General features: G+C 65.2%; 27 protein-coding genes (1 of these 27 only partly in view). 5 read left to right on the plus strand and 22 right to left on the minus strand.

The annotated features are described in order from the left end of the window. From J4E58_RS22120 to J4E58_RS22135, 4 genes are all read right to left on the minus strand, one after another. A protein-coding gene (locus tag J4E58_RS22120; protein ID WP_053259186.1) for a TolC family protein crosses the window boundary here: on the minus strand, positions 1-1,196 show its 5' portion. It extends 319 nt beyond the left edge of the window; the window shows 1,196 of its 1,515 coding nt (coding positions 1-1,196); its start codon is at positions 1,194-1,196; its stop codon lies off the left edge, out of view. Positions 1,197-1,239: 43 nt separating this feature from the next. Beyond that, positions 1,240-8,838: an Ig-like domain-containing protein gene (locus J4E58_RS22125; protein WP_087092364.1), complete on the minus strand. Its 7,599-nt coding sequence runs from the start codon at positions 8,836-8,838 to the stop codon at positions 1,240-1,242. 50 nt (positions 8,839-8,888) lie between these two features. Continuing rightward, positions 8,889-9,734, minus strand: a complete 846-nt coding sequence (locus J4E58_RS22130; protein WP_087092312.1) for a sulfotransferase — start codon at positions 9,732-9,734, stop codon at positions 8,889-8,891. Between the two features lie 228 nt (positions 9,735-9,962). After that, entirely contained in the window at positions 9,963-11,618 is a 1,656-nt protein-coding gene (locus J4E58_RS22135; RefSeq protein WP_087092311.1) for a glycosyltransferase family 39 protein, read from the minus strand. A 221-nt stretch (positions 11,619-11,839) separates the two neighbouring features. On the opposite strand from J4E58_RS22135, the gene J4E58_RS22140 reads away from it, so the two are divergent. After that, on the plus strand, positions 11,840-12,427 hold the full coding sequence (locus J4E58_RS22140) for a phage tail protein (protein ID WP_007928628.1): 588 nt from the start codon (positions 11,840-11,842) through the stop codon (positions 12,425-12,427). A gap of 53 nt (positions 12,428-12,480) precedes the next feature. Further along, positions 12,481-12,792, plus strand: coding sequence for a DUF6916 family protein (locus J4E58_RS22145; RefSeq protein WP_007928630.1), 312 nt, complete (start codon positions 12,481-12,483; stop codon positions 12,790-12,792). A gap of 60 nt (positions 12,793-12,852) precedes the next feature. Here J4E58_RS22145 and J4E58_RS22150 read toward each other — a convergent pair whose 3' ends face one another. From J4E58_RS22150 to J4E58_RS22165, 4 genes are read right to left on the minus strand one after another with little or no spacing between them, the layout of a single operon-like run. Continuing rightward, positions 12,853-13,356, minus strand: a complete 504-nt coding sequence (locus J4E58_RS22150; protein ID WP_007928631.1) for a GNAT family N-acetyltransferase — start codon at positions 13,354-13,356, stop codon at positions 12,853-12,855. Positions 13,357-13,383: 27 nt separating this feature from the next. Then, on the minus strand, positions 13,384-15,480 hold the full coding sequence (locus tag J4E58_RS22155; RefSeq protein WP_087092310.1) for a biotin/lipoyl-binding protein: 2,097 nt from the start codon (positions 15,478-15,480) through the stop codon (positions 13,384-13,386). Beyond that, positions 15,480-16,799 carry an efflux RND transporter periplasmic adaptor subunit gene (locus tag J4E58_RS22160; protein ID WP_087092309.1) on the minus strand — a complete coding sequence of 440 codons (1,320 nt, stop codon included), beginning with the start codon at positions 16,797-16,799 and terminating at the stop codon, positions 15,480-15,482. The genes J4E58_RS22155 and J4E58_RS22160 overlap by 1 nt, the downstream gene beginning before the upstream one ends. Beyond that, positions 16,796-17,584 carry an efflux RND transporter periplasmic adaptor subunit gene (locus J4E58_RS22165; RefSeq protein ID WP_087092308.1) on the minus strand — a complete coding sequence of 263 codons (789 nt, stop codon included), beginning with the start codon at positions 17,582-17,584 and terminating at the stop codon, positions 16,796-16,798. The genes J4E58_RS22160 and J4E58_RS22165 overlap by 4 nt, the downstream gene beginning before the upstream one ends. Positions 17,585-17,825: 241 nt before the next feature. Here J4E58_RS22165 and J4E58_RS22170 point away from each other — a divergent pair, with 241 nt between their 5' ends. Continuing rightward, positions 17,826-19,997: an outer membrane assembly lipoprotein YfiO gene (locus tag J4E58_RS22170; protein WP_087092307.1), complete on the plus strand. Its 2,172-nt coding sequence runs from the start codon at positions 17,826-17,828 to the stop codon at positions 19,995-19,997. Between the two features lie 2 nt (positions 19,998-19,999). After that, positions 20,000-20,719, plus strand: a complete 720-nt coding sequence (locus J4E58_RS22175) for a DUF3142 domain-containing protein (RefSeq protein WP_087092306.1) — start codon at positions 20,000-20,002, stop codon at positions 20,717-20,719. A gap of 6 nt (positions 20,720-20,725) precedes the next feature. On the opposite strand, the gene J4E58_RS22180 is transcribed toward J4E58_RS22175, so the two are convergent. The 14 genes from J4E58_RS22180 to J4E58_RS22245 form a co-directional block, all read right to left on the minus strand. Next, entirely contained in the window at positions 20,726-23,191 is a 2,466-nt protein-coding gene (locus tag J4E58_RS22180; protein ID WP_087092305.1) for a TonB-dependent siderophore receptor, read from the minus strand. A 106-nt stretch (positions 23,192-23,297) separates the two neighbouring features. Next, positions 23,298-24,254 (minus strand): FecR domain-containing protein, encoded by a 957-nt coding sequence (locus tag J4E58_RS22185; protein ID WP_087092304.1) that lies wholly within the window; start codon positions 24,252-24,254, stop codon positions 23,298-23,300. Further along, positions 24,251-24,760, minus strand: a complete 510-nt coding sequence (locus J4E58_RS22190) for a sigma-70 family RNA polymerase sigma factor (protein ID WP_053259176.1) — start codon at positions 24,758-24,760, stop codon at positions 24,251-24,253. Before J4E58_RS22190 ends, J4E58_RS22185 begins: the two co-directional genes overlap by 4 nt. A 206-nt stretch (positions 24,761-24,966) precedes the next feature. Then, the gene (locus J4E58_RS22195) at positions 24,967-26,415 is read right to left on the minus strand and encodes an efflux transporter outer membrane subunit (RefSeq protein ID WP_087092303.1); all 1,449 of its coding nucleotides are present in this window, start codon (positions 26,413-26,415) and stop codon (positions 24,967-24,969) included. Then, positions 26,412-27,470 (minus strand): HlyD family secretion protein, encoded by a 1,059-nt coding sequence (locus J4E58_RS22200; RefSeq protein ID WP_087092302.1) that lies wholly within the window; start codon positions 27,468-27,470, stop codon positions 26,412-26,414. Before J4E58_RS22200 ends, J4E58_RS22195 begins: the two co-directional genes overlap by 4 nt. Before the next feature lie 25 nt (positions 27,471-27,495). After that, entirely contained in the window at positions 27,496-29,040 is a 1,545-nt protein-coding gene (locus tag J4E58_RS22205; protein WP_087092301.1) for an MFS transporter, read from the minus strand. Between the two features lie 222 nt (positions 29,041-29,262). After that, positions 29,263-30,180, minus strand: coding sequence for a LysR family transcriptional regulator (locus J4E58_RS22210; protein ID WP_087092300.1), 918 nt, complete (start codon positions 30,178-30,180; stop codon positions 29,263-29,265). Between the two features lie 399 nt (positions 30,181-30,579). Continuing rightward, positions 30,580-31,446 (minus strand): ABC transporter permease, encoded by an 867-nt coding sequence (locus J4E58_RS22215; protein WP_025808568.1) that lies wholly within the window; start codon positions 31,444-31,446, stop codon positions 30,580-30,582. Positions 31,447-31,466: 20 nt separating this feature from the next. Beyond that, a complete protein-coding gene (locus tag J4E58_RS22220) occupies positions 31,467-32,327 on the minus strand; it encodes an ABC transporter ATP-binding protein (RefSeq protein ID WP_087092299.1) in 861 nt (286 codons plus the stop codon). 5 nt (positions 32,328-32,332) lie between these two features. Beyond that, positions 32,333-33,370, minus strand: coding sequence for an ABC transporter substrate-binding protein (locus J4E58_RS22225; RefSeq protein WP_053259170.1), 1,038 nt, complete (start codon positions 33,368-33,370; stop codon positions 32,333-32,335). Between the two features lie 27 nt (positions 33,371-33,397). Further along, positions 33,398-34,288, minus strand: coding sequence for a TauD/TfdA family dioxygenase (locus J4E58_RS22230; protein WP_087092298.1), 891 nt, complete (start codon positions 34,286-34,288; stop codon positions 33,398-33,400). 322 nt (positions 34,289-34,610) lie between these two features. Then, complete coding sequence (locus J4E58_RS22235) at positions 34,611-35,978, minus strand: HlyD family type I secretion periplasmic adaptor subunit (protein WP_007928658.1); 1,368 nt, start codon at positions 35,976-35,978, stop codon at positions 34,611-34,613. After that, entirely contained in the window at positions 35,968-38,124 is a 2,157-nt protein-coding gene (locus tag J4E58_RS22240) for a type I secretion system permease/ATPase (protein ID WP_037035296.1), read from the minus strand. Before J4E58_RS22240 ends, J4E58_RS22235 begins: the two co-directional genes overlap by 11 nt. A 38-nt stretch (positions 38,125-38,162) precedes the next feature. Then, complete coding sequence (locus tag J4E58_RS22245) at positions 38,163-39,512, minus strand: TolC family outer membrane protein (protein WP_007928660.1); 1,350 nt, start codon at positions 39,510-39,512, stop codon at positions 38,163-38,165. A gap of 357 nt (positions 39,513-39,869) precedes the next feature. On the opposite strand from J4E58_RS22245, the gene J4E58_RS22250 reads away from it, so the two are divergent. Further along, on the plus strand, positions 39,870-43,864 hold a 3,995-nt coding region (locus tag J4E58_RS22250; RefSeq protein WP_207255328.1), incomplete at its 3' end, for a retention module-containing protein.

Consider the following 43,864-nt stretch of genomic DNA (forward strand, 5'->3'; position numbering starts at 1 on the left):
TTGAACTGGCGCAAGGCGTCGCGGTAGTTGGCGTTGGCCACGTAGACCTGGGCCAGCACGGCAATCGACATGGCCTGGCGACGGGCCGCGGCGACGTCTTCACCGGCCTTGGCGGTGTCGATGGCTGCCGGCGCGGAGAGCACATTGAACAGGTTCCAGGTGACCTTCACCCCGTAGTCGGCCCACTTGTCGTTGACCAGGAACGAGTTGCTGTCGTAATGCCCGCCGGCGGAGAACTCCAGGCCCGGCAGCAGGCGCAGCATGGCCTTGCGGGTTTCCGCGGCGCTGATGCGGCTCTGGTAATCCTGCTCACGCAGTTCCGGGCGGCTGGTCAGGGCCTCGTGCTCGAGGCGGGCCATATCGACCTTGAGTTCCGGCACCGGGTAATCGTCGCTGGTCGCCAGGGTCAGGTGGGTGGTCATCGGCAGGTTGATCAGGGTCGCCAGCTCGGTCTTGGCCAGGGACAACGCCCGGCGCTGCTCCTCCAGCTGGCGCGTGGCCTCGATCAGCGAGCGCTGGTAGGCCAGGGCCTGCACCGGGTCGCCGATGCGTTGCTGGCTCATGCTCTGGCTGTTGCTGCGGGCCTGCTCGACCCGGCCCATGAGGCTGTCGATCTGCTTGAGCAGGCGTTCGGCCGCCACCGCCCGCCAATAGGCCGAGCGCACGTCCTGGACGATGGTGTTGATCACCTTGCGCCGACGCTCCTGGACAATCAGTCGCTGGTCGCCCTGCTGCTTGGCGTTGATGTAGCTGACGCCGAAGTCCAGGACGTTCCAGACCATGGTCAGGTCGGCCACCCTGCGGTCCCGGTCCTGGGAGGTCGAAGGTTCCAGGGACTGGGTGCCGGTCTCCACGCTCTGGCTGCTGGAGGCGCTGACGTTGTTGCGCCCCACGTAGCCGGCGGAGAGGGCCATGCGCGGCAGCATGTCGAAACTGGCGAGGTCCAGCTGGCGCTTGGCCAGGGCCTCTTCCATGATTTTCAAGCGGCCCTCGAGGTTGTACTTCACCGCCCGGGCCATGGCCTGGTGCAGGGTCAGCGGGCCGCTCAGCGGTTCCTGGTCCTTGTACATGCTCTGCAGGTCGCTCCTGGCGCGCTGCTCACTGGCACTGCGTTCGATCGGTTTACTGCTGACGGCACAACCGCTGACCATCAGCGCCAACAAGCTGACCCCGAACAACTTCTGACTTTTATTCATCCTTGTCTCGCCCCTGGGTGCCGCATCGTATTTATGTAGTGTTTCAGGCCTGCATTGCGCTGACGCCGGCCTGTTCGAATGCCTTGGCCAGATCGCGGATCGGCCGTTGTTCTGTGTCTTGCATCACTTGCAATTGCTGGGTCAGCGACGGTGCCCCGAACACCCCGCGCCCGCCCTGGGAAAGATCGCCAGTCTTGGCCTTGTCGCCGAAAGACTTCAGCGAACCGCCATCCTCGGCGGAGTCCTGGTCGAACAGCAGCGACAGCGTGCTTTGGCTGAACACCCCGCCATCGCCGCCACCGAAGCCGAGGAAGCCATGGCCATTGCCATCGCCCCCGGCATCGCTGCTACCGAACACCTGGGCAATGAAGCTCGGCGCCAGGGCCCCGCGATTGATGAAAATATCCCCCAGCGGCCGGATGCCATCGCCCAGCACCCGCTGCTCGAACAGCGGCGCGAAGGCCAGTGGCGAGCCCAGGTCGCCAACGGGTGGCGTGGTGACCGTGGGTTGCAACGGCACATAAGGCGGCAGCGGCGGAACCACCGGGTCGCTCGAACGGAATTCCGGATCGCCCACCGGCAGCTGCGTGGGTGGGTTGGCCGCCGGCACGGTGTTGATCGCGTAGTTGTTGGAGTCGGTGCTGCCAGCGCCGGTATTGCCGAAGGAGTCGCTCACCCCGCTGTTGTTCAGGGTGATCAGGTTGCTGGTGTCGCTGATATTGGCGGTTGGCGTCAGGGTCGCGGTCCAGGTCCGGCCGCCGTCGCTGCTGCCCAGGGCGCTCAGGGTGCCGTTGGCCACCGTCAGGTCCGAGTTGGTGAAACCGCTCACCGCTTCGCTGAAGGTGATGGTCACGCTGCTGGTCTGGCCCACGCCGAGGCTGCTGTTGGCGACCACGATGGTCGCGGTCGGCCGCTGGGTATCGATCAGGTAATTGTTCGAATCCGTGCTGCCCAGCCCGGTATTGCCCGAGGCGTCGCTGACCCCGCTGTTGTTCAGGGTGATCAGGTTGCTCGTATCGCTGAGGTTGGTGTTCGGGGTGAAGGTCGCGGTCCAGGTGATGCCGCCATCGCTGCTGCTCAGCGCGCTCAAAGTGCCGTTGGTCACCGTCAGGTCGCTGTTGTCGAAGCCGCTCACCGCCTTGCTGAAGGTGATGGTCACCAGGGACGTGTCGCCCACGGCCAGCATCGGGTTGGCGACCACCACGGTAGCGGTGGGGCGCACGGTGTCGATGACGTAGTTGGCCGAGTCGGTGGTGCCGCTGCCGGCGTTGCCGACGGCGTCTATCACTCCGGCATTGTTCAGGGTGATCTGATTGCTGCTGTCGCTGATGTTGATGGCCGGGGTAAAGGTGGCGGTCCAGGTCACCCCGCCATCGCTGCTGCTCAGGGCCCCCAGGGTACCGTTGGCCACTGTCAGGTCCGAGTTGGTGAAGCCGCTGATCGCCTCGCTGAAGGTGATGGTGACCGTGGTGGTTTCGCCCGCTTTCAGGGCCGTGTCGGCCAGCACGATGGTGGCGGTCGGCCGACCGGTGTCGATGATGAAATTGTTCGAGTCGGTGCTGCCGCTGCCGGCGTTGCCCGCCGCGTCACTGACCCCGCTGTTGTTGAGGCTGATCAGGTTGGTCGCATCGCTGACGTTGACGTTCGGGGTGAAGGTCGCGGTCCAGGTGATGCCGCCGTCGCTGCTGCTGACCGCGCTCAGGGTGCCGTTGCTCACCGTCAGGTCACTGTTGTCGAAACCGCTGACCGCCTCGCTGAAGGTGATGGTCACCAGGCTGGTTTCGCCAATCGGCAGGATCGGGTTGGCCACCACTATGGTCGCCGTTGGGCGAGCCGTGTCGATGACATAGTTGTTCGAATCGGTGGTGCCGCTGCCCGTATTACCCGAGACATTGATCACGCCGCTGTTGTTCAGGGTGATGACGTTGCTAGTATCGCCGACACCCACAGTCGGCGTGAAGGTAGCGGTCCAGGTGATCCCGCCATCGCTGCTGCTCACCGCGCTCAAGGTACCGTTGGCCACCGTCAGGTCGCTGTTGTCGAAACCACTGACCGCCTCACTGAAGGTGATGGTCACCAGCGAGGTTTCGCCAGCCTTCAGGGCCGTGTCGGCGATCACGAGGGTGGCCGTCGGCACTACGGTTTCGATGCTGTAGTTGGCTGAGCTGGTGGTCCCGGTACCGCTGTTGCCGGCCACGTCGGTGAAACCGGTGTTGTTCAGGGTGATCAGGTTGCTCAGGTCGGTGATGCCCGCCGTCGGGGTGAAGGTGGCGGTCCAGGTGATACCGCCGTTGCTGCTGCTCACTGCGCTCAGGGTACCGTTGGCCACTGTCAGGTCGCTGTTGTCGAAACCGCTCACGGCTTCACTGAAGGTGATGGTCACCAGCGAGGTTTCGCCGGCCTTGAGGGTCGAGTCGGAGAGGACGATGGTGGCGGTCGGACGCAGGCTGTCGATGGCGTAGTTGTTGGAGTCGGTGGTGCCGCTGCCGGCGTTGCCCGCCCCATCCGTAATGCCGGTGTTATCCAGGGTAATCAGGTTGCTGCTGTCGCTGATACTGGCAGTCGGGGTGAGGGTCGCCGTGTAGGTGATGTTGTCGCTGGTGCTCAAGCCGCTCAACGTACCGTTGGCCACGGTCAGGTCAGCCAGGGTGAAGCCGGTCACCGCCTCGCTGAAGGTGATGGTCACGGTACTGGTCTGGCCCACGCCCAGGGCGCTGTCGGCGACCACTATGCTCGCCGTCGGACGCACGGTGTCGATCGCGTAGTTGTTGGAATCGGTGGTGCCGCTGCCGGCGTTGCCCGAGGCGTTGGTCACCCCGCTGTTATCCAGGGTGATGACGTTGCTGGTGTCAGTGATGCTCGACGTCGGGGTGAAGGTGGCAGTCCAGGTGATGCCACCGTCGCTGCTGCTGACCGCGCTCAAAGTGCCGTTGGCGACGGTCAGGTCGGCGTTGCTGAAGCCGCTCACTGCCTCGCTGAAGGTGATGGTCACCAGCGAGGTTTCACCGATCTTCAGGTTGTTATCCGCCACCACGATGGTCGCGGTCGGCAGGACGGTGTCGATGCTGTAGTTATTGGAGTTGGTGGTGCCGCTACCGCTGTTGCCGGCCAGGTCGCTGACCCCGGTGTTGTTCAGGGTGATCAGGTTGCTGGCATCGGCGATGCCGACGGTCGGGGTGAAGGTCGCGGTCCAGGTGATACCGCCATCGCTGCTGCTCACGGCCGTCAGGGTGCCGTTGGCGATGCTCAAGTCGGCGTTGGTGAAGCCGCTCACCGCTTCGCTGAAGGTAATGGTCACCAATGAGGTTTCACCGGCGCTGAGAGTACTGTCGGCGACCACGATGGTCGCGGTCGGCCGCACCGTATCGATGGCGTAGTTATTGGAATCGGTGGTGCCGCTACCGGCGTTGCCGGCCAAGTCGGCGATGCCGGTGTTATCCAGGGTGATCAGGTTGCTGGTGTCGCTGATGCTGGCGCTCGGGGTGAAGGTCGCGGTCCAGGTGATGCCGCCATCGCTACTGCTCACCGCGCTCAAAGTGCCGTTGGCAATGCTCAGGTCGGCGTTGGTGAAGCCGCTCACCGCTTCGCTGAAGGTGATGGTCACCAGCGAGGTTTCGCCAATTCTCAGCGCGGTATCGGCGACCACGATGGTCGCGGTCGGCCGCACCGTATCGATCGCGTAGTTGTTGGAGTCGGTGGTGCCGCTACCGGCGTTGCCGGAGGCGTTGGTGACGCCGGTGTTGTCCAGGGTGATCAGGTTGGTGGCATCGGTGATGCTGGTGCTCGGAGTGAAGGTGGCGGTCCAGGTAATGCCGCCGTCGCTGCTGCTCACCGCGCTCAGGGTGCCGTTGGCCACGGTCAGGTCGGCGTTGCTGAAGCCGGTCACCGCCTCGCTGAAGGTGATGGTCACCAGTGAGGTTTCACCGATCTTCAGGGCGTTGTCCGCCACCACTATGGTCGCGGTCGGCAGGACGGTGTCGATGCTGTAGTTGTTGGAATTGGTGGTGCCGCTGCCGGTGTTGCCGGCCAGGTCGGCAATGCCGGTGTTGTTCAGGGTGATCAGGTTGCTGGCATCGTTGATACCAACGGTCGGGGTGAAGGTGGCGGTCCAGGTGATGCCGCCGTCGCTGCTGCTCACCGCGGTCAAAGTGCCGTTGGCGATGCTCAGGTCGGCGTTGGTGAAGCCGCTGACTGCTTCGCTGAAGGTGATGGTCACCAGCGAGGTTTCACCGGCGCTGAGAGCACTGTCGGCGACCACGATGGTCGCGGTCGGCCGCACCGTATCGATCGCATAGTTGTTGGAATCAGTGGTGCCGCTGCCGGCGTTGCCGGACAAGTCGGCGATGCCGGTGTTATCCAGGGTGATCAGGTTGCTGGTGTCGCTGATGCTGGCGCTCGGAGTGAAGGTCGCGGTCCAGGTGATGCCGCCATCGCTGCTGCTCACCGCGCTCAAAGTGCCGTTGGCAATACTCAGGTCGGCGTTGGTGAAGCCGCTCACCGCTTCGCTGAAGGTGATGGTCACCAGCGAGGTTTCGCCGATTCTCAGTGCGGTATCGGCGACTACGATGGTCGCGGTCGGCCGCACCGTGTCGATCGCGTAGTTGTTGGAGTTGGTGCTGCCCTGGCCCAGGTTGCCCACACTGTTCTGGACGCCGGTGTTGTCCAGGGTGATCAGGTTGGTGGCATCGGTGATGCTGGCGCTCGGGGTGAAGGTGGCGGTCCAGGTAATGCCGCCGTCGCTGCTGCTCACCGCGCTCAGGGTGCCGTTGGCGACGGTCAGGTCAGCGTTGGTGAAACCCGTCACCGCCTCGGAGAAGGTGATGGTCACCAGCGAGGTCTCACCGATCCTCAGGGCATTGTCGGCCACCACTATGGTCGCCGTCGGGTGCGCGGTGTTGATCACGTAGTTGCCCGAGTCCGTGGTGCCGCTACCGGTGTTGCCGGCCAGGTCGGCGATGCCGGTGTTGTTCAGGGTGATCAGGTTGCTGCTATCGCTGATGCCATCGGTCGGGGTAAAGGTGGCGGTCCAGGTGATGCCGCCATCACTGCTGCTCACCGCGCTCAAGGTGCCGTTGGCAATACTCAGGTCGGCATTGGTGAAGCCGCTCACCGCTTCGCTGAAGGTGATGGTCACCAGGGAAGTTTCGCCCGCCGTCAGGGTGCTGTCGGCGACCACGATGGTCGCGGTCGGGCGCACCGTATCGATCGCATAGTTGTTGGAATCGGTGGTGCCGCTGCCGGCGTTGCCGGCCAGGTCGGCGATGCCGGTGTTGTCCAGGGTGATCAGGTTGGTCGTATCGGTGATGCTGGCGCTCGGGGTGAAAGTGCCGGTCCAGGTGATGCCGCCGTCACTGCTGCTCACCGCGGTCAAGGTGCCGTTGGCGATGCTCAGGTCGGCGTTGGTGAAGCCGCTCACCGCTTCGCTGAAGGTGATGGTCACCAGCGAGGTTTCACCGACCCTCAAGGCGTTGTCCGCCACCACTATGGTCGCGGTCGGCCGTACGGTATCGATCGCATAGTTATTGGAGTCGGTGGTGCCGACCCCGGCGGTGCCCAGGCCATTGATGACCCCGGTGTTATCCAGGGTGATGACGTTGCTGGTATCGGTGATGCTCGAAGTCGGGGTGAAGGTGGCGGTCCAGGTGATGCCGCCGTCGCTGCTGCTCACCGCGGTCAGGGTGCCGTTGGCGATGGTCAGGTCGGCGTTGGTGAAGCCGGTCACCGCCTCGCTGAAGGTGATGGTCACCAGCGAGGTCTCGCCGATTTTCAGCGCGCTGTCCGCCACCACTATGGTCGCGGTGGGCGGTGGTGCATAGGCGGTATTGAGGATGCCGCCGTCGTTGTAGATGGTCGCCACCGACGTCGGCGAAGTACCGGTGCTGCCACCGCCCAGCGCTACGCCACCGGCGCCACTGGCCGCCGCGTTACCGCTCAGCGCGGCGAAGTTGGCCGCGGTGATCAGGAAGGTGCCCTTGTTCCAGACCGCGCCGACGCCGCGGCCGCCAATCCCGCCATTGCTGGCGTTGCTGCCTTGGCCGCCACCACCGCCACCGCCGCCGCCCGCGCCGATGTTGTTGCTGATGGTCGAGGTGCCGATCACCGTGAGGGTGCCGCTGGAGGCGTTGTAGATCCCGCCGGCGGCATTGCCGCCCGCGCCGCCGACCTTGTCCCAACCCGCGCCGCCGCCGCCACCGCCGATGGAAATCGTGCCGTTGGTGGCCGTGGCGCCGTTACCGCCGTTGCTGTAATAAGACACGCCCACGCCACCGGCGCCGCCGGTGCTGGTACCGCCGCGACCGCCCATGTGGGTGGCGTCGTAACCGCCGCCATAACCGCCCACGCCACCGCTGCCAGCCTGGCCGCCCAGTGTGCCGGTGCCGGGGCCGGCGGAACCGCCGTGGCCGCCACCCTGGCCACCCAGCCCGCCGCCGCCGCCACCGCCACCGCCGTAGAACGCGCCGGTGACACCGCCGCCACCGCCGCCGCCCGAGGCCGCGTTGGAGGTCACGGTGACGTTGTTGAGGGTGAGGTTGCCGGCGTTGAAAATCCCCCCGGCCATGGCGCCGGTCGCGCCATACCCGCCGTTGCCGCCGTTGCCCGAGACCAGGCCCCGGGTGATCACCAGGCCATCGAGGGTCACGGTACTGCCCGCGGTCACTTCGATGACGCGGGTGCGGTACTGACCGTCGAGGATCACGTCCGCCGCGCCGTCGTTGTTCAGGTCGCCGTCGATGGTCACGTTCTTGTTGACCAGCAGTTCGGAGGTCAGCTGCACCGTCATGCCGCTGCTGAAGGTGACGATGTCGCCGTTCTGCGCCGACGCCAACGCCGCCCGCAACGAACCCACGCCGGTGTTGGCGTTGTTGGTGGCGGTCCAGGTCGCCAGCCCCCACTGATAATCCTGCATGGCCTGGGTGGACAGCACGTTGGCGCTTTCGATGGTGCCGGTGGCGATCTCCAGTTCCCAGTCGCCCCCCAGGCCGGTGCGGTCGCTGGAGGCGGCCACGTCGCGACCGGTGAGTTGCGCCAGCGAGTCGACGAAACTCAGGCCGCGTTCGCCCTCGGCGGTGTAGCAGCCGTAGATCAGGATATCGCCGCCGGCGTTCATGTCCTGGCCGATGTCCGCCAGCACCGCGCTGCGCGCCTGGACGTTGTCAGCCGAGAGGTAGCTGTTGCCCAGCCACAGGTCGCCGGCATTGCCGTGGGCGATGATCTGCACCGAACTGACGCCCTGGTGCTGGTCCAGGTAATCGGCGATCTGCTGCAGGCCATCCTGGTTCGCCCCCAGTTGCACCACCTGGGTGCCGGGCGCCAGGCCCTGGAGCAGACTGTCGGCGTCCTTGACCCGCGAGTCGACGAACACCACCGTCAGCCCCGGCACCGCGGTCGGGGTCGCGGCAGGCGCTGCATCGGCCTGGCCATGGGTGTCCTGGCTGACGCTCGGCTGATCGGCGGCGGTCGGCGTCTTGGCCACGTCCGTGGTGGTGTGGCTGTCCGGCTGGGCGACATCGGCCACCGTCGCCGCCACCGCACCGTCGAACAGCATGCGCGGCTCCAGCGGCATGATCATCGGAGAAGCCAGGGCATTCGCCCGCCCAGTGGCCCGCTGATTGACCCGCGACTTGCCTTTGCTCCACCACATGATGCTCACCCGGACTCGAACGTGCTGAAAGGTGCAAATGAAAACCGCGGTCAACGGACCGCGGCGTCGGATTTCATGCGAATGACATTGGCGGCGCTGGATGCCCCGTCTTTCCAGAAGGACAGCTCCGCATACTTCTCGAACAGGTCCGGCGGCAGGATGGTGCGCCGCGACTGCAGCGCCACCCGCGCCTTGACCTTGTGCAGGCCCGCGACCCCCAGCGCCTGGTCGAACTCGGGCGCGTCGTAGGCCAGGCGGTCGAAATCGTGTTCGAACCAGGGTTCGTCGATAAAGTCGTAGATCAGCCGCATCACCCGCTCCGGGGCCTGGCTCAGCAGGTCGTAGTCGACGATCAGCAGCGAATCGGCGTTTTCGCCGTAATAGGCTTCTTTCAAGGCGGTCCAGGCATACCCCACCAGCCGGTTGTGCTGGGCCAGGGTTTCGCAGCGGCTGTAGACCGAGTTGCGCTCGACCGCATCGCCGAACAGCTTGGTGTTTTCGAAAGGGTTGGCCCGGTACAGCCGTTCCAGGCTGTCCATGACCCAGGCGACATTGCGCACACAGGCGATGGTCTTGGCCTTGGGAAACAGGTCCTTCAAGGCCGGCAGGCGCGCGCACCATTGGCGATTGGTGTCGAAGACAACAGGTTTATCGGCCTTGTCGGCGTAGTAGGAGTCGAACAGCCCGCGCAGCAGGCGGCGGCGCATATCGATGTCGATGACCGCGCCGAATTCGCTGCCGGCGCTGCATTGTTCGAGGATGCCGCTGAACAGCGCACCCACCGGGCTGGTCATGCCGGCGTGAAAGCGCGGGTTCTGCAGCAGGATGGCCGACAGCAGGGTCGACCCTGAGCGCGGTAAACCGGAGATAAAATGGAACTGCGGCAATCCCTTCACCCTAGCTATAAGTCCATTTGTAGGGAAAAGCGTAGTGCAAGGTCAGAAAACCAACTAGTGGTGCTTTGATATCAATTCGAAGCAAAAACCATAAAAACGTGTGTTTTAAAAACACTCGCCGCTCTGGGACTGGACGTGAACCGATTAAGCCACTGCTGGCCCTGAATTCTGCCTTTCGTCATCGACCGGCTCACAGGCCGATTTTTTGCGCAAAACCGCCCAAGACCGCTATCCCGCAGGTTTCCCAGCCTGGGTGCACAGTGCTTGCACCGACGCCTGGCCCTGCGCCACGCCGCATATCACCAGCAACCGCGCCGTGACTCCGCCGGCGGTGAACTCGCCGGTTTTTCGCCATTGCGCCGGCAGCGGGGCGAATTCGTCGGGTTGGTCGGCCGTGCCGATCAGCCAGACGCGACCACTGCCCACCGGCAACGCCGACAGCCGGTCGAGGTAAAGCCTGTCAGCCTGCTGCTCGACCAGGGTGCCGAAACCATAGGCGTTGGGCCGAGTGGAGACGCCGGCGGGCGTGGGCGGGGTGTAGAGCAGCGGCTGGGCGTCGGTACGGTTGTAGTAGACGTAGCTCAGGTACCACAGCAGGTCGCTGGTAACGATCCGGTCGCCGGCCACGTAGCGCTGGTTCACGTAGTCCACCAGCACGCTGATCTGATCGCTGCTATCCACCGTGGCGTTGTTGTTCAGGCCGACCCCCTCGGCCCCGGCGAACAGCAGCAGGACCGCCAGCGCCAGCGCGCGGGCATGCACCTGGGCATGCTCCAGCAGCCGGTCGATCGCCATCGCGAAAAGCAGCGGCAGGCCCAGGGCATAGGCCGTCAGGTAGCGCTCGATGAACACCGGCGAAACGAATGACACCGCAAACACCAGCAACAGCGGCAGCACGCTGTAGGTCGCCAGCAGCCAGCTCCAGCGCCAGGGCGTGCGGTCGCGCCAGGCGAGCATTGCGACAACGCTCAGCACCAGCAGCGGCAGGCCCGCGAACAGCAGCGGGGAACGGCTTTCGCCATCGTCCTGGGTCAGCAATTGCCAGACCATCGAGGGCAATGAAAAAAACTCCACCGACGGTTCCCAGCCCACATCGCCGCTGGCTTTCAGCTGGTCGATATGCTGCAACAGGTCCACCAGCCCCGGCAGCCAGGGGGTGAACAGCATGACGATGGCGAGGTTGGCCAGCCACCAGCCCGGCTGGTTGATCGCCCGGCTCGCAGGCGTCGCTTGCAGGCGCAACAGCAACAGGTACGCCCAGTGGGCAAGCACACAGAGCGCGGTGAAATAGTGGGTGTAGAACGCCGCGCTCATCAGCAGCGTGTAATACACCAGATAGCGCTGGCGTGCGGGCTGCCTGAGCCAGTACACCAAGGCCAGGGTGGCGCCGAGCAGCCACACCCCCAACAAGGCATACATGCGCACTTCCTGGCTGTAGCGCACGGCGGTGGGCAGCAGGGCTAGCAGGAACCCGGCGAGGATCGCCGCACGGCGGCTGGCGATCTGCGCCACCAGCCACACCCCCAGGCCGACACAGACGATCCCCGGCCAGGCGCTGAAACTGCGAATGGCAAAGATGCCGTCGCCAAACAGCGCGATCCAGCCGCGCAGCAGCATGAAGTACAGCGGCGGATGCACATCGTGGGCGGCATGCACCCAGAGTTCGCTCAGGCTGTAGCGGCTGAGCAGCAGGCTGGAGCCTTCATCGCCCCAGATGGCCGCGGCGGTCAGGTCGTAGAAACGGGTGGCCGCCGCCAGCAGCAAAATCGGCAGCAGCCAGTACGCCCGCAGCACCGCGACCAGGCGCTGTGCGTCGCTCGCCAGCCGATTGGCGATGCCCGGCCCGGCCGTATCCAGCAATTGCGGCTCTCTGCGAAACGCCATGAATGTCCCCTGCACCAACGTTTTACCACCACAGCATCGCTGTTTATCCGGCCAGACATAAGGCACCCCATCACCCCAGGCGACTGGCGGAACAGCGTCTACGCTAACCATTGCTGTCAACGAGCCCGCTTGGCGTTCTGACCGTATCGGTCAAGCTGTCAGGCCAGACACCAGGGATCGGCTCAAGGAGTTCCACTGATTAACCTGAAGGATAAAAAACTATGGAAGTGTTCATGGGCACCATTCAAGCTTTTTCCTTTAACTTCCCTCCCAACGGCTGGGCCTCGTGTTACGGCCAGACCCTGGGAATCTCGCAGTACCAGGCGCTGTTTTCGCTGCTGGGCACCTACTACGGCGGCAACGGCACCACCAACTTCCAGTTGCCGAACCTGCAAGGGCGGCTGCCCATCGGCCAGGGTAACGGGCTGGGCCTGACGCCACGGGTGATCGGCGAGGTTTCCGGCACCGAAAACGTCACCCCGACCCTCAACAACCTGCCGTCCCACACCCACACCCTCGCCAGCGTAAACGCCGCCACCACGCTGCAATTGGCCAACCCTGCCAGCAGCCCGGTCAGCGTGCCGACGGCCACCAACTCGTTCATCGGCACCTCCGGCGGCGGGCCGGGCACCGCGACCATCTATTCCGACGGGCTGGGTGCCACGCCGGTGCCCCTCCAAGGGGTCAGCACCACGATCTCCGGCACCATCTCGCCCGCCGGCAACGGCCTGCCGCTGGAAGTCATGAACCCGTTCCTGGTGATCAACTTCAGCGTGGCCTTGAACGGTCTGTTCCCATCGCGCAATTGAAGTTCGCGCCGGGGGACATTCCCCCGGCCCTTTTTCCGGCCAGGAGTGGCGCCATGCTGCATCTGCTGCAAAGTGAGCATTTCCAGCCTTTGCTGGGGCAAACCTGCAATCTGTTGCTACCGGACGGCAGCGTGTTGCCGGTCCATATCGAGTCCATCAAGGACACTCCCCAGTCCCGCATGCCGAACAGCCCGCGCATGCCCTTCTGCGTCGAGCTCAACAGCCTGGCGCCGACAGCGTTCGTCGACGGCCTGTGCGACCTGGAACTGCCCGGCGTCGGCCACCTGCAGGGCATGTTCGTGTCACGGGTGCCGGCCCTGGGCCGCGATCCGACGCTGGGCTATTTCTATATCGCCTTCAACTGAACCGAGCGTGCCTGGCGGCAGCGCCCCGGGCACCGGCTCGAACCCGCCGAATTACGCCGCTCAGCCGCGCGGGCCGGGGTACCACACCAGCCGCTCGGCCGCCGGGTTGGCTTCCTCGACCTGAAACCCCAGCGCCAGGTAATGCCGGCGCGCATGGGGGTTGCTGGCCCAGACCACCGTGGCCACCGGGCAGCGCACCTGCTCGGCGGCTTTCTGCACGCCCTGCAGCACCGTGCGCCCATAACCGCGACCGCGGGCGGCGGGAATGAACGCCAGGTACAGCACACGAATTTCATTGGCGCCGAAATCGGTGGTCAGGGCACCGATGGCGCTGCCGAGCTTTTCGATCACGTAGTGCATGGCGCCGGGGAAGTTCTCCCCCGCCCCCTGCTCCTGGACCTGGAACTGCTGGGCGATCACCTGCTCGATCTGCTCCTGTTCGCCATCGATCCATTGCAGATCGCTGCGCGCCGAACGGTAAAGGCTTTGCAGGAACGGTCCGTCGGTGGGCCGCGACGGACGTACCACCAGGCCATCGGACATGGCCGAATCCTTATGCAACATATGCGTTCTCCCTGAAAATTCCTTGTTTCAGAACCCGCTTTCCCTCACGCCCAGCGCCGCCAGGCGCCGCCAGGCCGTACCGAGCAGCGACTCGCCACGCCCCTGCAACACCACCACGCCGCGCAGCGGCTGGCTCGGGGTGACGCTGGCATCGAGCACCTTGAGCCGCGCGCCGTACTGCGCCTGGACCGGTTCGGCGCGGCGGTTTTCATCGCGGCGCACGGCAATCGGCCCATGGTGATCGGAGGTCAGCGCCTCCTGATCGATATACGCCACGCCGTTGGTATCGACTTCGGTCAATTGCACCTCGAGCGCCGGGTGCATCGGGTCGTCGGCGATAAAGCGCCCCGTGGCGCCCGGCGCGACCCGCCACAGGTCGGCCTCGGCGAGAAAACCACGCAAGCGCGCCCCCGGCTCGACCACCCGGGCCAGCGGCTCCTTGGGCGAAACCCAGCGGCCCACCTGCAGTTGCGGCAGCAAGTCGCGCAGTTGGCCGGCCTCGGGTGCGCGCAGCAGCAGGCGCTCGCGTTGCGCCGACAGGCCGCGGTGTTCGGCCACGGCCTCGGCCAGCTGCTGCTCGACGATCCCGGCATCGGCGGCGGTCTCGCTGCGCCCGGCGCGGCGGCGCATCTGCAATTGCTGGATCTCGATTTCCCGCCGAGCGATGGCCTGGCGCGAGGCCAGGTCCGGGGATTCGAGCTCAACCAAAACCTGGTCCTTGCTCACCGCCTGGCCGTCGCTAACATTGACCTGCCGGACCCGCGCCGCCACTGGCGCATGCAAGGCGCTGGCGCGTCCGGCTTCGAGCATCGCCGGCACCTCCACCGAGCCGCGCCAGGGCACCGCCACCAGCAGCAGCGCCGCCAACAACCCCAGGCCGCTGAGCAATACCCGTGGCGCGTGGGCCTGTTCGCGGCGCGTCCACCATTCGCGCCATTCCCGCACGATGGGCAAAAAGATGAACCAGACCAGTTCCACCAGCATCAGGAAGATGCCCAGCAGCTTGAAAAACAGGTGGTACACCGCCAGCGCAATCCCGAAAAACAGCACCGCGCGCCACAGCCACGAGCCATAACCCCACCACAGCAGACGCCGCTGCATGGCCGGCGACCAGGGCTCCGGCGCCGGCTGCCGATAGCCGAACAAGGCCTCGCGCAGGCGCCAGCGACAGAGGGCGAAGGCCCGCCCCTGGAGGTTGTCCACCTCCCAGAAATCGCTGAGCAGAAAGTAGCCGTCGAAGCGCATGAAGGGGTTCAAGTTGATCACCAGGGTGGTAATCCAGGTGGCGCTCGCGAGCATGAAGGCCGCGGTGCGCGCCGGGCCGTCCGGCAGCAGCGACCAGGCCAGCAGGGCGATGCTGGCCAGCAGCAGCTCGGCCAGCACGCCGCCGGCGCCGATCAGCAAGCGCGCGCGACGGTCATTGACCCGCCAGGCATCGCTGACGTCGGTGTAGAACATCGGCAGCAGCACCATGAACGCCACCCCCATGCTCTGCACCCGGCAACCGGCGCGCTTGGCCATGAAGGCGTGGCCGAACTCATGGCACAGCTTGGCGAAGAACAGCGCCACGCCAAACGCCAGGGCGCCGCCGAGGCTGAACAGGTGGGGAAAGGTCGCCAGGAAGCGCTGCCAGTCCCGCGACACCAGAAACACTCCCAGCCCCAGGGTCAGGGGCAAGCCGTAGCGCAGCAACCCCGGGCCGAACCGCGCCAGCCACGGCCAGGCGCGATTGAGAAAGGCGTCCGGGCGCCACAGCGGAATACGAAAGAACAGGTATTGGTGCAGCAGCACCTGCCACAGGCTCTGGTGCTGGGCGGCGGCCTTGAGCTCATAGCTGGCGCGCTGCTGCGGATCGAGGGCGGTGATCAGGTCATGGCTGCGCAAAAAGCCCAGCAGCTCTTCCAGTTCCGCTCCGCCCAGGGGCAGCCCCGGCTCGCGGTTGGCGGCGCGCAGCACCTGCCCGGCGTCCCCCAGGGACCAATGCCTGAGCAAGCGCATCGCCGCCGCGCCGAGCTTGAAATAGCGGCCGCGCACCGGGTCGGCCAGGGTCCAGCGCGGCGAACCGTCCAGCGCCGGCGCCGCCGGCGACAGCTGCAAGTCCGCGCGCAGGCCCGGCAGGTTCATTACAGGCCCACGCTCTGCCGCAGACCGGCCAGCGGGCGGCGCAGCAGGTACAGCGCCAGCGGCGCGCGCTCACCAAAGAGCTTGGCCGTGCCGCGCAGGCCGATCCGCGGCGGCGCGTCGCGAAAACGCGCATCGAGGCGGTAGGCCAATTGCCCGCCCGGCGTCGGCTGCGCCTCGTAGGCCGCCCGTTCGAGGCTGGCCAGATGGCGCTGCAACGGGTCGCTGTCGAGAAACAGCGCCACCTGCGCGCCGGGCTCCAGGGCAATGGCATCGCCCACGGCCAGTTCGATGCGCAACTCGGCCTGGCTCGGGTCGGCGATTTCCATCAGGCGCTCGCCGGTCTGCACCGGTTTGCCGGTCCAGCGCTCGGCGTCGGCGAACACCGCGATGCCATCGCGTTCGGCCCGTACTTCGCTGCGCTTGAGCAATTCGCGGGCGTAATCGCGTTCGGCGCGTTTCTGTTCGACCCGGGCCGCCAGCAGGTCGATCTTCGAGCTGGATTCGGCATCGGCGAAGGCCCGCTGGGAATTGGCCTTCAGTTCCGCCTCGGCCACGCCCAAGGCGCGGGCGGCGACATCGGCCTGGGCATTGAGGGTGGTGTTTTCGAAACGCAGCAGCAGGTCGCCGGTCTTCACCGTCTGGTTGGGCTTGACCAGGAACTCGGCGATCACCCCATCCAGCGGCGCCGCCACCACACGCCCACCCAGCGGCACCACTTCGGCCGGTGCCAGCACCGATTGCCGGACCGGAATCAGCAAGCCCAGCAACACCACCGCCAACAGCGCCAGCCGGCGTTTGCGGTTCCAGCGCAGGCGCCACGGCTTGCGCGGTTGCAGCGCCAGCCAGGCGTGGCTGTAGGTGTCGCCCAGTTGTGCCAGCAATACTTGTTCGGAAGGGTTCCACGGGTTGTCGCGGGCCAGCCACAGGCCACCAAAGAGCACGCCCTGACGATCGATCAGCGGTAACCAGAACACTTGCGCCGCCGACAGGCTCTGCCAGTCGGCCCGTACCGGGGCGCTCAGTTGCTCGGCCGCGACCACCCGCGCCTGCTGCGCGAGTTCGAGCTTGAACAGTTGGGCCACCGCCTGTTCGACGAAAGCCACAAAGGGCGCATTCGGATCGAGCGCGCTGACGCCGGTCACCGCGCGGACCTTGCCGGCGATCACCAGCGCCGCGTGGCGATAGCCGAACAGTGCCTGGCTGTCGTTGACCAGGCTGTAGGCCAGTTGCTCGACCGTGCGCGCGGCGCGGGTCTGGCGCTCCAGGTCGAGGAACCGGGCGAAGACCTGCTCGGCGGCGCCCGCTACCGGCGCGTTCATTTGAGCTCCGCGAACCTCGCCGTGCCGCTCATGCCCGCCAACAGGCCCTCGGCGTTGGGTACGGCCGCCACCAGCAGCAGCGTCTGGCTGCCTTCGTCGATCCGCGCGCCGAGGCGCTTGACCATGGCGGCCAGCGGCTTGCCGGTTTCATCGGGGACGAAGCTGAAGGTCTGCCCGGCCTTGAGCTTGCCCATCCAGCTCGACGGCACCAGCAGGTGGATTTCCAGGGAACGGTTGTCGACGATTTCCAGCAAGGGCGAGCCGGCCGTCACGCTTTCGTAGCGCTGTACCTTGCGCGCCACCACCTGCCCATCGAACGGCGCGATCACGCTGCAACGCTTGACCTGCACCTGATAGACCTGGGATTGCGCCTGGGTCTCGGAGACCTTGGCCGCGGCTCGCGCCACTTCGAAGCGGCCGACCGAGTTGAGCGAAGCCAGTTGGCGGTTGTGCGCCAGCTCTTCGTTGGCGCCACGGCTGGCGGCCTGGGCGGCATTGAGCTGGGCCTGGTAGGCCGAGCAATCGAAGCGCGCCAGCACCTCGCCTTTCTTGAAGGACTCGCCTTCGCTGTAGGGCAACTCGACGATGCGCCCGGACAGCTCGCCGGCCAGTACCGCCTGATCCTTGGCCCGCAGCACGCCGCGCGCTTCGCTGCCGCTGGCCACGGCGGCGCCGGCAGCGCTGTCATTGAGCAGTGGATCGTCTGGTGCAGGCGTCTGCGCCTGGGCCACGCACACCAGGCAGGTCAATCCGAATCCCAATCCCAATCCATGAAATCGCCGCATAACCGTAACTCCCTGACGGATGGGCGGAGTCTAAGACAGCAAGCGCAAGCGTCAAGCAAGTGGCCACTATCTTTATCTATCCCGACAACCGCATCGAGCACCCGCCTGACAGCATAGATGCCTTGTCCGGCGCGGCGTGTATCGGGTCGTGTGGGTATTTTAGATGCCAGCGAATGCCTTCTGTATGATTTGCACCACACTTGGACCTTCGGCTCCCATAGTTTCGGATTAAGGACAATTCATGCGTATCGGTCTTTTGTCGTCTTTGACACTGGCGCTCGGCGCCCTCCTCTGCAATCAGGCCCAGGCCAGCTCCGACGATTCCTGTTACCCGCACTGGACCCTGCTCAAAAAAAACCTCGACAGCTGCAGCAGCCTGCCGTTTCTCAACCCGGGCAACGACAGCCGGGTGAACCTGCGCCTGTTGCTGGCCGACAGCGGCGCCTTGCCCCTGGCGCCGAAAGCGCTGGACGCCGATAACCTGGACGAGGGTTATGGGGCGGTGCCGTTTCCAGTATTTCGCCTGCAACCCGCGCCCGGCCCTGAGGACGCGGATACCTCGCAAACCTCGGAGGACACTGACCTCAACGGCCGCCTGGAGTCCTTGCAGGTGGTGCGCGAAACCCCGCAAGCAGCCGGCGATGCCTTCCTGTCCGGCGAAGGCAGCCGCTGCCGCAGCAACTCGGACGCCAGCGCCCAGGCCTTCGTCGACCAACTGATCGCCGCCGACCTGCCGGCCAGCGAACGCCAGGCACTGGCGCAGAGCCGGGTCAAGCTGCTCGCCGCCTGCAACTGGGACAGCCCGCAACTGGCCAGCCTGTTGCCGGCCGACCTGCAGACACCGCTGGGCAAGGGTTTCGCCACTTATCTACAGGCCGCCGGCGACTTCTACAGCGGCCGCTTCAGCGAGGCCGGCGCGGCGTTCGCCACGCTCAAGGACAGCCCGAATGCCTGGCTGAAAGAGACCGCGCTGTACATGAACGCCCGTACGCTCCTCAACAGCGCCCAGCAGAACGCCTTCGACGAATACGGCATGCCGGCGCTCGAGCATGTGGATAAGTCCACCCTGCAACAGGCCGAAGCCGGCTTCGACGCCTACCTGCAAACTTATCCACAGGGTGCCTACGTCGCCTCGGCCAAGGGCCTGCTGCGCCGGGTGCACTGGCTGGACGGCAACCCCGACAAACTCGCCGCCGACTACGCCTGGCAAATGACCCAGGCCAAGGACGAGCAGCGCAACCTGTCGCTGGACGATCTGGTGGAAGAAGTCGACACCAAGCTGCTGATGGTCAACCGCAACCCGGTCAGCACGCCCCTGCTGCTGGCGGTCAACGACCTGATGTGGATGCGCGAGCAAGCCGAAGGCCGGCTGACCCGCGCCGCCTTGCAGCAACAGAAGGCGGTCTTCGCCGGGCAACCGGCGCTGTACGACTACCTGCAAGCGGCCTTCGCCCTGTACGTCGACAACGACCCGGACGCCGCGCTGAAACTTCTGCCCGCCGAGCCTGCGACCAACCTCGACTACCTCGCCTTCAGCCAGCAGACCCTGCGCGGCCTGGCCCTGGAAGCGAAGAACGACGGCCCGGGCGCACAAGCCCTGTGGCTGCAACTGCTGCCCCTGGCCAAGCAACCGCTGCAACGGGAACAGCTGGAGCTGGCCCTGGCCATGAACTACGAGCGCAACCAGCAACTGGCCAAGGTGTTCGCCGCCGACTCGCCGATCCAAAGCCCGCAGGTGCGCTTCACCCTGCTGCGCAACGTGGCCGATGCCACGCTGCTGCGCCAGCAGATCAGCCAGGCCGCCGACCCGGTGGAACGGAATACCGCGCAGTTCGTGCTGCTCTACAAGGACCTGCTGCGCGGCCAGTACGCGGCCTTTGCCAGCGACCTTGCGCAGCTTCCCGCCAGCGCCCCTGAAGACAAGCTTGGCTACAGCCTGGGTTACGTCTACAGCAACGGCCAGTCGCTCAAGCTGTTCCAGTGGAACGGCAAAGAGGCCGAGTCCGGCTACGTCTGCCCGAGCATCGCAGAAACCGCGACGGCATTGGAGAAGGATGGGAAAAGCCCGCAAGGCCTGAACTGCCTCGGTGAGTTCATCCTGCGCAATGGCCTGGACGGCATGCCGCTGGACAGCCAGCCCGACAAGCAGTCCCTGGGCGGCACGCCGTCGGCTTTCAAGGGCGAACCGTTCTCCCGCCTCGAGGGCTACAAACAGGTGATCGCCAACAGCAAGGCGCCACGCGACGACCGCGCCTACGCCCTGTACCGCGCGATCAATTGCTTTGCATCCTCGGGCAACAACCGCTGTGGCGGCAAAGACGTGGAGCCCGCGGTGCGCAAGGCCTGGTTCCGCCAGCTCAAAGGCACCTTCGCCGACACCCAGTGGGGCAAGTCGCAGCAGTACTACTGGTAAGCATGAGCCGCTTCTGGCGATGCCTGCTGCCGGTCTGGCTGTTGCTGGCCGGCGGTGCCCAGGCGGCGGTCGACGCCCGCGATCACGATGCCTTCTGGCTGTGGAGCGGCGTCGCCCCGCAGCCGGTGCTGAACCAGGCCAAGACCCTGTACATCCTGCAAGGGCAGATCAGCCGTTCGCGTCGCGACCCGAGCGGCAACGTGCACTTCATCGCCCAGGGCATGGCCATTCCGCGCCTGCGCCAGGGCGAGGTCTGGGTGGTCTATCGCGCCCACACCCTGCACTGGCCGGAACCGGTCTACCGCCAGTTGCTGGGCCAGGTGCAGCGCTGGCAGCAGGCCGGCAACCCGGTGGTCGGCATCCAGATCGATTTCGACGCCCGCACCCGCTACCTCGACGAGTACGCCAGCTTCCTGCGCGACCTGCGCCAGCGCCTGCCTGCGCAGTACCGCCTGAGCATCACCGGCCTGATGGACTGGAGCAGCAACGCCAACCCCGAGGCCATCGCCGGGCTCAAGGGCGTCATCGACGAAGTGGTGGTGCAGACCTACCAGGGTCGCCACAGCATCCCCAACTACGCCGCCTACCTGCCCCGCCTCGACCGCATGGGCCTGCCGTTCAAGGTGGGGTTGATCCAGGGCGGCGAATGGCAGGAGCCGGGCTATCTGCGAGACAGCCCGTGGTTCAGGGGGTATGTGGTGTTTTTGCAGAATCCGCGCTGAGGCGCCTTACCAGTCGTAGCTCAGGCTCGAAACCATGGTCCGGCCTTCGCCGTAATAGCAGTCGAATGTGCCGGCGCAACGGTCGACGTAGGTCTTGTTCTCCAGGTTCTTCACGTTGAGCGCCAGCTTCACGCCCTTCCATTGCAGCGGCGACATGCTCAAGTCGTAGGTGAGAGCGGCGTCGTACACGGTGTAGGAAGGAATCTGGAACGCCCCGGCGTAATAGTCGCCATAGCTGCCGCGCACATAACGCGCGCCCACACCCGCGCCAAGACCAGCCAGAGGCGTATCGCCCAGCAGCCTGTAGTTGACCCACAACGCCGCGGTCAGCGGTGGGTTGCCCGCCGGATGCCGGCCTTTGCGCCCATCGTTGTCCTTGGTGTACTTGATGTCGTTGCGCGACATCGAGGCAATCACGTCCAGCGCTTCAGTGAGGCTGGCCTTGCCTTCCAGCTCGATGCCCCGGGAACGCAGCGCACCGCTCTGGGTGCTGAAACCCGGGTTGCCCAGGTCGCTCGTCAGCAGGTTTTCCTGCTCCAGCTCATAGGCCGAGATCTGCACGAAACTGCTCTGCCCCGGCGGCTGGTATTTCACCCCCACTTCATATTGCTTGCCGGTGGAAGGATCGAAGGGCTGGCCGCCGACGTTGGTGCCGCTTTGCGGCAGGAAGGATTCCGAATAGCTGACAAAAGGCGCCAGGCCATTTTCGAACAGGTAGACGATGCCCGCGCGCCCGGTGAACGCCTGGTCCTTGCTGTTGGTGTGGCCGCCATTCAACGGGGTCTTGTTGTCGACCTCGGCCCAGTCGTAGCGACCGCCGAGCACGAAGATCCACTGATCGAGCTTGATCTGGTCCTGCAGGTACAGGCCGGTCTGGGTGATGGTGTTGTCCCAGCGATGAGGGTTGCCGAAATTCAGCGACTGGCCGTAGGTCGGGGTGAACAGGTCGATGATCGGCGGGTTGAAGTCGTACTTGCCGTCGAACTTGGAGTTGAAGTGGTAGTAGTCGAGCCCGACGATCAGAGTGTGGTTGAAGGCCCCGGTGTCGAACTCGGCCTGGGCGATGTTATCCACACCCAGCACCTTGTTGTGCTGCTTCCAGTCCACGCCGTAACGGGTGCTGTAGCGCTGGTCGTTGAGCCCGGTCTTGGGGTTGGTGACGAAGCGATAGCCATGCAGCGGCGCGCGGTAACGGTCGTCGACATCGGCGTAGCGGGTGTTCTGCTTCAGGGTCCAGGTGTCGTTCAGGCGATGGGAAAACTCATAGCCCAGCACGAACTGCTCACGGTCATAGGCGTTGACCCCCGGCTCGCCGAGGAACAGGTCGCGATCGATCTTGCCGTTGGGGTTGGCGAACACCGTGCCCACGCTCGGCAGGCCCTGGGCCTCGGGCACATCGTTGTCTTTCTGGAATTGGGCGAAGAGCGTCAGGCTGGTGTCTTCGCTGGGCCGCCAGGTCAGGCTCGGGGCGATGAACTGACGCTTCTGCTCGACATAGTCGATCTCCGACTGGCTGTCGTTGACCACCCCGGTGAGGCGATAAAGAAACTGGCCTTGCTCATCCAGCGGGCCGCCCAGGTCGATGGCGGCGCTTTTGTAGTCGTAGTTGCCGGCCCGCAGCACGACTTTGTGCAGCGGCGTCTCGGTCGGGCGCTTGCTGACCATGTTGACGATGCCGCCCGGCTGATTCTGCCCGTACAACACCGACGCCGGGCCCTTGAGCACCTCGATGCGCTCCAGGGAAAAGGGTTCGATCTGCAGGGCGCCGCCGGTGCTGCCGCCGCCATAGGGCAGGTGCAGGCCGTCCAGGTACAGCGGGGTGGGCGAGAAACCACGGGATGTCGGCTCATCGAAAATCTTCACCCGGTCGGCGAAGCCGCCGCCGGTCATGCCCGGCGTGTAGCGCAGGGCTTCGGTGACGCTCTGGGCCCCGCGAGCGCTGACTTCCGCGGCGGTGATCACGTTGATGGTCTGGGGGATCTCCACCAGCGCCGAGTCAGTCTTGCTCCCCGTGGCGCTGCGCTTGGCGACGATGCCCTGCACCGGCCCCCAGGCACTCTCCTCGACCTGTGCGGCACTGACCTGGGTCGCCCCCAGTTGCAGCGGGCCGTCCTGACTCACCGGCACCAGCAGCCAGCCACCACCCGCCTGCTGTGCCTGCAACCCGCTGCCGGCCAGCAAGCGCTGCAAGCCTTCGGCTACCGGATAACGTCCCTGCAAGCCAGGGCTGCGCTTGCCCGCGGTCATCTGCGCATCCACCGACAACAGAATGCCCGCCGCGCTGGCAAAGCGGTTCAGGGCTTGGTCGAGGTTGCCGGCCGCGATGTTGTACTGGCGCGACTCGCTCTGGCTGGCGGTTTCGGCCTGGGCCATGCCGGGCAGCACCGGCGCCACGGCCAGCAGGCCGGCGAACAGGCCACGGCGCACGGCGCTGGCCAGGGTTTGAGTGGTTGGTGTCGGTTGGTAAGGCATTCCGGAACTCCCCATGAGAATGCGTCTTGATCGGCTTTCAAGAGGTATCCCGAACGGGCTGAAAAAAACGACAAGGGGAAATCCGGATTATTTCAAACGCGAGCCTTCAGGCCCTTGGCTTGAGCGTCACCCAATAACGGGTGACCGCCTGCGCCCGTACCGGCAGCGAGCGCTCCAGCGCGGCGAGAATCGCGTCGCTGTCATCGAGGGGGAAGACCCCGGTCAACAGCAGGTCGGCGACCTCGGCGTCACAGCGCAGGACGCCCGGCCGATAGCGCGACAGCTCTTTGATGAACTGCCCCAGCGGCTGACGCTCGGCGATCAATCGCCCCTGGCTCCAGCTGCTGGCATTCGGCTCAGCCACCTGCAGCGCCGACACCGAGCCGGCGTCGAACCACAGGCTGTTGCCGGCCTGCAGGTGCAGCGCCGGTGCCTGTCGCGGGCTGATCCGCAACTCGCCCTCGTACAGGCTGACCCGAGTGCCGCCGTCGACTTCCCGCACGGTGAAACGGGTGCCCAGGGCCTGGATATTGCCGGCCGGGGTTTCCACGATCAACGGCCGCGAGCGGTCGCGGCCGCTGCTCAGCTGGATTTCCCCACTGATCAGACGGATGCGCCGCTCCCGGTCGCTGTACAGCAGATCGACGGCCGTGCCGCTGTTGAGGTCCAGCCGGGTGCCGTCGCTGAGGGTCAGGTGGCGGATCTCGCCGGTTGCCGTGCGCTGGCCGGCCCACGCATTGCGCCAGGGCTGGCTGCCTTGCACCAGGTAGGCGCTGCCGCCGGCGACCAGCAGCAGGCCCAGCAGCTTCAGCGCCGAACGTCGTTGTGGATCGGGGATCTCGCGCAACACCGCGCGCGCACTGTCGGCCGGCACGTCGCCCAGGGTCTGTTGCAGCTGCTGCAAACGCTGCCAGGCACGCTGGTGCTCGGGGTCGGCGGTTTGCCAGCGGGCAAAGGCCTGGCGCTGTTCGGCATCCAGCTCACCGCCCCAGTGCAGCATCAGCCATTCGCTGGCCTGCTCGACGATGACCGGGGCGATGGGAGCGTCGCGGTGCCGGCTCATTCTTCGTAGACAACCTGATAACAGGCCTGGATGGCGCGGATCATGTACTTCTGCACCGAGCTGACGGTGACCCCGAGGCGCTCGGCGATCTGCGCGTAGGTCAGGCCCTCGAACTGCGACAGCACAAAGGCCTGGCGCACCTTGTCCGGCATGCGGTCGAGCATGGCGTCGACCTGCATCAGGGTTTCGAGAATCAACGCCCGGGTCTCCAGCGAAGGCGATTGCGGCTCGGGCAGATGGGCGATGCTTTCCAGGTAAGCGCGCTCGATGCGCAGGCGCCGCCACTGGTCGATCACCAGGTTGCGGGCGATCTGCGCCAGGTAACTGCGGCTCTCCAGGTGCCCCGGAAAACGCCCCGATACCAGCAAGCGCAGGAACGTATCCTGCGCCACGTCCGCCGCATGCTCGCGATCGCCCAGGCGCTTGCGCAACCAGCCTTGCAGCCAGCCGTGATGGTCGCGATAGAGACGATGAAGCTGCACCTTGCCGTCAGTCGTTGCTTCCATGAATGGAACCGCACGTGATTGAGAGCAATTATCATTACACTTTTGCCGCCTTCCAGGCAAAGCGCATCTTCAGTGGGCGACGGCGGACTTGCGCGGATCGTGCCCGCCCAAGCGTAATCGGCAACAAGCGCTCATAGTCTTCCCCCCGCCACGCCTTGCCCCCTTCGCTACGCCGGTGCAAAACGTTCAGTGCGGGAAATGGCGGCTCAAGGCCGTGCGTCCGCCAACGGATACACCGACTCCCAGCCTCCGCCCAGGGCCTTGTACAGGCCGACCATGGCCAGGGAAACGCCGGTCGAGCTTTCCACCAGTTGTTCCTGGGTGGCGAGCAAGGCGCCCTGGACGGTGAGGACGTTGACGAAGTCCACCACGCCTTCGACGTATTGCTGTTGCGCGGTGCGCAGGGCGATCTGGTTCTGCCGCACGGCTTCGGCGAGGCTGTCGCGGCGCAGCTGGCTGCTGTTGTAGCGGGTCAGCTGGTCGTCGATTTCATGCCAGGCGCGCAGCACGGTCTGCTGGTAAGCGACGGCCGCTTCCTGCTGCTGGGCTTCGCGCAGATGCAGCATGCCGCGCAGGCGGCCGCCGTCGAACAGCGGCAGGCTGAACTGCGGGCCGATGCCGAACTGGCGCGAGCCCCAGGAGCCGAAGTCCGACAGCTGCATGGCCTGGGAGCCGAAGTTGCCCGACAGGGTGATGCGCGGATAAAAGTCGCCCTTGGCCACGCCGATGCTGGCGGTGGCGGCATGCAGGCGGGCTTCGGCCTGGCGGATATCCGGGCGGCGTTCGGCCAGTTGCGACGGCAGGCCGATGGCGACCTGGCGCGGGGTTTGCGGCACCGGCGCATCCGCCGCGAGTTCGGCGTGCAGGGCCTGGGGCGGCTCGCCCATCAGCAGGCTCAGGGCGTTGATCAGTTGCGCCTGACGCTGCTGCAAGGCCGGCAGTTGCGACTCGATGGTCGCCACCTGCGCGGCGGCTTCGGCCACGTCCAGGTCGGTGGCCACACCGTCGGCCAGGCGCAGCTGCGAGAGCTTGAGGCTGTGGCGGGCGACGTCGAGGTTCTGCTCGGTCACCGCGCGGGTGCTCTGCACACCGCGCAGCTGGATGTAGTCCTGGGCGGTCTCGGCCAGCACCGCCAGCAGCACCCCGCGCCGATCATTTTCCGCGACTTCCAGGGTCGCGTCGGCGGCCTCGGTTTCGCGCCGCACGCGGCCCCAGAAATCCAGCTCCCAGGACGCCGAGAAGCCGGCGTCCCACAGGTTGAAGGCGGACTTGCCCGCGTGCCCCGAAGGGTCGTTCAGGCCTTCGCCGCTGTTACGTTTGCGTGCGTAACCGCCGCTGGCGCTGCTGGTCGGATAACGCTCGGCGGTGACCACCTGGCGCGCCGCGCGGCTCTGTTGCAGGCGGCTGGTGGCCAGTTGCAGGTCGAGATTGTCGGTCAGCACGCGCCGGCTCAACGCCGACAGCTGCGGATCGTTGAAGACCTCCCACCAGCGCTCGTCCAGGGGGCTGCTCACCACCTGGCTCGGCGCAGCCTTTTGCGGGGTGGCCCAGGCCTCGACCCGCGGCCCTTCGGGACGCTGGAAATCCGGGCCGACACTGCAGGCGGCCAGGGACAACAGGCTCAGGGCGAATACCGGCTGGAGCAGACGACTCATCGCTTCACCACCTCACGCGCGGAGCTGGCCTTGCCCAGGGTATCGACGCTCGCTTCCACCGACATCCCGACCCGCAGACGCTCGGCCATCGGCTGGCCGGGCTCCAGCAGGATCTTCACCGGAATGCGCTGCACCACCTTGGTGAAGTTGCCGGTGGCGTTGTCCGGCTTGACCGCGGCGAAGGTCACCCCGGTGGCCGGCGCCAGGCTCTCGACCCGGCCGTGCAGGGTTTCGCCGTCCAGGCTGTCGACCCGCACCTGCACCGGTTGCCCGGGGTGCATGTGGGCCAGCTGGGTTTCCTGGAAGTTGGCCACCACATAGGCCTGCTCCAGCGGCACCACGGCGAGGATCTTGCTGCCCGGCGTGACGTAGGCGCCGACCCGCACCGCGCGTTCGCCGACCATGCCGTCCACCGGCGCGACGATGCGCGTGTAGGACAGCTCGTAGCTGGCCATTTCCAGGGACGCCTGGGCGCGCTTCAGCCCGCCCTCGGCGGCATCGCGCTGGGCGGTGAGGATCTCCACCTGCTTGCGTTCCGCCGCCAGCGCCGCGGTGGCCGTGGCCAGCCGCGCGCTGGCCTGGTCGATGCGGGTCCGGGCCTGCTGGGCATTCTGCACCGTGCCGGCGCCGACCCCGGCCAGGTGGTTGTAGCGGTTCAGTTCATGTTCGGCGAAGGCCATTTCCGCCCGCGCGGCCACCACCGAGGCCTGGGCCTGGGCGATCACCGAGCTTTGCCGGTCGAGGGTGGCGCGGGCGTTCTGCAACTGCGCCTTGGCCACCAGGGTTTCGGCGTCCGCCGCCTGGGCCGCGGCGCGCAGGTCGCGATCGTCGATCAACGCCAGCAACTGGCCGGCCTTGACCCGCTGGTTGTCTTCCACCAGCACTTCCTTGATGAAACCCGCCACGCGCGGGGCCACCAGGGTGTAGTCGGCGCTCACGAAAGCGTCGTTGGTGGTCTGCTCGGTGGCCTTGCCGGTGACCAGGTACACCAGCACGCCGAGGACCGCGACCGCCGCCACGCTGACGGCGAGTTTGTGTTTGATGTGGATCGTCATAAAAACCTTCTGTCTCAGTGAACGTTCAAGTCGGCGCGCGTGGCGGATAGATCCGCGTCGGCAGCCAGAAAATCAGCAGGATCAAGGCCGCCGCCACGCCAGCCATGACGTAGTAGAGGTCGGCGGAGGTCAGCACCACGGCCTGTCGGTGCAGGCGCTGGGCGAGGTTGCTGGCGTCGACGGCGCTCAGCGGCGAGTTGCCGAGGCTGTCCACCAGCATGGTCGAGTGAAAGTGCAGGCGGTGAGTGGTCAGGGCATCCAGCACGCCGGTGGCGATCACCGCCGCCAGGCCTTTCACGGTGTTGAACCAGGCGGACGCGAACGGCCCCTCGATCGGCTGGATACTGCCGGTGGAAAGCATCAGCAACGGCAGCACCGCCATCGGCTGGCCGAAGATCTGCAACAGTTGCAGCACATAGAAATCGTCGCGGATCCACGCCGAGGTCAGCTGCGCGCCGCCCAGGCACGACAGCACCAGCATCGTCAGGCCGATGCCCAGCACCCAGCGGCAATCGACCCAGCGCAGGTTGCACAGGGCCGCCACCAGGGGCAGCGCGATCAGCTGCGGCAAGGCCATCACCAGCATCACCGGGGCAGTCTGCAACGGCCGGTAGCCCTGGACCTGGGCCAGGAAGCTGGACGGAATGATGATCACCGCGGTCAGCACCACCAGCACCCCGGCCAGGGTCAGCAAAGCGAACGACAGGTTGCGGATGCCGAGCATCTGCAACTTGAAGAACGGAATCGGCTGCGACCATTCGTTGATCAGAAACAGCACCAGCAACAACGCGCCCCCGCCCAGCAGCAGGCAGATCAGCGGCGAGCCGAACCAGTCCAGGCGATTGCCCTGGAGGATGCCGATCACCAGCATGCAGATCGCCGGAAACCCCAGCAGCAGGCCGCGCCAGTTGAAGGCCTTGAGGCGTTCCAGGCGCAGCGGGTCCTGGGGCAGGCCGTAGGCCACCGCGAGCATCGCCAGCAGACACGGCGCCACCACCTGCCAGAACGCCCATTGCCAGCCGACGTATTCGGTCCACAGGGCGGCCAGCGGCGTGCCCAGGCTCGGGCCGAAGGTGGCGGTCAGGGCGTAGCCGGCCAGGCCGTAGAGCTTGACGTTGGCCGGCAGGAACCGCAGCGCCACGGTCATCAGCATCGGCGGCAACGCGCCGCCGGCCAGGCCCTGCACGGTGCGCAGCAGCAACAGGCTCTGGTAGTTCGGGGCGAACGGACAGAGCACGCCCAGCACGGTGAACAGGGCGATGGCGCAAAGGGTGAAACGGCGCAGCGAAAAGGTCACCGAACACCAGGGCGCGAAGGCCATGGCCGCCACCGAGGTGGCGGTGTAACTGGCCACCAGCCAGGTGCCTTCGTCATAGCCGATGGCCAGGGCGCCACGGATGTCGGCCAGGGCGATCTTGGTCACCATTTCGTTGAGGCCCGACACCAGCACCGCCAGCAATACGCCGAGCAGGCCGATGATGATTCGCGGGCCGAAGACCGCGGGGCTGGCAGCTGCCGGTTTGCTGGCCACTTCAGCGGGTGCCGGCACAGCCACGGCGAGGGAACTCATGAAGGGAACGACTCCGATAGAAATACCGAAGCAGTGTAAAAAGCCCGACAGCTGACGAAAACTGACTTATCGACAGCTTATAAGTGCACCGAACGCAATGATTGCGCCCTCCCGAAACCTGTAGGAGCGAAGCTTGCTCGCGATAGGGCCAGACCTGGCACCGCGATAAATGGCCGCTTCGCGGATCGCGGGCAAGCCTCGCTCCTACAGAGACATGGTTTTTCAGGGCTGGGCGGCGTGCCAGGTTTCGTTGCAGGAGGCGCGCAGGGTTTCGCGGAACCATTTGTGCGCCGGGTCCTTGTCGTAGCGCGGGTGCCAGGCCTGGGTCAGCACCAGGGTCGGCAGGGGAATCGGCAAGGCGAACGAGCGCAGGTGCAGGCCCAGGCGCGACACGCTGAGCAGGGTTTCCTTGGGCACCGGCAGGATCAGGTCCGAGTCCGGCAGCATGAACATCGCGGCATGGAAGCTCGGCGCGATCAGCGGCACCCGGCGCTGCAGGCCCAGGTCGCCGAGCGCCACATCGATCGGCCCGCGGGCGATGCCGCGCCGGGACATGCTGATGTGCGGGAAGGCGGCAAAACGCTCGGCGGTGATCTCCTCGTCGAGCAACGGATGATGCTCGCGCACCAGGCCGACAAAGGTGGTGGAGAACAGGTTCTGCACCTTCACTTCCGGGGTCAGCGGCCGGGTGTTGCTGATCCGCAGGTCGATCCGCCCTTCGCGCAGCGCCTCGTCGTCGCCATCGCCCTCCGGGACAAAACGCAGTTCGCAATGGGGCGCCTGGCGCTCCAGGGTGTCGATCAGGCGGCCGCCATAGACGCCGACGAAGAAGTCGTTGGCGCGCACGTTGAAGCGCCGGCGCAGGGTGCCGAGGTCGACCTGATCGCCAGAGCGGAACACCAGCGCCGCCTGCTCCACCAGGTCACGTACCTGGCCGCGCAGCTCCTGGGCCTTGGGCGTGGGCACCAGGCCGCGGCCGGCGCGCACCAGGATCGGATCGCCCAGTGCCTCGCGGATCCGCGTGAGGGTCCGGCTCATGGCTGCCGGGCTGAGGTTCATGCGCCGCGCCGCGCCGACCACGCTGCCCTCGTCGAGCAGGGCGTCGAGGGCGACCAGAAGGTTCATGTCCGGGAGTTGCATGCTGAGCACTCGTGGCTGATCGGGAATGAGTCAGGCGCAATGCTAGCAGGGTCATTTCAGTCATGGACACCACTCTTCTGTAGCCGCTGCCGCAGGCTGCGATCGAGGACGAAGTCCTCGCCAGACCTGCGCATGCGGTGTGCCAGGCAAAATGTGCTGCCAGGTTTTGCGCCGGCTGCGCCGTCGATCGCAGCCTCGCAGGCTCGGCAGCGGCTACAGGATCGTGGAGGGCAGTTCAACCGTGGACACCACTCTGTGTAGCCGCTGCCGCAGGCTGCGATCGAGGACGAAGTCCTCGCCAGACCTGTGCGCGCGGTGTGCCAGACAAAATGTGCTGTCAGGTTTTACGCCGGCTGCGCCGTCGATCGCAGCCTCGCAGGCTCGGCAGCGGCTACAGGTTCAGCGTTGCATGCCCCAGCGTTTCACGGTGACCCGCTCCAGGGTGTCGAACACCAGGTTCTCCACCAGCAGGCCGATCAGGATCACCACCGCCAGGCCGGCGAAGACTTTGTCGGTGTACAGCTCGTTGCGATTCTGGAAGATGTACCAGCCCAGGCCGCCCTTGCCGCTGGTGGCGCCGAACACCAGTTCGGCGGCGATCAGGGTGCGCCAGGCAAAGGCCCAGCCGATTTTCAGGCCGGCGAGGATCGACGGCAGCGCCGCCGGGATCAGGATGAACAGCACAAAGCGCATGCCCTTGAGCCCGTAGTTGCGCCCGGCCATGCGCAGGGTTTCGGAAACCCCGAGAAAGCCGGCGTAGGTATTCAAGGCCAGGGCCCAGAGCACCGAATGCACCAGCACGAAGATCAAGCTGTTCTCCCCCAGGCCGAACCACAGCAGGGCCAGCGGCAACAGAGCGATGGCCGGCAACGGGTTGAACATCGAGGTCAGGGTGCTCAGCAGGTCGCGGCCCACCTGGGTCGACACCGCCAGGGTGGTCAGGGCAAAGGCCAGGACGATGCCGATCAGGTACCCCTTGAGCAGCACGACCAGGGAGATGCCGACCTTGCCCAGCAGCTCGCCGCTGAGCAGGCCGTCGTACAGCGCGCTGGCGGTCTGCAAAAAGCTCGGTAGCAGCAGGTCGTTGTTCTGGTAGCGGGCCACGGCCTCCCAGAGCAGCGCCAACACGATCAGGATCAGGCTCTTGCGCAGCCAGCCTTGTTGCCACAGGCGCTGGCCCAGCGGCAACTCACGCTCCAGCGGCACCGCCAGCAAGGGTTCGAGGGCAACTTCGTATTCCTGGCGAACAGGTGATGAATGGCTCATCGGGCGTTCCTCTTAAAGGCTCAATAAGCGATACGGATATCGGAGAAGTCCAGTTCGCGCTCGGTTTCCGGCGTCTGGCCTTCGTCGAACAGCAGCCGGTGGATGCGCCGCGCCGTCTGCTGGAACGCCACGCCGCCGAGGCTTTGCAGGTCGTACTGATGGCTGTGGATTTCCGCTCGCACCCGCCCCGGGTGGGGCGACAGCAGCAGGATGCGGTTGCCCACCACCAGCGCTTCCTCGATGGAATGGGTGACGAACAGCAGGGTGAAGCGCACCTCTTCCCAGAGCAGCAGCAACTCCTCCTGCATCTTGCGTCGGGTCAGGGCGTCGAGGGCGGCGAAGGGTTCGTCCATCAGCAGGATCTTCGGCTGCATCGCCAGGGCGCGCGCAATAGCCACCCGCGCTTTCATGCCGCCGGACAGGGTGTGCGGGTAGGCGTCGGCAAACGCCGCCAGGCCGACCTTGTCCAGGTAGTGCAGCGCCCGCTCCTCGGCCTCGCGGCGGCTGAGGGTGTTCGACGCCAGCAGCGGGAACATCACGTTCTGTTTCACGGTTTTCCACGGCGGCAGCTGGTCGAACTCCTGGAACACCACGATCCGGTCCGGCCCCGGCTGGCTGACCCGCTGTCCTTGCAGGCGAATCTCGCCCTCGCAGGGCTGGATGAAGCCGGCGACCGCCTTGAGCAGGGTCGACTTGCCGCAGCCCGAGGGCCCGAGCAGGACGAAACGGTCGGCGGGATCGATTTCGAAACTGACCTGGTGGGTGGCCCGCACCACGCGCTGCGGGGTGCGGTATTCCAGGCTGACCTGGTCGACCGCCAGCAGCGCCTGGGCTGCCGTGGTCGGGTTGCTGGCCGTGTGGCCTTGCAAGGGGGCGTTCATGGCGATCAGCTCCCTTGCAGCGGCGTGGTGTCCTGGAAGAAGTAGTCCTTCCACGATTGCGGCTTGTTCTTGATCGCGCCCACGCGGTAGAGGAATTCAGCCAGCGGGTAGGTGTTTTTCGGGGTGACGGTGAACTCGAACTGCGGGTTGTCGATGATCTTCAGCAAGGCTTCGCGGTCGATCTTGGCCTTGGTCACGCGGATGTAGGTATCCGCCGCCGCGCCCTTGTCCTTCTGGGCGAAGTCGGCGGCCTCGGCCAGCGCCTCGACGAAGGCCTTGTAGGTTTTCGGGTTTTCGGTACGAAATTTCTCGGTGGCGAACAGCACGGTCGGTGAGTTCGGGCCCAGCAGGTCGTAGGTGTTGAGCACCACGTGCACATTCGGGTTGGCCAGCGCCTGGTCCTGGAACGGCGGGTTGGAGAAGTGCCCGGTCAGCTCGGTGCCGCCGGCGATCAGTGCCGCCGTGGCGTCCGGGTGCGGAACGGCGATGGTGTACTTGTCCAGGCGATTGAATTCCTTGTCGCCCCATTGCTTGGCCGCCGCGTACTGCAGGAACCGCGACTGCACGGAAACCCCCACCGCCGGCACCGCGATGCGGTCCTTCTCGGTGAAGTCGGCGATGGTCTTGACCTTGGGATTGTTGCTCACCAGGTAGTAAGGGAAGTTGCCCAGCGACGCCACCGCCTTGACGTTCTGCTTGCCGTGGGTGCGGTCCCAGATGGTCAGCAGCGGGCCGACGCCGGCCCCGGCAATGTCGATGGAGCCGGAGAGCAAGGCGTCGTTGACCGCCGCGCCGCCGGACAGCTGGGTCCAGTCGACCTTGATGTCGATGCCTTCTTCCTTGCCGTGTTTTTCGATCAGGTTCTGGTCGCGCACCACGTTGAGCAGCAGATAGACGATGCCGAACTGTTCGGCGATGCGGATCTCGCCTTCGGCATGGGCCGCCGTCGGCGCGACCAGGCCAGCGGCCAGCAGGCTGAAGCCCAGGCCGATGGCGGCCGCCAGTTTGCCCAGGCGCGGGAGGCGTTGAGTAGGTTGGGACATGGTGTTTCTCCTGCCGTGGGTGGCCGATCAGTAAGGGGCGTCGCCCTGGATGGTGGTGCGATAAAGCTTGCGGCGCAGATGGCTGGGGCAGCCGGCGGCCAGGTGGATCAGCGAGCGGTTGTCCCAGAACACCAGGTCATGGGGCTGCCATTGGTGGCGGTAGATGTTTTCCGGCAGCACGCTGTGGGCGTAGAGCTCGGCGAGCAATTGCCGGCTCTCGTCTTCCGGCAGGCCGACGATGCGGGTGGTGAAGCCTTCGCTGACGAACAGCGCCTTGCGGCCGTTTTCCGGGTGGGTGCGCACGACCGGGTGCACCACTTCCCGGACCTGGGCCAGTTGCTCCGGGGTCAGGGTCGGGCGCCAGTTGCCCTCGAACTTGGTCTCGCTGTAGCGCGCGGTGTAGGAGTGCGCGGCAAAGCGGCCATCGACCGCCTTGCGCAGCGCTTCAGGCAGGCTGTCCCAGGCTTTGTGCATGTCGGCGAACAAGGTGTCGCCGCCCTCGGCTGGCAGCTCCTGGGCGTGCAGCATCGAGCCCAGGCTCGGCAGTTCCTTGTAGGAGAGGTCGGAATGCCAGAACTTGCCGGCGTCCCCCAGGCCGATGGACTGGCCGTTTTCGATGATGTTGGAAACGATGAGGATTTCCGGGTGCCCGGCCAGCAGGAACTGCTTGAGTACGTGGATCTGCAGCACGCCGAAACGGCGGCTGAAGGCGATCTGTTGTTCGGGGGTGATGCGCTGGTCGCGGAACACCACGACGTGATGATCCAGGTGCGCGCGGTGAATGCGCGCGAAGTCCTGGTCGTTGACCGGCCGGGCCAGGTCCAGGCCGACGATCTCGGCACCGACGGCGCCGCTGAACGGGCGGATATCAAAAGCTTGTGCGGCGATGGGCGCGGCACTTGGAGAGGGTACGGACATAAATCACTCCCACGCAGAGCACGCCCAGTGGCGCGCGCGTCGATCAGAAACTCACGGAGGTCCCGTGTGGGTTCATTTCGTGCGGCGCGCCGATTGGTCGGCAGGTACGCAGGGAGTCGACTTTATAGATATAAGAACTGAATTTTAAATACCGTTAACGAATAACGATATGGCGATTCGGGCGCAGCCCCCAAGGCCGGCACGAGCGCCTGTAGCCGCTGCCGCCAGGCTGCGATCGGCCCCGAAGGGGACGTGACGATTTCAATATCGCTGAAGGCCCTTCGGGCCTTATCGCAGCCTGGCGGCAGCGGCTACAGATGGCTTAACGCTCGTGCAGCGCCTCGGCACGGGCGCGGATGATCGGCTTGAGCAGGTAGCTGAGCACGCTTTTCTTGCCGGTGATGATGTCCACCGAGGCGACCATGCCGGGGATGATCAGCAACGGCTTTTCATCGGTGCCCAGGTGGCTGCGGTCGGTGCGCAGCTTGATCACGTAGTAGGTGGTCTTCTTGTCTTCGTCGGTGATGGTGTCGGCGCCGATCTGTTCCAGCTTGGCCTTCAGGCCACCGTAGATGGTGTAGTCATAGGCGGTGAACTTGACCACCGCTTCCTGCCCCGGGTGCAGGAAGGCGATGTCCTGCGGACGGATCTTCGCTTCCACCAGCAGGGTGTCGTCCAGCGGCACGATCTCCACCATGTCGCTGCCCGGCTGGATCACACCGCCGATGGTGTTGACCATCAGTTGCTTGACGATGCCGCGCACCGGCGAGGTGACCAGGGTCCGGCTGACCCGGTCTTCCAGGGCCTTGCCGGTGGCGCTGGCCTTGTTCAGTTCGGTGCGCGCCTCGTTGAGCTGGGTCAGGGCTTCGCTGCGGAACTTGCCGCGGGTTTCGTCGACCTTGCGCTGGACTTCCTTGATCGCCGATTCGGCACGGGGAATCGCCAGGGTGGTGGCGTCCAGTTGCCCACGGGTCTCGACTTCGGCGCGCTTGAGCCGCAGCACTTCCACCGGCGACACCGCGCCCTGGGCCACCAGCGGCTCGGACATGGCGATTTCCTGGCGCTGCAGGCTCAGTTGCTGGCGGTACTGCGCCTGCTTGGAGGTGAACTCGCGCAGTTCCTGCTGCTTCTGGATCAGTTGTTCCTGCAGGCCGCCGACTTCGTCGTGCAACTGCTGGCGACGGCTTTCATACAGCGACTTTTCGCTGGCCGCCTGGCCAGGCACGGCGGCCATGGCATCGGCCGGGAAATTCAGTTCTCGGTTGTCGATCTCCGCGCTCAGGCGCTCGACCCGCAGCAGCATCGACAGGCGATCGGCCTCGGTCTCGCCGACGTTGGACTTGAAGCGCGTGTCGTCCAGGCGGATCAGCGGGGCGCCAGCTTCGACGATCTGCCCTTCCTTGACGAACAGTTCGGAGACGATACCGCCTTCCAGGTTCTGGATTTTCTGCACCTTGGACGACGGGATCGCCTTGCCCTCGCCCTTGGTCACTTCGTCGATCACCGCGAAGTTGGCCCACAGCAGCAGGAACAGGAAGAAGCCGATGATGCCCCAGATGGTCAGGCGGATAACCCGCGGCGCATCCTCGATCAGCGCCTTGTTGACCTCGGGCAGGGGTTGATCGTGCAGCGATTCGGTGCCTTTGAAGTAGCGCAGGATCGAGTCTTTGAAACCGGATTTAAGCAACACTGATCTGCCCCTTCTTCAACGCTTCCATCACGACTGCTTTCGGCCCATCGGCGAGGATCTGCCCGCGGTCGATCACCAGCAGGCGATCCACCAGCGACAGCAGCGAGGCACGGTGGGTGACCAGCACCACGGTCTTGGCTTCCACCACGGCTTGCAGGCGTTGTTTCAAGCGTTCTTCACCCGTGTTGTCCATGGCGCTGGTCGGTTCGTCGAGCAGCAGGATCGGCGGGTTGAGCAGCAGGGCCCGGGCCAGGGCAACGTTCTGCCGCTGGCCGCCGGAGAGGTTCTGCCCGCGCTCGCCGACCTGCAGCTCGTAGCCCTGCGGGTGCAGGCGGGCGAACTCGTGGACGCCGGCCAGTTCGGCGGCCTGCAGCACCAGTTCGTCTTCGACATAACGGGCGCCGGAGGTCAGGTTGTCGCGCAGGGTGCCGGCCAGCAGCTGGATGTCCTGGGCCACATAACCGATGTTGTGGCGCAATTCGCTGACGTCGATCTGCCGGATGTCCACGCCGTCCACCAGCAAGGCGCCGGAGTCCGGGGCATACAGGCCCACCAGCAGCTTGGCCAGGGAGCTCTTGCCCGAGCCGCTGCGGCCGATGATGCCGATCTTCTCGCCCGGCTTGACCACCAGGTTGATGTTCTTCAGCGCCGGGTTCTGCTGCCCCGGGTAGGTGAAATTCAGCTGCCGGCATTCGATGGCGCCCTGCAGCACGTTGCGGCTCAGGGGGCGCTCGTCGAAGTTGCGCTCCTGGGGCAGCTCCATCATCTGGTCGACCGAGGTCATGGTCACCCGCGCCTGCTGGTAGCGGGTCAGCAGGCCGGACAACGAGGCCAGCGGGCTGAGGGCGCGGCCGCTGAGCATGTAGCAGGCGATCAGCCCGCCCATGCTCAGGTTGCCGTCGATGATCTGGTACACGCCGAAGACGATCATGATCACCCCGGCCAGCTGCTGGATCAGCAGGGTGATGTTCATCGCCAGGCTGGAGAGCATCTTCACCCGCAGCTCGAGGCGGCCCAGGGTGCCGATGGTCTGTTCCCACTGGTACTGGCGTTCGCTTTCGGCGTTGTTGACCTTCACCGCGTCCAGCCCGGCCAGGGTCTCGATCAGGCTCGACTGGCGCTCGGCGCCCAAGGCCATGGTTTTTTCCATGGTGGCAATCAGCGGTTTCTGCAGGGCGTAGCCGATGCCCAGGGCAATCGGGAAGGCCAGCACCGGAATCCACACCAGGTGCCCGCCGAGGATGGCGATCACCAGGAAGATCAGCAGGGTGAACGGCAGGTCGATCAGGCTGGTGAGGGTCAGCGAGGCGAGGAAGTCGCGCAGGCTCTGGAACTCGTGGATGTTCTGGGCAAAGCTGCCGACCCGCGCCGGCCGGTACTTCATGGCCATGCCGACGATGCGCTCGAACAGCGTGGCCGAGATGATCAGGTCGGTCTTCTTGCCGGCCAGGTCCAGGCACAGGCTGCGCAGGCTTTTGAGAATCAGGTCGAACAGGTAGGCGCCGGTGATGCCGATGGCCAGTACCCACAGGGTGGCGGCGGCCTGGTTGGGGACCACGCGGTCGTAGACGTTCATCACGAACAACGGCGCGGCCATGGCGATGACGTTGATCAGCAGGCTGGCGGCGATGGCGTCGGCGTACAGCCAGCGCGAACGCTTCAAGGTGTCGCGGAACCAGGAGCGGGCGCGAGGAATCAGCGAGCCGTGGTTGACGTCGAATTTGTGTTGGGGCTGGGCGAAGAACACTTGCCCGCTGTAATCGTCGGCCAGCATCTGGCGGCTGACGCTGACCTCGCCGCCATCGCTCTCGCTGAGCAGCAAGCGGGCCTTGTCTTCGCCCTGCCAGCCGAGCAGGACGGCGCTACGGCCGTCCTTGAGCAAGAGCATGGCCGGCATGGCGATGGCAGGAATCTGCTCCAGCTTGCGCCGCAGCAAACGCCCCTGCAGGCCGGCGCGAGCCGCGGCGCGCGGCAGCAGCTCGGCGCTCAGGCGCTGGGAGGGTAAAGGCAGGCCGGTGGTCAGCATGGCCGCGCTGGCCGGCTTCTGATGCAAGGAGCACAGGGTTAGCAGGGCATCCAGCAGCGGGTCGTCATGCATGCCGCGTGGATCATGGCTAAGTTGCACTCGACTGACTTCTGATTCCACGCTCGGCACTCTTTAACTGTCTATTGGATGAAAAGTACTCAATTCATCCCAGGCAGTTGGACCTTGGGCTTCACATCGTTCTGCACGACGGAAGCCATGGGTGCGACCACTCCCTGGCTCTTGAGCAATTCGCCCATGGTCGCCTTGATTCGATATTGAGTAAATAACTGAATGTTCTTGATTTCCGCCAACCGACGCGAGGCGGTGAACAGTTCATTCTCGCTATCGAGCAAGTCGAGCAAAGTGCGCTCGCCCAAACTGAATTGCTTCTGATACGCCTCACGCACGCTGGCGCTGCGATCGACATATTGCTGGGCGATCGGCACTTGCGCATTGGCGTTGTTCAAGGCGTTCCATGCCAAGCCTAGCTCTTCATTCAGAACACGCAGGGCGTTGTTACGAATATCCAGCGCCTGGGTGGACTGATAGGCCTTGGATTCCAGGTCGGCCTTGTTGCTGCCGCCGGCGAACAGGTTGAAGCGCATGCGCAGCATGGCCTGCCATTCGTTGTTGTGGCCGTCGATGCCGTCCAGGTTGTTGTCGGCGGTACGCCCAAGCTCGGCATCGAAGCGTGGGTAGAAGGTCGACTTGGCGGCTTCGTACTGCTTCTCGGCGGCGACGATGTCGGATTCGGCCGAACGCAGGATCGGGCTGTTTTCCAGCATCTGGCGCTGGGCTTCGTCGAGGCTGGCCGGCAGCAGGGCCATGAAGCCGACCGGGCGCTCCAGCTGATCCGGCATCTGGCCGACGGCGCTGAGGTAGTTGGTCTGGGCATCGGCCAGGTTGGTCTGTTCGGTGATCAGGTTGTTGCGCGCCTGGGCCATGCGCGCTTCCGCCTGGTCGAGGTCGGCGCGGCTGCCGACGCCACGCTGGGTGCGCAGCTGGATCTGATCGTAGATGCGCTCGTGATTGCGCATGTTGTCTTCGGCCAGGCGCACGAACTCGCGCCGGGTCAACACATCCAGGTACACCTGGGCCACGGTCAGCGCGGTGCGCTCGGAAGTGCCCAGCAACGAGTACGCCCGGGAATTGACGGTGGCTTGTTGACGCCCCACCTCACTGGAGGTGGCAAAACCGTCAAAAACCATTTGCTGGAGACGTAAACTTGATTCGCTGCGGTTCAGCGTCTCCCAGTGATTGCTCGATCCTGCACGGGTGGTCGGGCTGTCGGTGCCTTCGCGACCGTAACCGCCCAGCAAATCGACCCGCGGCAAATAGCCGCCCTTGGCCGCTTTGAGCTGGTAATCGGCCGCCAGGCGGCTGTTCACCGCGGCCTGGATTTCCGGATGGACATCCAGCGCTTTCTGCATGGCTTCGGGCAGGGTTTGTGCTTGGGCGAAACTGGCGGCGAGTACGAAGGGTAAGGCTTTGAACAACTGCGGACGCATAGAGGGGTTCCCAGGACTTCTTGTCTCAAATCACAGCAAAACGAGGCGCTGCATCGGATGATGGCAACCGGAATGACCGTATATCGGAAAGTTCAAACCATGAACTGGGTCACACACTTTTAGACAGGTCGCCGCATGAATATCAATGTGACATTACCTTGACGATTGTTTAGGATGACACTCAGAAGGTCAATAGTTTGGCATATGGTTAATAGCAAAAAAATATAGCCAATTTATTGACAAATGTTCGCGTCAAAATCACGTGTTTCTACACTCTGAAGAACGTCCAGACTGCGTCGGCGTATGCCCGTCAGGAACATGGAAGTCTACTGAACGGTACCCCCCGGAGAATCCTCAATGAGCAGTGTTGTTGCTACCGTCAAAAGCATTGTTGGCCAAGTTTTCGTCGTATCCCCCGAAGGGGTTCGCCGCGTACTCGTTGAGGGTGATCGCCTGTACGTAGGCGACCAGGTCGATACCGGCCTGGCGGGCGCCGTCAGCCTGGAACTGGCCGATGGCCGGACCCTGGACCTGGGTCGCGAAACGCAATGGAGCGGCAGTGCTCCGGACTCCAGCACCGACCTGGCCGAAGCCGCCGAGCAAGCTGCGCCATCAGTCGCTGAGCTGCAGCAGGCAATCGTCGCCGGTGCGGACCCGACTACCGAGCTGGAAGCCACCGCGGCCGGCCCGACCGCCGCGGGTACCGGCGGCGCTGCGGGCGGCGGCCACAGCTTCGTGATGCTCGACGCCACGGCAGGCCGGGTCGACCCGACCATCGGCTTCCCGACCGTGGGCCTCGGCGCGGCGGGCACCGCGGCGCAAGACACCACCGGTGCGCTGACCACCAATGACAACAGCACTACCACCGAGATCCTGCGCGACTCGACCCTGAGCCTGAGCGCAACCCCGAGCATTACCGAAGCTGGCGGCGTACTGGTGTACACCGCCACGCTGACCCAGGCACCGCTGACCGGCCTGACCATCACCCTGTCCAACGGTTCGGTGATCGTGATTCCGGCCGGGCAACTGACCGGCACTGTCAACGTGCCGCTGGCACCGAACGACACCGTCTACAACGACCCGAAAGAGATCAGCGTGGGCGTCACCGGCACCACCGGCGGCGGTGGCCTGGTCGTGACCGTAGACCCGACGCCAGCCGTCACCCAGGTCACGGACACCGTGGACACCACCACCGTGACCCTGACCGCGGGTTCCAGCGTGACCGAGGGTGGCCAGATCACCTACACCGCGACCCTGACCAACCCGGCGCAGACCCCGGTCACCGTGACCTTGTCCAATGGCTCGACCATCACCATCGACGCCGGCCAGACCGTCGGCACCGTGGTGGTCGACACCCCGCCGAACGACGTCTACAACAATGGCAGCACCGTCAGCACCAGCATTACCGGGACTACCGGCGGCAACTTCGAGAACCTGGTGCCGAACCCGACGCCGGCGGTGACCACCATCACCGACTCGCCGGACACCACCGGCCTGACCCTGACCGCCAACGGCACCGTCGTCGAAGGCGGCCAGATCACCTACACCGCAACCCTGACCAACCCGGCACAGACGCCGGTCACCGTGACCCTGTCCAACGGCTCGATCATCACCATCGACGCCGGCCGGACCGTCGGCACCGTGGTGGTCGATACCCCGGCCAATGACGTCTACAACAACGGCAGCACGGTCAGCACCAGCATTACCAGCACCACTGGCGGCAACTTCGAGAACCTGGTGCCAAGCACCACGCCGGCGGTGACCACCATCACCGACTCGCCGGATGCCACCGGCCTGACCCTGTCGGCCACTGGCAGCGTGGTGGAGGGTGGCCTGATCACCTACACCGCGACCCTGACCAACCCCGCGCAGACACCGGTCACCGTGACCCTGTCCAATGGTTCGACCATCACCATCGACGCCGGTAAGACCACTGGCACCGTGGTGGTCGATACCCCGGCCAACGACGTCTACAACAACGGCAGTACGGTCAGCACCAGCATTACCGGCGCCACCGGCGGCAACTTCGAGAACCTGGTGCCGAGCACCACGCCGGCACAGACCACCATCACCGACTCGGTGGACAACACCGGCCTGAGCCTGACAGCTACAGGCAGCGTTGTGGAGGGTGGCCAGATCACCTACACCGCGACCCTGACCAACCCGGCGCAGACCCCGGTTACCGTGACCCTGTCCAATGGCTCGACCATCGTGATCGAGGCCGGCAAGACCGTCGGCACCGTGGTGGTCGATACCCCCGCCAATGACGTCTACAACAACGGCAGCACAGTCAGCACCAGCATTACCGGCGCCACCGGTGGCAACTTCGAACAACTGACGCCCGACACCACGCCGGCGCAAACCACCATCACCGACTCCGTGGACGACACCGGACTGAGCCTGTCGGCCAGTGGTTCGGTCGCCGAAGGCGGCTCGATCGTCTACACCGCCACCCTGACCAACCCGGCCGGCACGCCGGTCACCGTGACCCTGAGCAACGGCGCCGTGATTACTATTGCCGCCGGTGCAACTACGGGCTCGGTGAGCGTTGCCGCGCCCGCCGATGACGTCTACAAGGACGCCGGCAAGGTCGAAGCCACCATCCAGGACGCCACTGGCGGCAACTTCGAAAACCTGGTGCCGAGCACCACGCCGGCGGTGACGGACATCACCGACACCATCGACACCTCGACTGTTTCGCTGACCGCGACGCCGTCCGTGGCTGAAGGCGGCACCGTGGTTTACACCGCGTCGGTGACTGCGCCAGTGACTGGCTCGCCGGTTGTGGTGACCCTGTCCAACGGCCAGACCATCACCATTCCAGTGGGTGAATCCTCCGGTACCGTCAATATCACGGCACCGAACGATGCCCTGGCCGGCGGCAGCTCCCTGAGCGCGACCATCACTGGCGCCACCGGTGGCAACTACGAGAAGTTGGATGTCGACGGCAAGCCTGCCGAGACTTCGGTTACTGATACTCCGGACACCACCAATCTGAGCCTCAGCGCGACTGACACCGTGGCCGAGGGTGGTTCGATTGTTTACACCGCTACCCTGACTAACGCTGCCGGTACTCCGGTGACCGTAACCCTGTCAAACGGCGCGGTGATTACTATCGCTGCCGGCGCCACTACTGGTTCCGTGACCGTCGCAGCGCCTGCTGACGATGTGTACAAGGATGCGGGCAAGGTTGAAGTCAGTATTAAAGAGACCGCTGGCGGCAACTTCGAGAACCTGGTTCCGAGCACTACCCCAGCTGTGACTGATGTCACTGACACCATCGATACCTCGACCGTCAGCCTGACCGCGACGCCTAGCGTTGCTGAAGGTGGAGTTGTCGTTTACACCGCTTCCGTAACGGCTCCAGTGACCGGCTCGCCAGTAGTCGTAACCCTGTCCAACGGACAAACCATCACCATCCCGGTCGGCGAATCTTCCGGCACTGTGAACTTCACGGCACCAAACGATGCCCTGGCCGGCGGTAGCTCCCTGAGCACCACCATTACCGGTGCAACCGGCGGCAACTACGAGAAGCTGGACGTCGACGGTAAGCCTGCCGAGACCTCGGTTACCGATACGCCGGACACTACCAACCTGACCCTCAGCGCCACCGACACCGTGGCTGAGGGTGGTTCGATTGTTTACACCGCGACGCTGACCAACGCGGCCGGGACTCCGGTAACCGTGACTTTGTCGAACGGTGCAGTGATTACTATTGCCGCTGGTGCAACTACGGGTTCCGTGACCGTGGCTGCTCCAGCCGATGACGTCTACAAAGACGCTGGCAAAGTCGAAGTCAGCATCAAAGAGACTGCTGGCGGCAATTTCGAGAACCTTGTACCGAGCACCACTCCGGCGGTCACCGACGTGACTGACACCATCGACACGTCGACCGTCAGCCTGACTGCCACGCCTAGCGTTGCTGAAGGTGGCATTGTTGTTTACACCGCGTCGGTCACTGCACCGGTTACTGGCTCGCCTGTAGTCGTAACCCTGTCGAATGGCCAGACCATTACCATCCCGGTCGGCGAATCCTCCGGCACCGTGAACTTCACGGCACCAAACGATGCTCTCGCTGGCGGCAGCTCCCTGAGCACCACCATTGCCGGTGCAACCGGCGGCAACTACGAAAAGCTGGATGTTGATAGCAAACCGGCTGATACCTCGGTCACCGATACGCCAGATACCACCACCCTTAGCCTGACAGCGACTGACACTGTCGCTGAAGGCGGTTCGATCGTTTATACGGCCACCTTGACCAATGCCGCTGGCACGCCGGTAACCGTGACTCTGTCGAACGGTGCAATCATCACCATCGCAGCCGGTGCGACCACGGGCTCTGTGACCGTCGC

Source organism: Pseudomonas sp. FW305-25 (assembly GCF_017351415.1).
In the GTDB taxonomy this organism is placed as follows: Bacteria; Pseudomonadota; Gammaproteobacteria; order Pseudomonadales; family Pseudomonadaceae; genus Aquipseudomonas; species Aquipseudomonas chlororaphis.

Coding starts and splice junctions, on each gene's coding strand:
- J4E58_RS22205 (WP_087092301.1), bottom strand. CDS start 29,040: ATGAGTTCCCTCGCCGTGGCTGTGCCGGCACCCGCTGAAGTGGCCAGC.
- J4E58_RS22245 (WP_007928660.1), bottom strand. CDS start 39,512: ATGCGTCCGCAGTTGTTCAAAGCCTTACCCTTCGTACTCGCCGCCAGT.
- J4E58_RS22210 (WP_087092300.1), bottom strand. CDS start 30,180: ATGCAACTCCCGGACATGAACCTTCTGGTCGCCCTCGACGCCCTGCTC.
- J4E58_RS22175 (WP_087092306.1), top strand. CDS start 20,000: ATGAGCCGCTTCTGGCGATGCCTGCTGCCGGTCTGGCTGTTGCTGGCC.
- J4E58_RS22225 (WP_053259170.1), bottom strand. CDS start 33,370: ATGTCCCAACCTACTCAACGCCTCCCGCGCCTGGGCAAACTGGCGGCC.
- J4E58_RS22215 (WP_025808568.1), bottom strand. CDS start 31,446: ATGAGCCATTCATCACCTGTTCGCCAGGAATACGAAGTTGCCCTCGAA.
- J4E58_RS22220 (WP_087092299.1), bottom strand. CDS start 32,327: ATGAACGCCCCCTTGCAAGGCCACACGGCCAGCAACCCGACCACGGCA.
- J4E58_RS22140 (WP_007928628.1), top strand. CDS start 11,840: ATGGAAGTGTTCATGGGCACCATTCAAGCTTTTTCCTTTAACTTCCCT.
- J4E58_RS22135 (WP_087092311.1), bottom strand. CDS start 11,618: ATGGCGTTTCGCAGAGAGCCGCAATTGCTGGATACGGCCGGGCCGGGC.
- J4E58_RS22160 (WP_087092309.1), bottom strand. CDS start 16,799: ATGAACGCGCCGGTAGCGGGCGCCGCCGAGCAGGTCTTCGCCCGGTTC.
- J4E58_RS22145 (WP_007928630.1), top strand. CDS start 12,481: ATGCTGCATCTGCTGCAAAGTGAGCATTTCCAGCCTTTGCTGGGGCAA.
- J4E58_RS22165 (WP_087092308.1), bottom strand. CDS start 17,584: ATGCGGCGATTTCATGGATTGGGATTGGGATTCGGATTGACCTGCCTG.
- J4E58_RS22170 (WP_087092307.1), top strand. CDS start 17,826: ATGCGTATCGGTCTTTTGTCGTCTTTGACACTGGCGCTCGGCGCCCTC.
- J4E58_RS22185 (WP_087092304.1), bottom strand. CDS start 24,254: ATGAGCCGGCACCGCGACGCTCCCATCGCCCCGGTCATCGTCGAGCAG.
- J4E58_RS22200 (WP_087092302.1), bottom strand. CDS start 27,470: ATGACGATCCACATCAAACACAAACTCGCCGTCAGCGTGGCGGCGGTC.
- J4E58_RS22125 (WP_087092364.1), bottom strand. CDS start 8,838: ATGTGGTGGAGCAAAGGCAAGTCGCGGGTCAATCAGCGGGCCACTGGG.
- J4E58_RS22180 (WP_087092305.1), bottom strand. CDS start 23,191: ATGCCTTACCAACCGACACCAACCACTCAAACCCTGGCCAGCGCCGTG.
- J4E58_RS22230 (WP_087092298.1), bottom strand. CDS start 34,288: ATGTCCGTACCCTCTCCAAGTGCCGCGCCCATCGCCGCACAAGCTTTT.
- J4E58_RS22150 (WP_007928631.1), bottom strand. CDS start 13,356: ATGTTGCATAAGGATTCGGCCATGTCCGATGGCCTGGTGGTACGTCCG.
- J4E58_RS22195 (WP_087092303.1), bottom strand. CDS start 26,415: ATGAGTCGTCTGCTCCAGCCGGTATTCGCCCTGAGCCTGTTGTCCCTG.
- J4E58_RS22155 (WP_087092310.1), bottom strand. CDS start 15,480: ATGAACCTGCCGGGCCTGCGCGCGGACTTGCAGCTGTCGCCGGCGGCG.
- J4E58_RS22190 (WP_053259176.1), bottom strand. CDS start 24,760: ATGGAAGCAACGACTGACGGCAAGGTGCAGCTTCATCGTCTCTATCGC.